Here is a 43,932-nt window from a genome sequence, read left to right as displayed (position 1 = left end):
CTTCCCCATGTGAGAGTAGGTCATCGTCAAGCACCTACACAGAAACCCCGACCAGCCACGCTGGTCGGGGTTTCGTCTTTGTGGTGTTCGGAAAGTACGTTGGTAGTTTCGATGCAGAGCATCGCGGCGTTTGGCTCGCCATGACTCGAGTCGGTTTAGCTGCAGGTGCGCTGCTGGGCGCAGACTGGAGGTGGTGCAGTCGGCTAGAATCGCGCCTTTATCCAGCACGCGAAGATTCCCCATGTTCTCGGCCCGCCGTTTCGCCCTGCTCAGTCTGTTGCCCTGCCTGTCCGGCAGCCCGGCAGGGTTGGCTGCCGATTTGTTTCTGGCCAGCGAGGAACTGCCCGAGGTACTTACCGCCACGCGACTCAAGCAGTCGTCTGCGGCAGTACCGGGTAGCGTTACCGTGCTTGACCGTGCGCTGATCCAGGCCACCGGGGCGCGCGACATTCCCGAGCTGATGCGTCTGGTTCCGGGGATGATGGTCGGCTACAGCGGCTATGCAAAGGGCAACCTGGCCACGGTCAACTATCACGGCAGCCGTGCCACCGAGGCACGTCGCCTGCAGGTACTGGTCGATGGTCGCTCGGTGTACAGGCCGGGTTTGGCCACGGTGGACTGGGGTGATATCCCTTTGGCCATCGAGGACATCGAGCGTATCGAGGTGTTCCGCGGGCCGAACACGGTCAGTTACGGCGCCAACGCCCTGATGGGTGTGATCAGCATTACCACGCGTAACCCGGCCGACAGTCAGGGCTCTCGGCTGAAATACACCCGTGGTGAGCGTGGTGTAGACGACTGGTATGCCAGTCAGGGTTTTCGCGCCGGCAGCGGCGACTTCCGTCTGTCGCTCTCGGGGCAGGAAGACAACGGTTTCCATCACACCGACTGGGGAGAGAAGTACCGCGACAGCCGGCGCAGTACCCGCATGCAACTGAGTGCCAGCCATGCCGTGGGCGATAACCAGACACTGGACTGGCAACTGGCGGCCAAGGAGGGTAGCAACCAGCGTAACTATGATTTCGAGGATGAGCCGCTGGTGGAGAGCATCGTGGCGCCTGGAGATACTGACCGAGACGTCAGCGCTCGAGATTATGCCGGCTCGCTGCGCTGGAACGTCGACCTCGACCCCCGGCACAATGTGCAATTGCAGGCATATGCGCAGCGCTGGGAGCGCCGTCAAGCCTGGCGTAGTTGCGATCTGGGGCTGGCCTTCGATCCGGATGTGGCGGCCCTGTTTGCCCTCTCCCCGGACTATCTCCACCAGATATCCGGGGTCATCAGGGCTGGCGAGATTCTCGGTACCCGTTTCACCGTTTCTCCGCCCGGCACTCCGGAAGAGATGGCGCTGGGTCTCGCCATCATGAACAAGTTCTACGACGATCCGACGGCGCGCAGCGCGGTCTGCGGCGATACCGATCAGGACATCGACGAGACCCGGTATGACCTGGAGCTGCAGGATACGCTGGGTCTGACCGACAATCTGCGCCTGCTCAGCGGCATAGGTTACCGACATGACCGCAGCGAATCACGGACCTACTTCAATGGCAACCTGAGCAACGATATCTGGCGACTGTTCGGTCATCTGGAGTGGTACCTGACCGAGCACCTGGTGTTGCAGGGCGGCGCGATGTACGAGCGCGACCGGCTCAGCGGCGACTCGCTGACGCCAAGGATCGCCCTCAATTATTTGATCACTCCTCGCCATGGCCTGCGTTTCGTCTACTCGGAGGCGATTCGCTCGCCGGACATGCAGGAGAACAACGTCGACTGGCGCTATCGTCTCGACAATCTCAGCGGGTTGCCGGGGCGCGACTCGGCCTATGGATTCGCCCACGCAGTGGGGCCGGGAAATCTCGATCAGGAGATCATGCGTTCGCGCGAGATCGGCTACAACGGCCACTTCGATTTCGGCCTGAGCATCGATATCAAGGTGTTCAACGACGAGATCCACCGCATGATCAGCGAGCCGCTGGACGTCAAGGAGTTCGAGCCCAGCAATCGCCACTGGATGTGGTTCCGTGGTGCCGAAACCGAGATCGACTGGCAGGCCGGCCGGCAGGATCGCCTGCGTCTGACCTACGCCTATGTCGACTTTGCTGCCTCGCACAAGAGCGACCGCCGGCTGACCGCCCGCTACAGTGGTTCGGCAGGCTGGATGCGCGACTGGGGTTGGGGCTGGTCGAGCGGTCTGTTCTATTACGGCGCTGACCTGCTCAATGAACGCCGATTCGAGCGGCTCGACCTGCGCCTGGCCAAGCGCCTCTACCTCGGTGGCACCGAGCTGGAGCTGGCGGGTGTGTTGCAGCAGCGTCTGGACGACGAGCCGCTGACCTGGCGGGAAAACCTTTACGATGACCGTCGCCAGCTTTACTTCAGTGCCCAGGTCGAGTTCTAGCGTTCAGTTCGGCGGTGCCTGATCGACCACCATCTGCCCAGCGACCAGAAGGCGGGCATGGGCGCTGGTGGAGAGTTCCAGCAGGCACTGGAGTTCCTTCTGGAATTCCTCGACCTGATCGAGCCAGGCTCCGAACGGCTCGGCGCCGATCCGGCGCACGGTATCCACGAGTTCGCTCTTGCTCTTGGTGAGCGCCAACAGGGTTATGCGGCGACCTATGCCGATGCTGTCGCTGTTCTCGGCCGATCTGGCCTCTTCGACGGTGAACAGTGGCTCGAAGTCGATGTCGGTCAGTTGTGGAGCGTCCATGCGCATTGTCTCTCCGTCGATATGCCTGCGGCTGCCGTTGGCCAGCATGAAGGCCCGCTCTGCGTCAGCATATTTGCACGATTTCAGAACTATAGCAGTGGCCATATGACCGGCGATGGCCGGTAGCTGGGCCTGCGGCTCAATCGGATGAACGGTCGCGCTGCTAACGGAGGCGGGGCGAAGCCTGGCTCGACTGCCTCAAGTTGCGCGAATGCCGAGCATCGACAGCAGGTTGCGGATGTCGATCGGCTTGACCAGCAGGTCGTTGAAGCCGGCAGCCATGATCTCGCGGGTTTCTGCCGGCAGGGCGTGGGCGGTGTAGGCGATGATGCGCAGGTCGGCGTTGGCCGGGTCGGCGCGCAGGCGCTGGCAGACCTCGATGCCGGACATGCCGGGCATCATGACATCGAGCAGCACGCAGTCGAAGTCTCCGCTGGCGGCTGCCTGCAGGGCCTCGGGGCCGCTGGCGCACTCTACCACCTGGCAGCCGTGGCGCTCGAGCAGTACCCGTGGCAGGGTGCGGTTGAAATCGGTGTCGTCGACCAGCAGGACTTTCATGGCCTCTCCATCGTGCGCAGCGGCAGACGCAGGGTGAAGGTGCTGCCCTTGCCGGGTGCTGAGGTCAGGGTGATCTCGCCGCCCATCATGGCGGCCAGCTCGCGGGACAGCGCCAGCCCCAGGCCGGTGCCGGCATGCTGGCGGGTGACGAAGGTATCGATCTGGCGGAAGCGCTCGAAGATCGCTTCCTGCTGTTCGGCAGGGATGCCCGGGCCGCTATCCGCGACGGCAAAGCACAGGGTGTCGCCGTCGCGGCGCAGACTCAGGCGCACATACCCCTCGGTGGTGAACTTCAGTGCGTTGTGCAGCAGGTTGCTGAGGATCTGCAGCACACGCTTGCGGTCGTTGCACAGGCTGGCCGGCAGGCCCGCCGCCACTTGTTCCTCGAGGGCCAGGCCCTTGCCCTCGGCCACGCCCCGATGCATGTCGAGGGCGTCCTTGACCAGGTCGTCGAGGCGGAACTCGCTGACCTGCAGCTGCAGGCGGCCGGCCTCGATGCTGGCCTGGTCGAGGATGTCGTTGACCAGGCTGAGAAGGTGGCGACTGCTCTTGTTGATGATGCCGGCGAATTCCCGGCTGGTGGCGTCAGCCCCCATGTTCTCGAGGTATTCGGCATAGCCGATGATGCCGTTGAGCGGGGTGCGCAGCTCGTGGGACATGGAGGCAAGGAATTCGGACTTCAGGCGGTTGGCCGATTCCGCCCTGGCCTGGTTGACGCGCAGGTGGGCGGAGACGGCGCGCTGGCGTTGCAGCAGGCGGGCGCTGAGCAGGCCGAAGGCCAGGATGACCAGCGACATCAGGCCGGCGAACAGGAGGTATTCGTTGCGCCGCTGCAGGTAGTCGGCCATGGCCTCTTCGCGACCGACGCCGACCACCACGGCGAGCGGCAGGCCTTCGATCTTGCGGAAACTGAAGATTCGCTCCACGCCGTCGATCTGGCTGGCCGAGATGTAGTGGCCCTGGGTCTGCTCCTTGAGCAGCGTGAACAGCGGCGATGCGGAGATGTCGCGGCCCACGCTGGCGCTGAGATCGTCCTCGCTGCTCGAGCGGCGTGCACGCACGACGCCGTCGAAGCCGACCACGGTGATGATGCCGTCGTGCCCGAGTGCCACGTCGTTGTACAGGCTGGTGAAGTAGAAGGGGTCGATGGAGACCACGGCGACGCCGCCGAAGCTGCCGTCGGGCTTGCCGATACGCCGGGTCATCTGGATCGACCACTTGCCGCTGGCGCGACCGAGTACCGGTTTGCTGACCCACAGCTCGTCGCTGGGGTGCTCGCGGTGCACGCGGAAATGCTCGCGGTCGGACAGGTCGATCGGTGCATGGTTGGGCAGATTGGACAGGATGTAGGTGCCGCGCTCGTCGATGATGCCCAGTTGGTTGAACAGGTTGCCGATGATCAGGCCGTCGCGCACGAAGGCGGCGATGTCGATCTGCCGGCCGTTGCGCTCGTACTGGTGCTGCAGGAAGCGCAGCGACTGGTCGGCGCCGCTGATGGTGCGTGCCGCGTGTGCCTCGAAGGCGCGTGCGAGATTGAGGGTGTCGCGCTTGAGGCTCTGCACGGTCTGACTGCGCTCGGCGTCGATCTTGAAGGCCACGCCGGCCCACAGCACGGCGATCAGGGCCAGGGTCAGGCCGAGGATCAGCGCATAGGCGCGCCGGCTGTCGCTGGTACCAACCCGCGAGCCGCTGCGAGGCGGCGCCAAGGCGGCTGGCGATGGGCTGGCGATGGACTGGGTCATGTTCAGGTACCGATGTCGTCGAGAATGGCCGGCTCCGGCTGGTCGGCATAGCGTGCGGCGATTTCCCGGAAGCTCGCCTGCGCGGCGAAGAAGGCGTCGGTCACGTCCGGATCGAAATGGCTGGCCTTGCCCGCGGCGATGATCTTCACCGCTTCCTCGTGGGACATCGGCGCCTTGTACACGCGGCTGCTGATCAGGGCGTCGTAGACATCGGCGATGGCCATCAGGCGGGCGGCGACGGGGATGGCGTCACCGGCCAGGCCGCGGGGGTAGCCGCTGCCGTCCCACTTCTCGTGGTGGCTGTAGGCGATGTCCTTGGCGATGCTGAGGAAGGGGATGGGGCGGCCGGCCAGCCGCTCGGCGCGGGCGATGGCCTCGCCGCCGAGACTGGCGTGGGTCTTCATCACGTCGAACTCGCGCTGATCGAGGCGGCCGGGCTTGAGCAGGATGCTGTCGGGAATGCCGATCTTGCCGATGTCGTGCAGGGGGGCGGACTTGAACAGCAGGTCGATGTTGGCGGCGGTGAGGAAGTCGGCGAAGCGCGGGTGTTCGCGCAGGTGCAAGGCCAGGGTGCGCACGTAGTGCTGGGTGCGGCGGATGTGGTTGCCGGTCTCGTTGTCGCGGGTTTCGGCCAGCGACGCCATCATCTCGATGGTCACGTCCTGCACGGCCAGCACCTCGTGCATGCGGCGGCGCACCTCCTGCTCGAGAAACGCGCTCTTGTTGCGCAGGAAATCCGCCGACGCCTTCAGCTTGAGGTGGGTGCGCAGCCGGGCGAGCATCACCGGCGGGCTGATCGGCTTGGTGATGTAGTCCACCGCGCCCAGTTCCAGGCCGCGCTCCTCGTCGTCGATGGCGGTCCGGGCGGTGAGGAAGATCACCGGGATGTCGCGCAGACGTGGTTCGGCCTTGAGCTTGCGGCACACCTCGTAGCCGTCCATCTCCGGCATCATGATGTCGAGCAGGACGAGGTCGGGTTGCTCGACGGCCCCGGCGATGCGCAGCGCGGCCTCGCCGTTGTTGGCCACCTTGACCCGGTATTCCTGTTTCAGCAGGTTGCTGATCAGCACGAGGTTGTTGGGGTTGTCGTCTACCACCAGGATGGTCGGTTTCTTCTGGGCATCCATCGTCATGCGCTGTTCGGTTCGTGGGTGGTGGATGGCTGGAGCGGGTGCCGCGGCTGCAGGATCGCCAGGGCGGTGGCGAATTCGAAGCGGCGGATGGCGTGCTCGAGACGCGGGTAGTCGTCGGCGAGGGCGGCGCGCAGGGCGGCGGCGTGTTCGTTGAAGCAGGTCACCGCCTCGGCATCGTCTTCGTGCAGCAGAGTCTCCAGTCTCGCACGGATCGTCTCCAGTTGCTCGGGGGCGAGAGCCGGTGCTATGGCTGCAGGGGCGGCCTCGAGCGCGACTTCGAGTGCGCCGAGCAATGGCTCCAGGTGCTGTGCCAGACGCTCCAGAGCCGGGTTGACGACGCTGGCCGGAGCGTTTTCGCGCAGCAGTGCCTCCAGGGTGGCGGCGTGCTGCGCGACGACGGCGGCACCGACTGTGGCGGCTTGTCCCTTGAGGGTGTGGGCAAGGCGCTCGGCGCTTTCACGGTCGCCCTGCTCCAGCGCCACGCCGATCGCGTGCGGCGTGGCGCGTTCGCGGTTGAGCAGGCTGCGCAGCAGTTCCACATAGAGGCAGCGGTCACCCAGCACCCGCTGCAGGCCCGCGAGGGTATCGAGTCCGGCGATTTCGGGAAGCTCCGGGCTGCCGGCTGGCGGGGGAGGGGAAGCGGCAGGCGGGGGCGCCGGCTGCCGTCGATACCACTGGCCCAAGGTGGCATAGAGCTCGTCGACCGTGATCGGCTTGGCCAGGAAGCCGTTCATGCCCACCTTGAAGCAGTGCCGGCGATCCTCCGGCATGGCGCTGGCGCTGATGGCGATGATCGGCAACTGGCCGCGCGCACCGAGCTGGCGGATCGCCAGCGTGGCGCTGCCGCCATCGAGCACCGGCATCTGCATGTCCATCAGCACCAGGTCGTAGTCGTGCTCGCGTACCCGCTCCACGGCTTCCTGGCCGTTCTCGACCACTTCGACCTGCACGCCGGCATGCTCCAGCAGCTTGCGCAGCAGGCGCTGGTTGACCTCGTGGTCTTCGGCCAGCAGCACCCTGCAGCCATGCAGGTCGGGGCGTGGCTGGGGCTTCGGCTGGCGCGTGGCGATGCCGAGCGGAACGCTGAGCCAGAAGGTGCTGCCCTGGCCGTGCCGGCTTTCCACGCCGATGCTGCCGCCCATGAGCCCGGCCAGTCTGGAGGATAGGGCCAGGCCCAGGCCGGTACCGTTGTATTGCCGGGTGCTGGAGCTGTCGGCCTGATAGAAGGCGCCGAACAGCGCGGCCTGCTGCTCCTCGGTCATGCCGATGCCGGTGTCGTGGACGAAGACGTTGAGCTCGAACTGGCTGGCAGACAGCCGATGGCCGCCGAGGATCACCTCGACTTCGCCAGCGGCGGTGAACTTGATGGCGTTGTCGACGAACTGGGCGAGGATCTGGGCGATGCGCTGGGCATCGCCCTCCAGGCTGGCCGGCAGGCCGGCCGCTGCGCTGCAGGCGAAGTGCAGGCCCTTGGCGCCCGCCCGCTCGGCGAAACGCTGGGTGATCTCGTCGAGCAGCCCCTGCACGGCGAAGGCGGAATTCTGCAGCTCCAGTTCGCCGTCCTCGATCCGCGAGAAGTCGAGGATGTCGTCGACCACGGCGCGCAACTGCTCGCCGGCCTGCTGGATCTGCCGCAGGTAGTCGCCCTGCGGGCCGCTCAGTATGGTTTTTCCGCACAGGTGAGCCATGCCGATGATGGTGTTCAGCGGCGTACGCACCTCGTGGCTCATGTTGGCGAGGAAATCGGATTTCGCCCGGGCGGCCTGCTCGGCCAGCTCCCGGGCGCGCTGCATCTCGCCCTCGGCTCGCTGGCGCTCGCTGATGTCGCGCAGCACGGCGCACAGGCTTGTGCCCTGCCCGTCACGCGCCGGCAGCAGGGCCAGGGTGGCCTCGAGGGGAAACTGCGCTCCGTCGCGCCGCTGGCCGGGCAGCAGCAGGGCCGGCAGGGGCGTCTCGGCGTGCCCGCGCAGCTCGGCCAGAGCTTCCTGCAGGCCCGGGATCAGGCTGTCCAGCGGCAGGCCGAGCAGTTCTCCATGGCCGTATCCGAGCAGGCTTTCCAGCTTGAGGTTGGCCACGCGGACGATGCCCCGGTCGTCGGCCACCACGACGGCGTCGGGGGCGGACTCGATGATGCCGCGATACCAGGCCTCGGTCTGGTGCAGGCGCTCCCGGCTGGCGGCCAGTTCGCGGGACTGCGCTTCCAGCTGGGCTGCCTGGGTCCGGATGGCCAGCCCGGCCTGGCGGGACTCCTCCAGGGCCTGCGCCAGATCGGCGATCTCCGAGCCCGGCGCACCCTCGTCGAAACGCACGCCGTTGCCATCGGTGGCCAGCAGACGATGGAGCTTGGCGGTCATCGAGGTGATGGGGTCGATCAGCCGGCGCCGGTAGAACACCAGCAGGGCGCCGAGCACTGCCAGGACATTGCTGCCGAGCAGGCCCAGGGCCAGCACGTCGGCCATTCGCGCCCGGGCCGAAAGACTCTCGACGCGGCTGCGCAGGCGCGCGTCGAGCTGCTCGCGGGCCTGGTCTAGTGCGGCGCGGATGGCGGCCTTGGCCTGGCTGTATTCGCTGCCGTAGACCAGTGCGAGGGCCTCGGCGCGATTGCCCTGGGCCATGTCGGCGAAGGATTGCCGCTCGGTTTCCAGCAGGGCGTCGGAGTGGCGTTTGGCCTGGTCGATCAGGGCCAGCTCGTCGGCGGTCGCCCCCAGGCCGAGCAGCCGCTCGCGGGCCTGTTCGCGGGTGCGGAAAGTGTCGAGTTCGCGCAGGAACGCACGTCGATAGGTTTCGTCGCCGGTCACGGCATAGGTGCGTACCGCATCGGTCAACTGGTCGCTGCCGGCGGCGAAGAGATCGGTGGCGGCATGGGCTTCGAAGAGCAACCGCTGGCTGTGGTTCCGCTCCTGCACCAGGTGGGAGTGCAGCAGGGTGGTACCCAGGCTGGCAAGCGACAGGGCGGCGATCAGTGCGGTGATCAGCTTGCTGCAGGTGGCGATGCGCATGGCGGAACTCCGCGGCGGTTTCTCGGGGCATCGCGGCGGCATGCCCGCGTCGACCTGGGTGGTGTGCCGTGAACGCCGTACGAGGCGTGCAGCGGACTGTGGCGTCAGATTTAAGTTGATTCTATGTGATCTGATTCACATGGCTCAATGTTGGCTAGGCTCTGGTTATATGGATAAACCCAGCCTGGCAACGCTCACCGGGGCATTGCTATCCTGCAACGCATCTCCGGCGAATGCCTGTCGATCTGCCGGATTTACGTTGTCTTCGGAGACGGTTTTCCGACGCCGGGTGCGACCAAGGTGTCGCGTCACTGTCCTTTGGGCGAGGCATTTGCTAAGGTCCGCGCTGAATTTCTGGCCCTGTGATAAGCCGATCTGGTGCTATCGAGGTATTGCGTGATCAACGTGCTCGTTGTGGATGACCATGATCTGGTGCGCACCGGCATTCGCCGTATGCTCGCCGACGTGACCGGGATAACCGTGGTCGGCGAAGCCGACTGCGGCGAGGAGGCCCTGCTGCGCGTGCGCGAGTTGCGCCCCGATGTGGTACTGATGGATGTGAAGATGCCCGGTATCGGCGGCATGGAGGCGACGCGCAAGATCATTCGCAGCCATCCGTCGGTCAAGGTGATCGCCGTCACCGCCTGTGACGAGGAACCGTTTCCCTCGCGCCTGCTGCAGGCCGGTGTGGCCGGCTACCTGACCAAGGGGGCAGCCCTGGAGGAGATGATCAAGGCGATCCGCCAGGTATTCGCCGGGCATCGCTACATCAGTGCCGACATCGCCCAGCAGCTGGCGCTCAAGCCCTTCCAGGCCCAGCGAGAGATTTCGCCGTTCGAGATGCTGTCCGAGCGCGAGATGCAGATCGCGCTGATGATCGCCGAGTGCCAGAAGGTACAGACCATCTCCGACAAGCTGTGCCTGTCGCCGAAGACGGTGAACACCTACCGCTACCGCATCTTCGAGAAGCTCGAGATCACCAGCGACGTCGAACTGGCCATCCTGGCGGTACGCCACGGCATGGTCGACGTCACCACCTGAAATGGCCGAGGTCTTCGACAGCGCTGGCTTCCTCGCTGCCTGCAGCAGCCATCCCGGCGTGTACCGCATGTACGACGCCGAAGGCCGCCTGCTCTATGTCGGCAAGGCCAACAACCTCAGGAAGCGTCTGTCCAGCTACTTCCGCAAGAGTGGCCTGGCGCCGAAGACCGCCGCGCTGGTGGCGCGCATCGCGCAGATCGACACCACCATCACCGCCAACGAGACCGAAGCGCTGCTCCTCGAGCAGACGCTGATCAAGGAGTGGCGGCCGCCCTACAACATCCTGCTGCGTGACGACAAGTCCTATCCCTACGTGTTCCTCTCCAGCGAGGACGAGTATCCGCGCCTGGGCATCCATCGCGGCGCGAGGAAGCACAAGGGGCGCTACTTCGGCCCCTATCCCAGCTCCCTGGCGATCCGCGAGAGTCTCAACCTGCTGCAGAAGACCTTCCTGGTGCGCCAGTGCGAGGACAGCTACTTCAGGAACCGCACCCGGCCCTGCCTGCAGTACCAGATCAAGCGCTGCAAGGGCCCCTGCGTCGGTCTGGTCAGCCCCGAGGAATATGCCGAGGACGTGCGCCATTCGGCGATGTTCCTCGAGGGGCGCAGCAACCAGCTCGCCGACGAGCTGAGCGCGGCGATGGAGAAGGCCGCCGGCGAGCTGGACTTCGAGCGCGCCGCCGAGCTGCGCGACCAGATCGCCCTGCTGCGCCGGGTGCAGGACCAGCAGAGCATGGAGGGCGGCAGCGGCGACGTCGACGTGGTCGCCGCGGTGGTCAGCCCCGGCGGCGCCTGCGTCAACCTGATCAGCGTACGCGGCGGGCGGGTGCTGGGCAGCAAGAACTTCTTCCCGCAGGTGGCCATCGAGGAGGAAGCGGCCGGCGTCCTGGCGGCCTTCCTCGCCCAGTACTACCTGGGCGCCGCCGAGCGCGACCTGCCCGGCGAGCTGATCGTCAACTGCGTGCACGAGGACTTTCCGGCGCTGGCGGCGGCCATCGCCGCGGTGCGTGGCCGTGCGCCGGCCATCAGCCACCGGGTGCGCGGCACCCGCGCGCGCTGGCAGCAGCTGGCGCTGACCAACGCCGAGCAGGCGCTGGCCGCGCGCCTGGCCAACCGCCAGCACGTCGCCGCGCGGCTGGAGGCCCTCGGCGAGGCGCTGGGCCTGGACGAGCCGCCGCAGCGCCTGGAGTGCTTCGACATCAGCCACTCCAGCGGCGAGGCGACCGTGGCCTCCTGCGTGGTGTTCGGCCCCGAGGGGCCGCTGAAGTCCGACTACCGGCGCTTCAACATCGAGGGCGTGACCGCCGGCGACGACTACGCCGCCATGCACCAAGCGCTGACCCGGCGCTTCCGCCGTCTGAAGGACGGCGAGGGCAAGATCCCCGACATCCTGCTGGTCGACGGCGGCAAGGGCCAGCTCAACATGGCTCGCGAGGTGCTGCAGGAGCTGGCGGTGGTCGACCTCATCCTGCTCGGCGTGGCCAAGGGCGAAACCCGCAAGCCGGGGCTGGAAACCCTCTACCTCAACGATGCCGAGCACGAATTCACCTTGCCGGGCAACTCGCCGGCGCTGCATCTGATCCAGCAGATCCGTGACGAGGCGCACCGCTTCGCCATCACCGGCCACCGCGCCCGGCGTGGCAAGGCGCGACGCACCTCGAGCCTCGAGGAGGTGCCAGGCGTCGGTCCCAAGCGCCGCCGCGATCTGCTCAAGCATTTCGGCGGCCTGCAGGAGCTGTCGCGGGCCAGCGCCGAGGAAATCGCCAAGGCCCCGGGGATCAGCAAAAAGCTCGCCGAGTTGATTTATGCGGCCCTGCACAGCGAGTAGAATGCTGCAACCCCTTGAATGTTAAGCGTGCCGATGAATATCCCGAATATCTTGACCATCCTGCGCGTACTGCTCATCCCGGTATTCATCGCGCTGTTCTACATGCCCTTCAGCTGGAGCTACTGGGCGGCCAGCGGCGTGTTCGCCCTGGCCAGCCTGACCGACTGGCTGGATGGCTATCTGGCGCGCCGCCTGGGGCAGAGCACGCCGTTCGGAGCCTTCCTCGATCCGGTGGCGGACAAGCTGATGGTGGCGGTCGCGCTGGTGCTGCTGGTGGAGGAGCACGCCAACCTGTGGCTGACCCTGCCGGCGGCGGTCATCATCGGCCGCGAGATCGTGGTTTCCGCCCTGCGCGAATGGATGGCCGAGCTGGGAGCGCGTGCCCGGGTGGCCGTTTCCAATCTCGGCAAGTGGAAGACTGCCGCGCAGATGGCCTCGCTGATCATCCTGCTCGGCAACCCGCCGCGCCTGGATTTCTGGGTCGGCCTGGGTTATGCCCTGCTGATGATCGCTGGAGTGCTGACCCTGTGGTCCATGGTGCACTATCTGCGCGCCGCCTGGCCGCATCTCAGCAATGGTGCAAATGGAAAATAACTTTTTTGAATCAAAGGGTTGACAGTGGTTCGGGTTCGTATAGAATGGCGCCCGTCACCACGACGCAGGAACAAATCGACCGGTAGAACGTGACCTTGAAAGAGGTCGGATCGAGGGTTCGATAAGAGTTTCCAGCTCGAAGTTTTACTGATGGGTATCAAGTTCGATGTCCATTTGAGGCCGGGTGGCAGAGTGGTCATGCAGCGGATTGCAAATCCGTGTACGCCGGTTCGATTCCGACCTCGGCCTCCACTATAAGAAGCCCCGTAGATCAAGCATCTACGGGGCTTTTTACTTTGCGCCCGAAACGCCAAAACAGCCAAAGTTTTGGGACGCGTTCCAGAACTTTCGCTATTTCGACGGCTTGGCGATGGCGCCGACGCGGCGATAGACCCGCTCGGTAATGCCCTCGGTCGAGTGCCCGAGCAGCACGCTCGCATCCGACAGATCGCGAATTTCACTGGCCGCCTTCGGCCGGATGTCCCTGAACTGGAACTGCCTGATCCGCACTGCCAGCTTCTAGGGCATCGCCCAGGAGCTGGGCAAGATCGCCAGCGAGGCCGCCCGCCTCGACGAGGCCGATGCCCAGGCCAAGGCGGACGCCATCAAGGCGAAGATCGAGGGGCTGTTGCAGTACGCCGACGCACTCAAGCGGATCGATGTTGGATTCGAGGCGAATGCGGAGTCGGAGGCCCAGCTCAAGCAGCGCGTGCTGCAGTTGGCCCTGGACCTGTCGAAGTACATGGTGATCCGCCCGACCATCGCATCGCCGGAGGCCGACAAGAACCTCAAGGCCGCGGACGACCTGCTCAGTACCGCGAGCACCCCCGGTTTCGCCTCCGGCGGCTACACCGGCCCCGGGGGCAAGTGGCAGCCGGCCGGCGTCGTCCATGCCGGCGAGCACGTCCAGCCGCAGGAAGTGGTGCGCGAGCCAGGCGCCCTGGCGTTCCTCGAGCGCATCCGCCGCAACGGCTACCAGGCCACCATGCAGCAGCTGTCGCGCACCCTGCGCGGCTACGCCAGCGGCGGCCCGGTGGTCCCGGTTTCCCGAGCGCTGCCGAGCATCCCGAGCCCTAGTCCGGAGCTGGCGGCCGCGGCAGCCGGCCCGAGCTTCCCGGATCTCGGGCGGGTCGAGTTCGTGAGCGGCGGCGACAGCGTCACTCTGTACGGCGATCAGCAGGCTGCTCTCGACCTGCGCCGCCTGGCGATGAAGTTTGCGCGGACAAAGCGCTGATCCAGCCCGCTCAGGCGGGCTTCTTCTTTCTGCGTGGCGGTCCTGCGTGCACTTTTCAGCAAAGGGCGAGCCGGCTTGAGCTGAACATGGGGGATGCCACTGGGATAAGGGGCCTCATCCCCGCAGTGTCCGGTATCCCGCCGAGCCTTTGAACAGGCTTTTAGCTGAAACTAGTCGTTACTTCGCCCGGCTGTCGCAGGATTTTTTCTGGCTCTTCTATATTTCCGTGTTCGCGTGTGCCTGTTCCAGGAGTTGGTTAATTTTGCGCCGCAATTCTCTCCGAAAAGTTCACCTTGGCGGCTCTGTAGCAGGCTTGTTACGATAATGGCGCAATTCAATTAGAGGGCTCTTGAAGGCTCCTGGCTTGCGTGTTGGTCGGCGTAGTCTTTGTCGTGCGTGTATCATGAAAATCCCATTCCAGAGGGTTTCTGGTGTTTTCTCATGCCTCCTCGAAATTGCTGTCGACGGCCATTGCGCGTCATTTAATTAAATTAATCGGGGGATTTTCTGGTATGGAATGGTTCGGTCGACAAAAAACCGGCATAAAACTTATTTGCGGATTTTTGATGGTTTCTTTGTTCGGTGCACTAATAGGTTTGCAGGGGATACTGAAAGCGGCGCAGATGAGCGATCTGGCCACGACCATGTATCGACAAGAAACCGTCGGCATTCGCCATGCCGCGGTGACCCAGATCCAGTTCCTGGCGGCAACCCGGGCGCTGCGCAACGCCATGCTGGCGTCCTCACCGGTGGAGCACGAACTGGCGAAGGTCGATCTGCGCGAGCGTCTCCAACTGGCGTATGCCGAACTGGCCGAGGCGAAGAAGGCGTTCGTGACCCCGCAAGGTCAGCTCGATGCGGATGAGGCCCGCAAGGCCCTGGTGGAATACGAGCAGGTCGCTGCCGAAGTCGTTCGTCGCCTGGAGACAGACGATCCGGACAGCAAGCGCAACGCCATCGACTACGCCTTCAGCGAGGGTCGACCGGCGGTCGCGCATGCCGACGAGCTGTTGGGGCGTCTGATCGAGAGGAAGATGGCGAACGCAGCTCGCATCGCCAAGGAAACCGAGGAGATCTATGCCAGCAACCGTCTGCTGCTGGTCATCCTCACCATCTTGGGAATGCTAGGCAGCATCCTGATCGGCGTATTCCTGACCCGCAGCCTGACTCGCCAGCTCGGCGGCGAGCCGAGCGAGGTCGCCGCGATGGCGACCCGTATTGCCGCTGGTGACCTGAGCGTCCGCATCGATACCTCGAAGGCGGCCTCTGGCAGCGTGGTGCAGGCCATGGGGCGGATGCAGGAATCGCTGACCCGTGTGGTCGGTGCCGTGCGTGCGAGCAGCGACAGTATCGCTACCGGTTCGGCGCAGATCGCCAGCGGTAACATCGACCTGTCGTCGCGGACCGAGCAGCAGGCAGCCTCCCTGGAGGAGACCGCGGCGAGCATGGAGGAGCTGACCTCTACGGTGAGGCAGAACGCCGATAATGCCCGTCAGGCCAGCACCTTGGCCTGCGATGCGTCGAGCACTGCCGATCTGGGGCGCGCTGTCGTGCTCCAGGTGGTCGACACCATGCAGGGCATCAACGAGAGTTCGCAGCGCATTTCCAGCATCATCAACGTGATCGACTCGATTGCCTTCCAGACCAACATCCTGGCGCTGAACGCTTCCGTGGAAGCGGCGCGTGCCGGCGAGCAGGGCCGCGGTTTCGCAGTGGTGGCCAGCGAGGTGCGCAGTCTTGCCAGTCGCAGTGCCGATGCGGCGCACGAGATCAGGGGGCTGATCGGCGAGTCTACCCGCCGCGTGGAGGATGGGGCGCTGCTGGTCGAGCGAGCGGGCAAGACCATGGCCGACGTGGTCGCCGCCGCACGGCGAGTCACCGACATCATCGACGAGATATCCGCTGCTTCTCAGGAGCAGAGCGATGGGATCGCCCAGGTCAACTCGGCGGTAGCGCAGATGGACCAGGTGACCCAGCAGAACGCGGCTTTGGTGCAGGAAGCCTCTGCTGCTTCGGCGTCGCTGGCCGAGCAGGCGCAGAAGCTGCAGGAAGCGGTCGCCGTGTTTCGCCTGGGTGAGGCTGCCACTGCCTTCGTTCCGTTCCAGCGCGCAGCCGTTGTGCCGGTAGCCAACTCGCAATTTGAGCGGGAGAAACAGCCGGCGGCCGGGGGCGACTGGGAAGCCTTCTGAGCCGGCAGGCAGCGGCTACTGTTCGTGGCGCCGCCAAAAGGCCCGTTCAATACACCTTCAAGCTCATATCTAAGCGCTGTTTGGGTGATGCCCATCAGGCGGCCGCTCCAATTGAGCCGGCGCAGCGCGAGCAATACCAGATCAGGGCCGCCTGTGATCTGGCTCGCCGAGCAGCCGGGGGTATCGGCAATGAAGGCTGCGACTGCGCGGATCATCTCGTCCGCCAGTTGATTTCCCCTAGGAACCTCCTTGGTTCGCTGCGTGGTGTAGGAGCCGAGCAGCGTATCGGGGAGGGCCTGCCTTTCGGAGCACCCCATGACCCGCCCTCGAATCACCCTCGGCGGCGTGCCGATCGTGCTGCATGCCGGCGCGCCGACCGAGAGCCTCGAGCCCATCGGCGGCGCGACCGTCCTGCGCATGAGCGACGGCGCCGCGCTCGCCTGGTGGGGCCTCGCCCCGCGCATCGATCTCCAGTCCGATCGCGCCGATCGGGCGGAGCAGATGGCCACCGATCGCCAGCAGTTGATCGACCTGCAGGCCGGCGTGCTCGCCGAGCAGCAGCGGCAGATCGGCGCCGTCACCGACCTCGAGCAGCAGCTGCGGCAGCTCGGGCTGACCGTCATCCGTAACGCACAGGCGCAGAGCCGCGCCATCGAGGAGCTGAAACGCCATGACCGGGAAACTGCCGACTACCTGCGTGCTGCTGTGCCTGCTGCTCTCGGCCGCCTGTACCAGCGCCCCGAAACCACCGACCCCGCCGCCTACCGTGGCCCCGATCCGCTGCCCGCTGACCCCGTGCCGCCTGCCGGCGCGGTCGCCGCTGGTGGCCAATGACGACTGGAGGAGGGCGGTCGACGAGATCGAGGGCGAGCTGATCGGCTGTGCCGGGCAGGTGCTGGACTGTATCGAGCGGCAGGCCGTTGCGCGCGAGTAGTGCGGGAGCCGGTCGTTCGATCATTCTTTTTGAGGCGTGACCTTGCACACGCTTTGCGGTGTGACGCTGCAGTAGTTTCAGCGGCCGGGTGCACGAAGGCACCCGCCAGGACTCTGCCGATAGCAGCCAGCAAAGGGACGTGCTCATGAATGATCGTATCTATATAGAACATACTTTCACCGGCGAAGCCATTGCCGAACTCAGACCACAAGAGCTGGTTCTGCGCGCCGAAATTTCCAGGGCCGCGGGGCTGACCGCCGGACTGGAATACGAGTTTGACTACAACAACGCGGCTCGTGTCGTGGTGTCCGTGGTGCTTGGGGAGATCCCCTATGCCGGCCAACTGCTGAGCGCCCTGGTAGACATCTTCTGGCCCGATGAGAAGCAGGATGTGTGGGGCGAAATTGCCGACCGCGTGGAAGCCCTGATCGACAAGAAGATCTTCGCCGAGGTCATGCAGGATGTGCGAGACGCCCTCACCGGACTGCACAACGTCTCGGACGACTACGCCTATGCGGCCAAGAACTTCCCGAAGGACAAGGCCTACGTCTCCGAGAAGTTCAACGTCGCCAACGGACACTTCCTGCATGACCTGCCGCGCTTCCAGTCGAGTGGCTACGAGGTGCTGTTGCTGCCCCTGTTCGCCCAGTTCGCGAACCTCCACCTCGCCCTGCTGCGCGACGGCGCCGCATTCGGCCGTGACTGGGGTTGGAGCGACGAGCTCGTCGCCGATACCCGCAAGAAGCTCACCGAAAGCATCGACAGCTACAGCGACTATGTCACCAAGACATTCGAAGCCGGTTATGAAAGCGTGAAGAAGACGGCGCCGGAAGATAAGCGCCGCATGGAGCCGTTCAACACGGTGAATCGCTACCTGCGTGAAATGACCATCACGGTCAAGGACTTCCAGGCGCAGTGGAAATACTTCGACATCTCTCGTTATCCGGAGCCGGTCAAGGTCTATCTGGATCGCGAGGTGTACTCCGATGCCGTGGGCACTTGCTACGACTCCCCGTTCTATATCCCGAGCCGCCCGACAGGCCGGATCAGGAATGTAACGGTATGGGGTTGGGACCGAATCGATGCCGTCAAGGTCGATTATCCGGAAGGCGGTGGCCCGGATGGAGTGACCAGCACCGGGCGCATGGGCAACGCCGGAGGCGGAAGCGACCAACGCCCGCATGGTGGCAGCTTCGACCTCAGCAGCAATCCAATCGTCGGCGTCCAGGTGATGAGTGGGGATATCGTCAATGCCATGTCGTTCCAGTTCGCAGATGGCGCGGACACGGGCATGATGGGGGGCAACTACCGGGGCGGGCAGAAGTCCACCTTCAGCTACGCCGCACAGATCCTGTCCAGCATCAGGGTCATGGGCGTCAGCCGGTTCTACGGCAGCGCCGACTGCGCCGTTTTCGGGTTCAAGTTCGACGAGCGCGCTACCAAGTCCCAGGATCTCTACGCTCGCCTGTATAGAACCAGCCCCCGCGACATCACGCCGGAAGAGCTGATCGAACAGTTCAACGTCGAACCCGAGCATGCACAGACCATTCGCGAGGCTGCCGAGCGAGAGCAGTGGGGCGAGCAGCGTGCACGCTACTGGGCGCGGAAGAAGGAACGGCTGAACAGAGCCGACTGACTGTCCCCGTGTGAGCGAAAGCGCCTCTGCCATCACGGCAGAGGCGCTTTTTTGTGCGCGCCGTCATGGCGGCTCGCGCTTCAGCTGTGGGGCCTGATCAACTCGGCCCCCTCGCTCTTCACGTTCCCCACCTCACGCCCCACCGCATACCACTCGAACGCCTCCACCGGCAGCCCGAGATGCAGGATCTCCTCCGCCTCTTGCGGCGACACCGCCGGATCGAGCCACGCCCGGGCCTCGTCCGGCCCCAGCACCAGCGGCCGCCGGTCATGGATCTCGGCCATCCCGCCGTAGCTCGGCATGGTGATCGTCGCGAAGCCGTCGCCCTCCTGAAGCTCCCGGCCATGCCGGGGCAGGTGGCCGACGGCCGGGAAGAACAGCGGCGCGCCGCTGCGCTGGCGGAAGTAGAACGGCTGCTTGTGCTTCGGATCGGCCGGGTCCGACTGCCACTCGTACCAGCCATCCGCCGGCACAATCGCGCGTCCCGCCTTCCACGCCTCCCGCCAGAAAGCCCCCGTCGCCACCTTCTCCACCCGCGCGTTGAACGCCGGCGGGCGAGGGCCCTTCGCCCAGGGCGGCGCGTAGCCCCACGGCACCGGCTCCAGCCGCAGCCCTTCCTCCTCCTGATGCATCAGCAGCACCCGCGTGCGCGGCGCCACGTTGAAGCGGCCGACCGGCTCCGGGTCGAAGCCGCCTACCACCGGCAGCTCGATCTGCAGCGCCTCCAGATACTCGACTGCAGTCAGGGACTGCACGAATCGTCCGCACATGGCCACCTCCATCCGCTCGCCTGCACCCAGCCTAGACCCGCAGAAAGACCAACGATCTACCGTTGGGCAGCGCCCTTGGCTGACAGCCTGGCGATCCGCACGGCAGATGGATCGGGACGTGCGGTGCTTGCTGGATATACGGCAGCGCCGTATCCTTGTGCCATGCACACTGTCATCGAAACCGAAATCTTCAAGCGATACGCCGAGTCGATCTGGGAAGACGGTGAGCGGGAAGCCTTCATCGTCTGGCTGGCGGCCAACCCGCTGGCCGGTGATGTGATCCCCGGTAGCGGAGGGCTGCGCAAAGTGCGCTGGTCCCGCTCCGGCATGGGCAAGCGCGGTGGCACCCGTGTCATCTACTACAACACCCTTCCGGAAGGGCACATCTGGTTGCTGATCGCCTACACCAAGGCCAAGTTCGACAACCTGCCCACTGCCTTCCTGAAGCAACTGAAAGAGGCCATCAGCGATGGATAAAGAACTCGAGCAATTCCAGGCGGACCTGCTCAAATCCGTTCGCCAAATGAAGGCCGGCCAGGCCGCGCGCACCACCGAGGTCAAACTCACCCCGGCTGCCGAAGCGCGCGCCAAAGTCGGCCTGTCGCAGAACGCCTTCGCCGATCTGCTCGGCGTAAGCCTGCGCACGGTGCAGGACTGGGAGCAGGGCCGTCGGCAACCCACCGGCGCTGCGCAAACCCTCCTGCGCGTAGCCGCCCAGCACCCCGAGGCGCTGCGCGACCTCCACGCCTGACCCCAAACGCAAGCGCCCCCGCCACACCGGCCGGGGCGCTTTTTTCATGCCCGCACCTCAGCGCTGGGCCGGCTTCTTCGCCCCGGCGAACCGCTCGATGCGGCGGTGGTCGTGTTCGAAGTTGTCCATCGCCTGCCGCATGTGGCCGGCCATGAAGCGCATCGTCATGTCCAGTCGCTTGGCCAGCGAGCGCAGGGAGCGCAGCTCGTACAGCGGGCCGTCCACTTGGTAGCCGGCCTCGGTGAGCTGCCCCAGCAGCGTCTCGGTGGGCGAGTACTCGCACATCAGCACGTCGCCCGTGGTCACCGTCAGCTCGGCGCTGTTCGGGTTGTCGTGGCGGAACTGGTGCGGGTTGCGCGCCTTCCAGTCCTCGATCGGGAAGTCGATCGCCAGCCGGCCGACCACCTTCGGTGCCTCCGGCTCCAGCAGCTCGCCCTCCAGCACGATGCGCGCCACCAGGCTCACCGCCTCGGTGAACTGCTCCGGGGCGATCTCCTTGTAGCTGCAACCGAACTTCGACTTGAGCGCCGACCAGCACGCCGTCGCCGCCTTGCCGCGGCCGGCCTCGGGCAGCTCCTCGATGCGTGCCGCCACCAGCGCCTTGAGCGCGCCCTGCTGCTCGCCGGACAGCCCGCCCAGCAGCGCCGGTGCCGGGCGGGCGACGGGGCCGAACTGCTCCAGCGCCGCCTCCAGCCACAGACGCAGCGGCTCGGTGCGCTCCGGCCGGCCGTGCAGCAGCGCCAGATCCAGCCCGCGCCGGTCGATCACGTTCAGCACCTGCCGGCCGACCATGCGGGTCGCCTTGTGCTCCGGCCGCAGGTGGCGGGTGATGCGGTACGCGTCGCGCAGGCCCAGCGCGTGGGCCACGTCGGCCGCCACGAACCACAGCTCATCGCCCTCGGGCACGATGCGGAAGGGGCGGTCGTTGTAGGTCAGGCGGATCGGCACCACCGGCTCGGCCGCGGCATCGCCCAGCGCCGCGCGCGGATTCACCGCCTCACCCTGCCGCCAGTAGGCCGCCAGCGCGGCGAAGCATTCGCGCTGGTACTGCACCAGCCGCTCGCGGATCTCCGGGCGCACGCGGGAGGCATCCACGCCGAACAGCCAGCCGTTGAGGTAGTCGAGGGGGAGGCAGGTGGTTTCCTGATCGCCGCCGGCGGAAGGGGTGTCCATGATGGACATACCTTGCGAGAGGACGGGGTGGCGCTTGATGCGCTTGAGCTGAGCTTCCCACTGCAGGCCGATGGCTTCGCAGATGGGCTTCATGGCAACGAGGTGCTCGCCTTCTGGGCCGGTGATGACGGTGAGGGCGCGTCCGTGAAAATCGACTGTTCCGAGCTGGAGGCTGGTCTTCGACATGGTGAATCTCCCGTTTTTGCGTGCTTACCGCCCCCCAAACGCCAATTTGGGAGAGCGGAACCGTGCGGGTTGGCGTACCGGAAACGGGACCGGCGGGCCGTGAGGCCCCCACGCACGGCCCGCCCATAACGGGTGTAGCCATGCTGCGGACACAAAAAAACCGCTGTTCAGCGGTGTCGTGACCGCCCGTTTGTTCCGGGACGCCAATCCCAGGTCGCTGGATTGACAGCGACGGGAGAACCTTAGCGGGGTGAGCGTGGGGAGTCAATCGGTGGCTATGCGATAAGCTGATTGGCGACTTGCCAAGGGCTGATGGTCATGGTGTATAACGTCGCAAAGCCGGTCATGATGATCGCGTGATCCGCGGCATAGACAGGGAGAGTCGAAGTGGCAAGGAATGTTATCCACCAACCCGTCCGGGGTTTTATAAGCCACCTGGTTTCTGTTTATAGGTGGCACTCATAATGCATCATATGATCGGACGCCGCATGAGGAACTCATCGCTTGTGTGGGTTGTGTGTGTGATTGTTTCACTGTTGGTGATCTATAAGCTGATTGGTTATCTATATTTTCTGATGCTCTCCTCGCATTACAAGTCCTATATTCCAGAGTCTTTAGAGGTGGTTGATACGGTTTTTGCTGGCGATCAGGTTGGCGGATATCTAGAAGGATGCGGGATTGGCATATTTAGGCTGTCAGAGGAAGCGGCAGTCAAGGTTTCGAGAGATGGCGTTGCTTTTCTAAATAAGAGCGCAATTAAGCATGGTGGTCGCTCGCGTCGAGAGTATTCAAGTTGGCAAGAAACGCCCTTTGTTTTTAAGGGGGGAGAGCATTTTATATTTAGGCGTTTGTCCAGTGAGGATGCAGGGGGGAATATCTGTGCCAATGTTCCAGAGGGGGTAAAGGAGGAAATATTGATGGCTGCGAAGCAGTCTAAATCTTTCTATTCTCGAATCAGCATACATGATGAGCTAATGGTAATGCCAGCTCTTAGGTTGGTGGTTTTTTCCCATGACAGATAAAGACTGCTGAAAAGCGAGAAAGGTGGATAATGGCACAGCCTTTCCACGTTACTGCAACACAGCGCCTGTCACCCTCAAGGACGATCCATTGACCACATCCCCCTCCAAACTCCTCTTCCTCCCCGGCGCCTTCGGCAACACCGAGTTCTGGCGCCCGGCTGCCGAGCGCATTGCCCACTCGGCGCAGCAGGTCCATATCGGCTGGCCCGGCTTCGGCAGCACGCCGCCCGACCCGAGCGTGACCGGCATGGCCGATCTGGTGGCCCGTGTGTTGCCGACGATAGACTAGGCCACCGCACGAGCGGCCCCGCCCCTCAAGCGTCATGTATCTATGGAGAGACTCATGCCTTTTTCACCGGAAGAACGTAAGGCACTGCTGGGCGTGAAGGGCGTCGGCCCCACGGTCGTGGCCCGCCTTGAACAGATGGGATTCGCGTCCCTTGCTCAGTTGAGCGAGGCGAATGCGCTGGACATCGTTTCCCAGGCCTCGGCTATCGTCGGTTCCACCTGCTGGAAGAACAGCCCGCAAGCGCGTGCGGCCATCCAGGCAGCAATTGCATTGGCAAAGTCGCGCCATGACTGACCGCGTCCTCAAATCAGGCCACCTCATGAAGCGCGTACTCATACTGCTGGAGCTCGTATGCCTGTTCGGCCCTGCTACTGCTATCCTGAGCGTGGGGGCTATTTTTCTGCCTCCAATGCTGTTGGCCACTAGCAGCGCCTCCAGAGACGATTGGCTTCTGGGCACGGCTCTCGTTGTATGTGGCTGTTGGGGCATTGTCTCGGCGGCAAACCTTGCTTTCCATCTGGTCGCGGATCGGCACTGGCCGGGAAAGCCGGTTCAACTGTTCGGGCTTGGGTTGGGGGTGGCTGCCTGCAGCATCAGTTTGTTCCTCGTCGGGGCCAGCTTTGCAGGGGCTGTTTTTGCTGCCCCGATCGTGGCGACCATCCATTTTGTTGTTCTGGCAAAGCGCCGCAGCGCGTAGGGTAGACTGCGGTGCAGCCTTGTCTTCCTTGCTTTAAGCAGTCCATTTCGCCACCGATCAAGGATGATCAATGACCACATCCCCCTCCAAACTCCTCTTCCTCCCCGGCGCCTCCGGCAACACCGAGTTCTGGCGCCCGGCCGCCGAGCGCCTCGCCCACCCGGCGCAGCAGGTCCATATCGGCTGGCCCGGCTTCGGCAGCACGCCACCCGACCCGAGCGTGACCGGCATGGCCGATCTGGTGGCCCGCGTGCTGCCGGAGATCGACCAGCCCACCGCGCTGGTGGCGCAGTCCATGGGCGGCATCGTCGCCGTGTGCACGGCGCTGGAGCGGCCCGAGCAGGTCACCCACTTGGTGCTGACCGTCACCTCGGGCGGGGTGGACATGTTCGCCCTGGGCGCGCAGGACTGGCGCCCGGACTTCGCCGCCGCCAACCCGAACCTGCCGCGCTGGTTCCTCGACGACCGCACCGACCTCACCGCCCGGCTGGCCGAGCTGCACATGCCCGTGCTGCTGCTCTGGGGCGACGCCGACCCGATCAGCCCCGTCCGCGTCGGCCAGCGCCTCGCCGAGCTTCTACCTTGCGCCGAGCTGCACGTCATCCCCGGTGGTGGACACGACCTGGGCTCCACCCATGCGGCCGAGGTGGCGAGGCTGATCGACAGGCATCTTGCGTCCCCCCTTCAAACGCAGTCATCAGGCGTCTCACTGCGAGTAGCGAACCATGGGCATCTCGATGGGGGGCAGGGCTGATGGCGGCATGGAGCTTCAAGCGAGCGCTCAAAGCTGCAGCGATTGCTGTGCTTGCAGTGGTTTTTTCCTTGGTAGTGCTGCTCGGGCTGCTTGTCTGGTGGGGCTCGGCTGGAGTTTTCAGCTCCGAGGATTTCGATCCGGAAAAGTGGCGCGCTCCTACAACGGATGCCATGGACGGAACCTGCTATCGCGGCGGTATGGCCGAGGATGTACGAGGCCGCCTGTTGGTCCCCGGAACTTCCAGGGAGGAAGTCGAGAGGGTGCTGGGCAGGCCTGACTTCAAAGGACCGAGTGAGTACCGCTATGTGCTCGGCATGTGCAGTGGCCTGGGCATTGACTACGACGATCTTCATGTTTTCTTTGACGATGCAGGTGGAGTCACGCATTCATCGATCATCCAGCACTGATTTCGGCGGGCGGTAGGGGGGAACGCTTTGATTGTCCACCTCGCTGTCCCGTCCGCGTCGGCCAGCCCCGTGCCGAGCTGCATTTCTTCACCGGCGGCGGTCACGACCTGGGCTTCACCCATGCTTACGAGGTGGCTGGATTGATCGACCGGCATCTGGTGGCGGAGTAGGGCGCAGGGCCGCCTCAGCTGGATGTGCGAGCAGGGTGCGTGAGGCTACTGGAGCCGGCTCGCTGGTCATGGGGTTGCGGGGTGGCGAGCCCCCAGGAGGAGGGCAAAATGAGTGCTAGAACTCGAAATCCGACCGCTCTAGCATGCGGCTTTCAGGGGTTTCGGCTTCGCTTGGTTCTGGCACGGAAATCGGCTAGAATGCGCGCCGTTCAAGGGTTTTTGGAGCGGATTGCAAATCCGTGTACGCCGGTTCGATTCCGACCTCGGCCTCCACTACAAGAAAAGCCCTGTAGATCATTGATCTACAGGGCTTTTTATTTGCCGGCAAGTTCAGCCGAACTTGCAGCGTAGGCGGGCGACTGTATATAGTCCGCCCCGTGCCGCTGGCGGCACATCGACGCGCTACCGCCCGAATGGCGAAATCGGTAGACGCAGGGGACTTAAAATCCCTCGGCCGCAAGGTCATGCCGGTTCGAGTCCGGCTTCGGGCACCATACAAGTCGTTCTGTCTCTGCAAGGCAGTGCGACAAACCGAGGAACCGGCCCTTGCGGCCGGTTTTTTGTTGTCCGGGCTCGCTGGCTTGAGCCTGGATATCCAGCGGCGATGCCGTCAATGGTCGTCTTTGGTTTTCGCAGTCAGGGGCACGCCCATGAGCAATGGACAACAACCGCGCTGGACCTCGAGTCGGATCAGGGATGGCATCGAGGAAATCCACATCCGCAAGTGGAACTTCTTCATCGACTACATCCAGGAAGCCTTCTCGCCGGGTTGCGGCTGGGTCCATCGTGGGCATCGCAAGGACTACTACAAGCTCGAGTCGACCATCGATCGCAAGATCGCCGACAAGTCCAAGACCGAAGAGCTGCGCCGCCAGCAGCTGGAGCGCTTCAAGATGGCGATCCGTGGCAAGCGTGGCGCCAACCCGCCGCAGTACGAGGAGCCCCTGGAGTGGTGGGCGCTCGGCCAGCACTTCGAGCTGCTGACGCCGTTGCTGGACTGGACGCACTCGCCCTATACCGCGGCTTTCTTCGCCTTCGCCAATACCGGCAAGGACGACACCCGCAAGCGCATCATCGTGTCGCTGAACAAGAACGAGGTCGAGCGCTGTCCGAACCTGGCGAAGACGGTGCGCTTCTATACGCCCAACTCCGACGAGAACGCACGGGTGATCGGCCAGAACGGCCTGTTCTCCTACTCGGAGTCCGGCGAGGAGCTGGAGTCGCTGATCGCCGAGGCGTTCGCCGGCTCGAAGAAGGCGGTACTGAAGAAGGTCTACCTGCCCAACGCCGAGCGGATCAGCGTGCTGCGCGGCCTCGAGCAGATGAACATCAACCATCTGACCCTGTTCCCCGACCTCAGCGGCGCCAGCAACTACGCCAACATGCAGTTCGAGCTCTACTCGCGGGCCGGCGAGGTCGAGGCCGCCGAGCGCCAGGCTGGCTGAACTCCTTCAGCGCCGGTGTACCGACTGTCCCGCGGCGAAGGTCTCGCGCACCGTGCGGTCGTCGCCGAGGATGGTCAGGGCGAACAGGGTTTCCGCGAGGCTGCGCGACTGCGCCAGGCGGTGCTCGAGCAGCGGGGTGGCCTTGAGATCGAGGACCACGAAGTCGGCATCCTTGCCCGGCAGTAGGTTGCCGATGTGCTGATCCAGATAGAGCGCGCGGGCGCCGCCGAGGGTGGCGAGATACAGGGCGCGGAACGGATCGAGCGACTGCCCCTGCAGCTGCAGCACCTTGTAGGCTTCGTCGAGGGTGGCCAGCGCCGAGAAGCTGGTGCCGGCGCCGATGTCCGTGCCCAGGCCGACGCGCACGCCGTGGGCGTCCATCCGCGCCAGGTCGAACAGCCCGCTGCCGAGGAACAGGTTGGAGGTCGGGCAGAAGGCCACCGCCGAGCCGCTTTCGCCCAGGCGCCGGCATTCGGCGTCGCACAGATGGATGGCGTGGGCGAACACCGAGCGCGCGCCGAGCAGGCCGTGGTGGTCGTAGACGTCCAGGTAGCCGCTGCGCTCGGGGAACAGCTCCTTCACCCACGCGATCTCCGCCTGGTTCTCGGCCAGGTGGGTGTGCAGGTAGAGCCCCGGGTACTCGCGTAGCAGGCGGGCGGCCAGATCGAGCTGCTCGGGCGTGCTGGTGGCGGCGAAGCGAGGCGTCACTGCGTAGTGCAGGCGGCCGCGGCCGTGCCAGCGCTCGATCAGCGTCTTGCTCTCGTCGTAGCCGGAGGCGGCGCTGTCGCTCAGCTCCTCAGGGGCGTTGCGGTCCATCAGCACCTTGCCGGCGATCATGCGCAGGCCGAGCCGCTCGGCCTCTGCGAAGAAGGCGTCCACCGACTGCGGGTGCACGGTGCAGAACACCAGCGCGGTGGTGGTGCCGTTGCGCAGCAGCTCCCGGAGAAAGAACGCCGCCTGCTCGCGGGCGTGCGCCGGGTCGGCGAAGCGCGCCTCGGCGGGGAAGGTGTAGGTCTGCAGCCAGTCGAGCAGCTGGGCGCCGTAGGAGCCGATCACCCCGACCTGCGGGAAGTGGATGTGGGTGTCGACGAAGCCGGGGACGATCAGCGCGTCGCGGTATTCGCTGACCGGCACGCCGGCCGGGAGCTGCGGAAGCAGTTCGGCCGCATCGCCGATCTGCGCCACCTTGCCGGCCGCGACGACCAGCAGGCCGTCGGCGAAGTACTGGCAGGCGGCGTCGCCGACCTCGCACGGGTCGGCCAGGCAGTGCAGCAGGGCGGCGCGGTAGGCGTGCATGGTGTGGTCCTTCAGCGGTGGCACTACGCTCATGATGGTGGCCGGGGCGTCGCATGGGAACCCCGTTGCCCGGATTGACGTCAGCGGGGCTGCTGCGTATACAGGCCGCCCCTCAATATCGGGATGCACAGGAGCGATCATGCAGGACGATTTCGACGTGGACGGCTACGAGCCGGAGCACGACCAGTACCTCGACAACGACGAGGAGCCCTCGCCGCTGTTCGCCGACGAAGGCGATTTCGACGATGAGGATGCGGCTGGCGACCGCGACGAGCTGGATCCCGACGACGAGGAAGTGTCGGACGAGGACTACGACAGTCCGCACTGGGACGACCTGTAGGGCGCTCCCGCGCTACACGGGATGCTCCTCGGCCCGCGTCGTCGCCCTGAGTTCACTGCGCGGATCGCCGTTGTAGCTGGCGATGATCTCGCCGGCCACGGCGATGGCGATCTCCATCGGCAGCTTGCCCTGCACCTGGGGCAGGCCGATCGGGCAGCGCAGCCGCGCGAGCGGCCCGGCGGCGATGCCGCGCTCGCGCAGGCGGTGTTCGAAGCGGGCGCGCTTGGTCTGCGAGCCGATCAGGCCGCACCAGGCGAAGTCGCCGCGGCGCAGGATGGCTTCGGTCAGCTGCAGGTCGAGGGCGTGGTCGTGGGTCATGACGATGAAGTGGCTGCCGGGCGGCATGCGCTCGACCTCCTCGAGCGGTTCGTCGTTGACCACCCGTTCGACCCCGGGCGGGATTTCGGCGGGGAACTCGCCCTCGCGCGCGTCGATCCAGCGCAGCTGACAGGGCAGGGCGGCGAGCAGCGGGGCGAGGGCGCGGCCGACGTGGCCGGCGCCGAACAGGGCGATGCGTGCCCGCGGCTGGCCGAGTGGCTCGAACAGCAGCAGGGTGGCGCCGCCGCAGCACTGGCCGAGGCTGGCGCCGAGGCTGAAGCGTTCCAGCTGAGGCGCCTGCGCGCTGCGCTCCAGCATGTCGCGGGCGATCTGCATGGCGCGGTATTCCAGGTGCCCGCCGCCGATGCTGTCCCAGGCGCGCTCGCCGGATACCAGCATCTTCGCTCCGGCGCTGCGCGGGGTGGAGCCGCGCTCCTCGACCACGGTCACCAGCACGCACGGCTCGCCGCGCCGGTGCAGTTCGGCGAGGGCGTCGATCCAGCCGTTCATGGGCGCGCCTCCCTGATTTTCTCGATGGCCCACAGCACCCGCTCCGGCGTGGCCGGGGCGTCCAGCTCGGCGTGCAGACAGTAGTCGGCGAGGCTGGCGATGGCGTCCTTGATCGCGCACCACACCGAGATGCCGAGCATGAACGGCGGCTCGCCGACCGCCTTGGAGTGGAACACGGTGTCCTCGGGGTTGCGGCGGTTCTCCACCAGCTTCACCCGCAGGTCGGCCGGCACGTCGCCGGCGGTGGGGATCTTGTAGGTGGATGGGCCGGCGGTGAGCAGGCGGCCGCGCTCGTCCCACACCAGTTCCTCGCAGGTCAGCCAGCCCATGCTCTGGACGAAGCCGCCTTCCACCTGGCCGATGTCGATGGCCGGGTTCAGCGAGGCGCCGACGTCGTGGAGGATGTCGGCGCGCAGCAGGCGGTGCTCGCCGGTCAGGGTGTCGATGACCACCTCGGCGCAGGCCACGCCGAAGGCGAAGTAGTAGAAGGGGCGGCCGCGCGCCTGCTCGCGGTCGTAGTGGATCTTCGGCGTGCGGTAGAAGCCGGTCGCCGACAGCGACACCTGGCCCATGTGCGCCGCCTTGGCCAGTTCGGCGAAGTCGAGCCACTGCGCGCCGACGCGCACCCGCCCGCCCGCGAACTCGATGGCCTCCTCGGGCTCCTGCCAGTGCCTGGCGGCGAATTCCACCAGGCGCTGGCGGATGGTCAGCGCCGCGGCCTGGGCGGCCTTGCCGTTGAGGTCGGCGCCGCTGGAGGCGGCGGTGGCCGAGGTGTTGGGCACCTTGGCGGTGCTGGTGGCGCTGATCTGGATGCGCCCGATCTCGACCTGGAACACCTCGGCGACCACCTGGGCGACCTTGGTGTTGAGGCCCTGGCCCATCTCGGTGCCGCCGTGGTTGAGGTGGATGCTGCCATCGGTGTAGATGTGGACCAGCGCGCCGGCCTGGTTGAGGAAGCTGTTGGTGAAGCTGATGCCGAACTTCACCGGGGTCAGCGCCAGGCCCTTCTTCAGCACCGGACTCTGCGCGTTGAAGGCGCGGATTTCGGCGCGGCGGCGGGCGTACTCGCAGCTCGCCTCCAGCTCCGCGGTCATTTCATGGAGCACGTTGTGCTCGACGGTCTGGTGGTAGTGGGTGACGTTGCGCGTATCCGTACCATAGTAGTTGCGCTTGCGCACCTCCAGCGGATCGAGGCCGAGCTGGCGGGCGATGCGCTCGATGACCTCCTCGATGACCAGCATGCCCTGCGGGCCGCCGAAGCCGCGGAAGGCGGTGTTGGAGGCATGGTTGCTGCGGCAGCGATGGCCGGTCACCCGGGCGTCGCCCAGGTAGTAGGCGTTGTCGGCGTGGAACATGGCGCGGTCGACGATGGCGCTGGACAGGTCCGGCGAGTAGCCGCAGTCGGCGGCCAGCTCGATGCGCACGCCGTGCAGGCGGCCATCGGCGTCGAAGCCGACCTCGTAGTCGCTGAGGAAGGGGTGGCGCTTGCCGGTCATCAGCATGTCCTCGCGGCGCGGCAGGCGCATCTTGGTCGGCCGCCCGGTGAGGCGGGCGATCACCGCGCACAGGCAGGCCGGGCCGGCGGCCTGGGTCTCCTTGCCGCCGAAGCCGCCGCCCATGCGCCGGGTGTCCACTTCGACCTTGTGCAGCGCCACGCCGAGCACCCGGGCGACCAGTTTCTGGATCTCGCTGGGATTCTGCGTCGAGCTGTGGACCAGCATGCCGCCATCCTCGGTCGGCAGCACGGCGCAGGCCTGGGTTTCCAGGTAGAAGTGCTCCTGGCCGCCGCTGCGCAGGCGCCCCGCGAGGCGATGGTGCGCATTGGCCAGCGCCGCCTCCACGTCGCCGCGCTGCTGGACGTGGCTGGGCGCGACGAACTGCTGACGGCGCAGGGCCTCCTCGATATCCAGCAGCGGCTCCAGATCCTCGTAGTCGATCAGCGCCAGGGCGGCGGCCGCGCGCGCCGCGTCCAGGCTGTCGGCGGCCACCGCCAGCACCGGCTGGCCGACGTACTGGACCACGCCGTCGGCCAGCAGCGGATCGCCCGGCAGCACCGGGCCGATGTCCAGCGCGCCCGGCACGTCGGCGCTGGTGATGACGCAGGCCACGCCGGGGATGCCGTAGCAGGGGGCGGTGTCGATGCCGAGGATGCGCGCGTGCGGCCGGTCGGAGAGGAGCGCGTAGACGTGCAGCTGGTTGGGGAACTCCAGGCGGTCGTCGACGTACTGCGCCGCGCCGCTGACGTGGCGGGCGGCGCTCTCGTGGGGCACCGGCTGGCCGACGCCGCTGTGCAGGGCGGAGCGGAACTCGGCTTGCGGGTCGAAGGTGCGAGGGTCAGACATGGTCGGTCACCCGGGTCGGCAGGTCGGGCTGGCTGGTCTCGATCCAGGCCTTGCGCAGCAGGTTCTGCGCCACGCGCAGGCGGTAGGCGCGGCTGGCACGCAGGTCGTCGAGCGGATCGAAGTCCTGCTCCAGCGCGCTGGCGGCGCGCTTCACGGCCGTCTCGCTCCACGGATGGCCGAGCAGCGCCTGCTCGCATTGGCTCGCCCGCTTGGGGATCGCCGCCATACCGCCGCAGGCGATGCGCGCCTCGCGCACCAGGCCGTCGTCGATCTGCAGGTGGACGGCGGCGCACACCGCGGAGATGTCGTCGTCGTGACGCTTGGAAACCTTGAATGCGCGGAACAGCTGGCCCGGCTGCGGGCGCGGCACCAGGATGCGCTCGATGAACTCGCCGGGCTGCAGCGCGGTGACCCGGTAGTCGAGGAAGAAGTCCTCCAGGGGGAGCATCCGCCGCCGCTGGCCCTGGCGCAGCAGCAGGCTGGCGCCGAGGGCGATCAGCAGCGGCGCGCCATCGCCGATCGGCGAGGCGTTGCCGAGATTGCCGCCGAGGGTGGCCTGGTTGCGGATCTGCGTCGAGGCGAAGCGGCCGAGCAGGGCGCCGAAGTCCGGATAGTCGGCGGCCAGCAGCGGCGCGCAGTCGGTAAGCGGCACTGTTGCGCCGATATCGAGGGCGGCCTCGTCGACGACGATGGTCTTCAGCTCCTCGACCTGGCCGAGGTGGATGGTGAGCGGCAAGCGGCGGTGCTGCTGGGTGATCTCCAGCACCAGGTCGGTGCCGCCGGCCAGCAGGCGCGCCTCGGGGTTGGCCGCATACAGCGCGGCCAGTTCGTCGAGATCGCGCGGCAGCCGGCAGCGCGCGCCGTCGCCCTCCAGTTCGGGCGTATCCTGCGCGCCGATGGCCGCCAGTTGGGCGAGGATGTCCGCCTCGTGGGCGCTGAACTGGTCCGCGCCGCCCTGGCCCAAGGCCTGCTCGGCGGCGGCCAGGATCGGCCGGTAGCCGGTGCAGCGGCACAGGTTGCCGGCCAGCGCCGCGCAGGCCGCTTCGCGCTCGAAGCCGGCGGCGTTCTTGTACTGGGCGAACAGCGACATGACGATGCCGGGGGTGCAGAAACCGCACTGCGAGGCGTGGCAGTCGACCATCGCCCGCTGCACCGGGTGCAGGTGCTCGCCCTGCTGCAGGTCCTCGACGGTCAGCAGCTGCCTGCCGTGCAGGCTGGAAAGCAGGGTGATGCAGGCGTTGATCGCCCGGTAGCGCAGGCGTTCGAAGCCGGTGTCGTCCACCACCCGCTCGCCGATCACCACGCTGCAGGCGCCGCAGTCGCCCGAGGCGCAGCCTTCCTTGCTGCCGGTGCGCCGGCGCTGTTCGCGCAGCCAGCGCAGCACGGTGAGATTCGGGTCGAGCCGCTCGATGCGGCACGGCTCGCGGTTGAGCAGGAACTGAATCAAGAACGCCTCCCCAGGCTCTTGTCGTGTCCGGACGGGAGCGTCCCGACGGGAATAGGCCTTTTCCCTACTTTCGCTCGAATAACGCCGCCTGTCAGGTATCTGCTGCAGCGAGATGCTGGCCGGGGCGATGGGCGTGAGCGTGACGGGGCGAGTCGCCTGTAACAGATTCGTTACGCGGCGAGCTGTGGGAGGCTGATTCGGCGCAGCTTCCCGGATCTGTAAGGAAAAGCTGCCACTTTGCCCGGCTGGCGCCGCCTCCGTGGCCGCAGACGGCTCTTGTCCGCGCCGCGCACACAGGGTGATATGCGCCCATCGCCGCGTGCGGCAGAACAACAACAAGTGGAGGCGCCATGAACGCTCTCACCCCGATCCGGCATTCCCCCCGCGTCGCGAATGTGACCCCAGCGGCCAGTCGCGCATCCCCTATGGCGCCGAGCGTGCCTCGCCCTCCACGGCCTTGTGCCTGAGCGGAGGTGCAGTCCGATCCATCCCGATCCTCGATACCTAAGGTGTATCCGCCTTGCCAATGCCGCCACACCACAAGCGTGGCGGGTGATTTCTCGTCACGATAAAAACAAGCAGGTGACGCATGTCCCGTGAAAAACCGAAGAACCTCTGGCAATCCCGCTGGGGCTTCATCCTCGCTGCAACCGGCTCGGCCGTAGGCCTGGGCAACATCTGGAAATTCCCCTACATCACCGGCGAATACGGCGGTGGCGCCTTCGTGCTGATGTACCTGGCGTGCATCCTCGCCATCGGCATCCCGGTGATGATGACCGAGATCGCCCTCGGCCGCCGTGGTCGCGGCAGTCCCATCGACGCCATCGCCCGCGTGGCCCGCGAGAACGGCAGCCATCCGCTGTGGAAGGCGGTCGGCGGCATGGCCATGCTCTGCGGCTTCATGATCCTCTGCTTCTACGTGGTGGTGGCCGGCTGGGCCTTCGCCTACACGTGGAAGATGGTCGACGGCTCCCTGGCCGCCACCAGCGTCGATGCGCTGGCCGGCGTGTTCGAGGCGCACAACGCCAATCCCTGGCAGCTGGGCGGCTGGAGCATCGTGGTGTCCCTGCTGACCATCTGGATCGTCGGCAAGGGCGTGCAGGCCGGCGTCGAGAAGGCCTTCCGCTGGATGATGCCGGGCCTGGCGGTGATGCTGCTGGTGCTGGTCGGCTACTCCTGGACCAGCGGCAGCTTCAGCCAGGGCTTCGACTTCCTGTTCACCTTCGACGCCTCGAAGATCACCGGCGAAGCACTGCTGGCCGCCCTCGGCCACGCCTTCTTCACCCTCAGCCTGGCTTCCGGCGCGATCCTGACCTACGGCTCCTACCTGCCGGACGGCCAGTCCATCACCCGCACCTCCATCGTCGTCGCCATCGCCGACACCTGCGTGGCGCTGCTCGCCGGCCTGGCGATCTTCCCGGTGATCTTCGCCAACGGCATGAGCCCGAGCGCCGGTCCCGGCCTGATCTTCATGAGCCTGCCGCTGGCCTTCCAGCAGATGCCGCTGGGCACCGTGTTCGGCGTGCTGTTCTTCGCCATGGTCTCGGTCGCCGCGCTGACCTCGGCCATCTCGATGATCGAGGCGGTGGTCGCCTACCTCAACGAGAAGCACGGCATCAGCCGCGGTCGCGCCGCCATCGGCTCGGGCGTGGTGCTGCTGGTGATCAGCCTGCTGGCCATGCTGTCGTTCAACGTCGGCGCCGAGTGGAAGCTGTTCGGCACCACCCTGTTCGACGGTCTGGACTACGTGACCTCGCGCTGGATGATGCCCCTGGGCGGCATCCTGATGGTGATCCTCGCCGGCTACTGCCTGCGCAGCGACATCATGCGCGACGAGCTGCAGCTGCCCAATGCCGGCTACGCCCTGTGGCTGTTCATGGTGCGCTACGTCAGCCCGGTGATGATCGTCATGGTGTTCCTGCACGCCCTCGGCTGGCTGGGCTTCGACCCGCTGGAGCGCTGGTACTGGATCGCCGGCGCCATCGGTGCCCTGGCCGTGCTCGGCGAGGCGTTCGTGCCGCGCGTGCGCCTGGAGCTCGCCGCGCGCTGAGCCTGCGCCCCTTCGTGGTAACCCCGGAACCCGGCCTCGTGCCGGGTTCTGTCATTTCCGGGGCGCCGCTATACTGCGCGCCCCTTGCGCCGGTCGTGGCAAAACGACCGCGCTCGACCATGCTTGTAGCCGGCAGGCGCAGGCAACCCGTTCACCCGACGTGAATCACTCCGGCGCGTCGGCCCACGAGGCCGTTGCGGCGCCGATCTCCATCCTGAGGGACGCCAGACCATGGACACCCACCCGCATTCGGGCGAGCTGCAGCGCAGCCTGAAAAACCGCCACATCCAGCTGATCGCCCTGGGCGGCGCCATCGGCACCGGCCTGTTCCTCGGCTCGGCCGGGGTCCTGCAGACCGCCGGGCCGTCGATGATCCTCGGCTACGCCATCGCCGGCTTCATCGCCTTCCTGATCATGCGCCAGCTCGGCGAGATGATCGTCGAGGAGCCGGTGGCCGGCTCGTTCAGTCACTTCGCCCACAAGTACTGGGGCGGCTACGCCGGCTTCCTCTCCGGCTGGAACTACTGGGTGCTGTACATCCTGGTGGGCATGGCCGAACTGACCGCGGTGGGCAAGTACATCCAGTTCTGGTGGCCGGAGGTGCCGACCTGGGCCACGGCGGCGGCGTTCTTCGTGCTGATCAACGCGATCAACCTGACCAACGTGAAGATGTTCGGCGAGGCCGAGTTCTGGTTCGCCATCATCAAGGTGGTGGCGATCATCGGCATGATCGTCCTCGGCCTGTACCTGCTGCTGAGCGGTGCCGGCGGCGAGCAGGCCGCGGTCAGCAACCTGTGGGCGCACGGCGGCTTCTTCCCCAACGGCGTCGGCGGCCTGGTGATGGCGCTGGCCTTCATCATGTTCTCCTTCGGCGGCCTGGAGCTGGTCGGCATCACCGCCGCCGAGGCGGCCGAGCCGCGCAAGGTGATCCCCAAGGCGATCAACCAGGTGGTCTACCGCATCCTGATCTTCTACGTCGGCGCGCTGACCGTGCTGCTCTGCCTGTATCCCTGGGATGCGCTGCTGCAGACCCTCAGCGCCGCCGGCGATCCCTACAGCAGCAGTCCGTTCGTGAAGATCTTCGCGCTGATCGGCAGCGATGCGGCGGCGAACATCCTCAACTTCGTGGTGCTGACCGCGGCGCTGTCGGTGTACAACAGCGGCGTCTACTGCAACAGCCGGATGCTCTACGGCCTGGCCGAGCAGGGCGATGCCCCGCGGGTGTTCATGAGCCTGAACAGGCGCGGCGTGCCGGTGCTGGCCATCGCCGTGTCGGCGCTGATCACCCTGCTGTGCGTGCTGGTCAACTACCTGCTGCCCAAGGGCGCGCTGGAGATCCTGATGTCGCTGGTGGTGGCGGCGCTGGTGATCAACTGGGCGATGATCAGCTTCTCGCACCTCAAGTTCCGTGCCAGCAAGGTGCGCGAAGGCGTGCAGCCGGGCTTCCCGGCGTTCTGGTATCCGTTCGCCAACTACCTGTGCCTGGCCTTCGTGCTGCTGATCCTGGGGGTGATGCTGCAGATCCCGGGGATCAACCTGTCGGTCTACGCCATCCCGGTGTGGCTGCTGCTGATCTGGGGCGGCTATCGCCTGAAGCTGGCGCTGGCGCGCCGCTGAGGGGGAGGGTAAACAGAAACGGGGCGCCTGTGGGCGCCCCGTTTCGTTACGAGAGGCAGAACCTGTTCACGATCTCGCGAGCTAGAGCCAGGCAAGGCCTAGGCGGCCCCGCGAAATCGGTTGAGGAAGCGGAGTTTGCTGGGTGCAAATGAGCATTCCGAGACCGAGTTCAATGCAGCATGGCCGACGCGCAGCAGATCGTGGGCAGGTTCTCAGCAGACGCGGGCGATGGCCGCGGCCAGCTCGCCCAGGCGCTGCTCGTCGAGGCCGGCGACGTTGGCGCGGCCGCTGCCGACCATGTACACGCTGGACTCCTCGCGCAGGCGGCGCACCTGCTCGGGGCTGAGGCCGGTGTAGGAGAACATGCCGCGCTGCACGGCGATGTGGGCGAAGCGCTCGGCCAGGCCGAACGGCTGCAGGGCCTCGACCAGGCCGTGGCGCAGGCGCAGCACGCGCTCGCGCATGGCGTCCAGCTCGGTCTGCCACTGCAGCGACAGCACCGGGTCGCCGAGGATCGCGGCGACCACCGCGGCGCCGTGGGCCGGCGGGGTCGACCACAGGTTGCGGGCCAGCGAGGCCAGCTGGCTGCGCACGTCGAGCAGCTTGTCGTGACCGGCGGCGCAGACGATCAGCGCGCCGGTGCGCTCGCGGTACAGGCCGAAGTTCTTCGAGCAGGAGCTGGTGATCAAGAGTTCCGGCAACTCGGCGGCGAACAGGCGCACCGCCCAGGCGTCCTCCTCCAGGCCGTCGCCGAAGCCCTGGTAGGCGAAGTCGATCAGCGGCAGCAGCTCGCGGCGGCGCACCACGTCGAGCACCCGGTACCAGTCGTCGCGCGACAGGTCGAAGCCGGTGGGGTTGTGGCAGCAGGCGTGCAGCAGCACCACGTCGCCGCTCGGCACCTGCTCCAGGGCCGCCAGCATCCCTTCGACGTCGAGGCGGTTGTCGGCGCCGACGTAGGGATAGTGGTGCACCGCCAGGCCGGCCTCGGCGAAGATGGTTTCGTGGATCGGCCAGGTCGGGTCGCTCAGCCAGATCCCGCGCCCCGGCAGGCAGTGGAAGAGGAAGTCCGCGGTCAGGCGCAGGGCGCCGGTGCCGCCCGGGGTCTGGGTGGTGCCGGCGCGTTGACCACCGCGTTGACCGGCCAGCAGCGGAGAGTCCTGGCCGAGCACCAGGCGCAGCAGCAGCTCGCCGAACTCGGCGTCGCCGTGGCCGCTGGTGTAGCCCTTGGTGGTCTCGCTGGACAGCAGGCGCTGCTCGGCCAGCTTGACCGCCGCCATGATCGGCGTGCGGCCCTGGGCGTCCTTGTACACGCCGACGCCGAGGTCGAGCTTGGCCGGGCTGGGATCGGCGCGGAAGGCCTCCATCAGGCCGAGGATCGGATCACCGGGCACGCGGGCGACGGACTGGAAGTGACTCATGGATGTTCCTCTGCAGTGGGCCGGCGGTGCGGCCTCTTCTTGGCGTTGTCGGCGCCATGGATACCGCAAGGAGCGGGCATGCGCAGCCGGGGCCGGGGCAGGCGCCGGGCGTGACAGTGGTGTATCTGTAATTTCGTCGTTACGAATCGCCGCCGATGTCCCGCCGGCAGCGGCCTGCGGGGGCTTTCATCCGTCCGGATTGTCACATATTCTTGACGCAAGAATGCGCCGCCAGGCGCTCCCCGTCCCGACAACAAGCACAACCCGGGCTTTCCCATGCGTCTCAAGGTTCACTGCCAGAACCGCGTAGGCATCCTGCGCGACATCCTCGACCTGCTGGTCGACTACGGCGTCAACGTCGCCCGCGGCGAGGTGGGCGGCGAGCAGGGCAACGCCATCTACCTGCTCTGTCCCAACCTGATCAACCTGCAGTTCCAGTCCCTGCGCCCCAAGCTCGAGGCCATTCCCGGGGTGTTCGGCATCCAGCGGGTCGGCCTGATGCCCAGCGAGCGGCGCAACCTGGAACTCAATGCGCTGCTCGGCGCCCTCGAGTTCCCGGTGCTGTCGGTGGACATGGCCGGGCAGATCGTCGCCGCCAACCGCGCCGCCGCCCAGTTGCTCGGCGTGCGCGTCGACGAGGTGCCGGGCATCGCCCTGGCGCGCTACGCCGAGGACTTCGACCTGCCGGCGCTGGTGCGCGCCAACAAGGCGCGGATCAACGGCCTGCGGGTCAAGGTCAGGGGCGACGTGTTCCTCGCCGACATCGCCCCGCTGCAGGCCGAGGGCGAGGACAGCGAGGCGCTGGCCGGTGCGGTGCTGACCCTGCAGCGCGCCGACCGCATCGGCGAGCACATCTACAACGTGCGCCGCCAGGAGCTGCGCGGCTTCGACAGCATCTTCCAGAGTTCCAGGGTGCTCGCCGCGGTGGTGCGCGAGGCGCGGCGCATGGCGCCGCTGGACGCGCCGCTGTTGATCGAGGGCGAGACCGGCACCGGCAAGGAGCTGCTGGCGCGCGCCTGCCACCTGGCCAGCCCGCGCGGCAAGGCGCCGTTCATGGCGCTCAACTGCGCCGGCCTGCCCGAGTCGATGGCCGAGACCGAGCTGTTCGGCTACGGCCCGGGCGCCTTCGAGGGCGCCCGCCCCGAGGGCAAGCTGGGCCTGCTGGAGCTGACCGCCGGCGGCACCCTGTTCCTCGACGGCGTCGGCGAGATGAGCCCGCGCCTGCAGGGCAAGCTGCTGCGCTTCCTGCAGGACGGCGGCTTCCGCCGGGTCGGCAGCGACGAGGAGGTCTACCTGGACGTGCGGGTGATCTGCTCGACCCAGCAGGATCTCTCGGCGCTGTGCGCGCGCGGCGAGTTCCGCAGCGACCTCTACCACCGCCTCAACGTGCTGTCGCTGCTCATCCCGCCGCTGCGCGAGTGCCTGGACGGCCTCGATGCGCTGGCCGCGCACTTCATCGACCAGGCCAGCCGGCAGATCGGCTGCCCGCTGCCGCAGCTCGCCCCGCGCGCGCTGGAGCGCCTGCGCCACTACCACTGGCCGGGCAACGTGCGCCAGCTGGAGAACGTGCTGTTCCAGGCGGTGTCGCTGTCCGACGGCAAGCTGATCAAGCCCGAGCACATCCGCCTGCCCGACTACGACGCGCCGCAGCCGCTGGGCGCCTTCAGCCTGGACGGCGGCCTCGACGACATCGTCGGGCGCTTCGAGAAGGCCGTGCTGGAAAGCCTGTACCGCGACCATCCGAGCAGCCGCCAGCTCGGCAAGCGCCTCGGCGTGTCGCACACCACCATCGCCAACAAGCTGCGCCAGTACGGCATAGGTGCGGATAAGAGCTGAGCCTGGCCCTTGCAGGTCGCCGGCGCTGGGCTAGCTTGAGTCGAGGCCGGTCGAGTTGGGGGAAAGCCATGAAGACGCTGTTCCTGGTGCGTCACGCCAAGTCGAGCTGGGACGACCCCAGCCTGGCGGGCCACGAACGTCCGCTGGCCGAGCGCGGCTGGCGCGACCTGGCGAAGATGGCCCGGCGCCTGGCCAGGCACGAGGTGCTGCCCGACCTGATCCTTTCCAGCCCCGCGCTGCGCGCGCGGACCACGGCCGAGGCCATGGCCAGGGCGCTCGGCTATCGGCGCGGCGACATCCGCCTGGAGGAGCAGCTGTATGCCTGCCCGGCCGACGATCTGCTCGCCGTGATCCACGGACTCGACGACGGCTGCAAGCGGGTGATGCTGGTCGGCCATAACCCCGAGCTGGCCGAACTGGCCCGGCGCCTGGCCGAAGAGATCGCCCGGCTGCCGACCTGTGCCGTCGCCGAACTGCGCTTCGATACCGATACATGGCTGGACGTCGGCCACTGGAAGCTGGCGAAGGTGCGGCTCGACTACCCGAAGAAGGGCAGGGAATAGGGGCTCAGGGCTTGCCGGCCGGTGCCGGCGATGGCGCTGCCGGCCTGGCGGGAGCCGTGCTGGCGCGCAGCGCCTGCGCCACCTTGCGCTGCATCTCGTAGCCCGGCGCCTCGACGGCGTCGTAGTCGCGGGTATAGCGCCGGGCGAACTCGGCCACGCCCCATTGCAGGTACTGCTCGACGTGCTTGAGCTCGTGCGCCCAGAGCGCGACGTTGTCCTGGGCGTCCTTCGCGCTGCGGAACACGATGATGTCGATCAGGGTCACCGCTTCCACGTCGGGGTTCTGCAGCATGGTGTTGGCCGCGTTGAACTCGGTGTCGTCGCCGACCTTGTAGCGGGCGATCTCCAGCACCTGCATGTCGAAGTAGGGTTCCAGCTGGGCGCGGATGTGCAGCGGGATCGGCTGCACGTTGCCGGCGGCCGCGGTGTTGCGCGACTCCACCAGCCAGGTTTCCAGCCCCGCGGCGGCCATCTGGCCGACGCCGTCGTAGAGCTCGCCCATGTCCTCCTTGCTGCCGGGAGCGCAGAAGCAGGTCAGCACGCAGAGCTCGTGTTGCCCGGCCGGGCATGCCAGCCCGGCAGAGGCGCTGCCGGCTGTCAGGAGCAGGGTGGGGATGAGCAGGTGGCGCAGGAGGACGGCAGGCAAGGGACACTCTCGAGGATGGTCGCGGTCGGCGGCGTGGCTTTGGCCAGCGCTGCGCCCATTGTGCTACGAGCGGTTTGACCGTGGCGACGCAGGTTGGTTGCGGCCGCATGTCCGCAGGACAGGTGCTGGCGGCTACGGACGTGTCACCGTCAGCGTGAACCAGACGTCCTGCACGGTCTTCTCCTCGGTGATCAGGCTGATGCAGTAGTCGCCGGGCTCGACGGGCAGGGACCACTGCGTGCCGAAGCCCAGCCGCACGAAGCGCTTGCCGGTGCTGTCGCCCGCGCAGCTGACATCGATGCTCACCGCGGCGAAGCGCACGGGCGGCCGGATCTCGGACAGGGCGATGTCGAGCATGCCGGCACGCTGAACGGGAATGTTGATGTTGTAGCCGATCACCCCGAAGCCGCGTGTGCCGGGAAAGCACCAGGGGATCGAGCGTGCGCGCGGTGCATCGGCGGCAAACAGCACCAGCCCGTGTGCGCTTGGATAGGAGGTTCTCAGCCGCTCGCACGCCGAGGACGGGTCGATGACCTGCACGGGCTGCTGGACGCTGCACGAGGCTGCGCCAAGCAGCAGGGCGAGCAACGTCAGGCGGGGGAGCGTGGTCAGCGGTGTCATCGGCGTGCCTCATGTCCGTTGGCGCCAGGCCAAGTATGGCCAGACAGCGGGAAGCTTTCCCGGGAAGCAAAAAAAACCGCCCGTACCTTGCGGTACGGGCGGCAAACCGGGCACCGCCGACAAAGAATGTGCCCGGACCACTTTGCCTCAAGCGGGATTCTGTTCGGCCCTCGCCGGCTGGATGTGCACCACCTGCACCGGCATCGCCTCGACCGCCGTCGCTTTGGGAGCCTGCGGCTTGGCGTAGCGCTGCGGGGCGAAGGCGTGCAGCAGCTGCGCCTCGCGAGCCCTGACGCGCTCGACGCTGGCCAGCTTGACGTGGCCGTAGCCGCGGATCTCCTCGGCCAGCGCGGCGATGCGCACGGCGGCGTCGAGGTTGTCCTGGCTCAGCTGCGGCAGCAGCTCGCGGATGCGCGCGGCGTACTCCTCGATCAGCCGGCGCTCCATGCGCCGCTCCTCGGTCTTGCCGAACAGGTCCAGCGCGCTGCCGCGCAGGCCCTTGGCCTTGGCCAGCAGCGGGAAGACCTTGGCAAGCCACGGACCGATAGTGATCTTGCGGGCGCGGCCGTCCGCGCCCGGGCGCGACAGCAGCGGCGGGGCCATGTGGAACTCCAGGCGGAAGTCGCCCTCGAACTGCGCTTCCAGCTGCTGGCGAAACGCCGGGTCGCTGTACAGGCGGGCCACCTCGTACTCGTCCTTGTAGGCCATCAGCTTGGCGTAGCCGCGCGCCACCGCCGGGCTCAGGCGCAGCTTGGCGTCCTTGCCGAGCAGGGCGCGTTCGGCGCTCGCCACTTCGTCGACCAGCGCGCGGAAGCGGCGGGCGTAGGCGGCGTTCTGGTAGTCGGTGAGCAGCAGCACGCGGTGGGCGACCAGCTCGTCGAAGTCCTCGATCAGGCGGAACTCCTCCACCTCGGCGCTGCGGCTGAGCAGCTGGCGCAGGCCCTGCGGGTTGGCGCGGGCGAGACGGCCGAGGCCGAAGGCGGCCAGGTTCATCGGCACGGCGACGCCGTTCAGCTCGATGGCGCGCTGCAGCGACTCCAGGCTCAGCGGGATCAGCCCGGCCTGCCAGGCGTAGCCCATCAGCAGGATGTTGGCGCCGATGCTGTCGCCCAGGGCGCGCTGGGCCAGGCTCTGTGCGTCGCACAGCTCCAGGCCGGCTGCGCCGACGGCGTGGCGGATCTTCTCCAGTAGCCCTTCGGTCTGCAGGTTGGCGTCCGGGTTCTGCACGAACTCGGCGGTGGGCAGCACGTGGCGGTTGGCGATCACCTTGGTGCGGCCGTGCTTGACGCTCTGCAGGGCATCGCTGGAGGCGGCCACCACCAGGTCGCAGGCGAGCAGGGCGTCGGCCTGCTGGGTGTCGATGCGCACCTGGTTGAGGCGCTCCGGCACGTCGGCCAGGCGCACGAAGGACAGCACGGCGCCGCCCTTCTGGGCGAAGCCCATGAAGTCGAGCACGCTGGCCGACTTGAATTCGAGGTGGGCGGCCATGCTGATCAGCGCGCCGACGGTGACCACGCCGGTGCCGCCGACGCCGGTGACCAAGAGGTCGTAGGGCGCGTTCCAGACGTGGGCCGCCGGGCGCGGCAGGTTGTTCAGCAGTTCGGCCAGGGCGCGCTGGCCGGCCTCGCCCTGCAGGGCGCCGACGCCCTTGCGCACGCGGCCGCCCTTGACCGAGACGAAGCTCGGGCAGAAGCCGTTGACGCAGGAGTAGTCCTTGTTGCACGACGACTGGTCGAGCTGGCGCTTGCGGCCCAGCTCGGTTTCCAGCGGCACCAGCGACAGGCAGTTGGAGGCCACGCCGCAGTCGCCGCAGCCTTCGCAGACCGCCTGGTTGATGAACAGGCGGCGGTCCGGGTCGGGGAATTCGCCCTTCTTGCGGCGGCGGCGCTTCTCGGCGGCGCAGGTCTGCTCGTAGATCAGCACGGTGACGCCGGAGGTCTCGCGCAGCTCGCGCTGCACCTTGTCGAGATCCTCGCGCGGGTGGAAGGCCGTGCTGGCCGGGAAACGGTCGCGCTGGCTGTCGTACTTGGCGATGTCGTCGCTGAGCACCACCACCTTGCGCGCACCCTCGGCAGTGACCTGCTGGGCGATGGCGTCGACGGTGATGGTGCCGTCCACCGGCTGGCCGCCGGTCATGGCCACCGCGTCGTTGAACAGGATCTTGTAGGTGATGTTGGCCTTGGCGGCGATCGACTGGCGGATCGCCAGGTAGCCGGAGTGGTAGTAGGTGCCGTCGCCGAGGTTCTGGAACACGTGCGGCACCTGGGTGAAGCGCGAGTGCGCGGCCCAGTCGACACCTTCGCCGCCCATCTGGATCAGGCCGCTGGTTTCGCGGTCCATCCAGTTGGCCATGAAGTGGCAGCCGATGCCGGCCAGCGCGCGCGAGCCTTCCGGCACCTTGGTCGAGCTGTTGTGCGGGCAGCCGGAGCAGAAGTACGGCGAGCGGCGCACGGCGTCGGCCAGGTTGCTCAGCTGCGACGGCGCGGTGAAGTCGCGAACCAGGTGGCGGCGGTCGAGGCCGGTGGTCTGCCGCGCCAGCCAGTCGGCCAGCACCGGCATGATGCGCGACGGGCGCAGTTCGCCGAGCGCGGAGAGCAGCGGCTTGCCGGCGGCATCCTGCTTGCCGAGCAGGCGCGGGCGCAGCTCGCTCGGCTGGTTGTAGAGCAGCT

36 protein-coding genes, 2 tRNA genes and 4 pseudogenes (1 of these 42 cut by a window edge) are annotated in these 43,932 nt (G+C 66.7%); 26 read left to right on the top strand and 16 right to left on the bottom strand.

Going from position 1 to position 43,932, the window contains the following annotated elements; translation table 11 throughout:
• Window positions 1-241: 241 nt before the first annotated feature.
• The gene (locus tag E5198_RS02105) at window positions 242-2,398 is read left to right on the top strand and encodes a TonB-dependent siderophore receptor (protein ID WP_136488355.1); all 2,157 of its coding nucleotides are present in this window, start codon (window positions 242-244) and stop codon (window positions 2,396-2,398) included.
• A gap of 3 nt (window positions 2,399-2,401) precedes the next feature.
• Here E5198_RS02105 and E5198_RS02100 read toward each other — a convergent pair whose 3' ends face one another.
• The 5 genes from E5198_RS02100 to E5198_RS02080 all read right to left on the bottom strand — a co-directional run bounded on the left by E5198_RS02100 (window position 2,402) and on the right by E5198_RS02080 (window position 9,139).
• Entirely contained in the window at window positions 2,402-2,755 is a 354-nt protein-coding gene (locus tag E5198_RS02100) for a hypothetical protein (RefSeq protein ID WP_136488354.1), read from the bottom strand.
• Window positions 2,756-2,905: 150 nt separating this feature from the next.
• The gene (locus tag E5198_RS02095) at window positions 2,906-3,265 is read right to left on the bottom strand and encodes a response regulator (protein ID WP_136488353.1); all 360 of its coding nucleotides are present in this window, start codon (window positions 3,263-3,265) and stop codon (window positions 2,906-2,908) included.
• A complete protein-coding gene (locus tag E5198_RS02090; RefSeq protein ID WP_136488352.1) occupies window positions 3,262-5,007 on the bottom strand; it encodes a hybrid sensor histidine kinase/response regulator in 1,746 nt (581 codons plus the stop codon). The genes E5198_RS02095 and E5198_RS02090 overlap by 4 nt, the downstream gene beginning before the upstream one ends.
• A gap of 2 nt (window positions 5,008-5,009) precedes the next feature.
• Window positions 5,010-6,140, bottom strand: a complete 1,131-nt coding sequence (locus tag E5198_RS02085; RefSeq protein ID WP_372239857.1) for a two-component system response regulator — start codon at window positions 6,138-6,140, stop codon at window positions 5,010-5,012.
• Window positions 6,137-9,139: a response regulator gene (locus E5198_RS02080; RefSeq protein WP_168772457.1), complete on the bottom strand. Its 3,003-nt coding sequence runs from the start codon at window positions 9,137-9,139 to the stop codon at window positions 6,137-6,139. Before E5198_RS02080 ends, E5198_RS02085 begins: the two co-directional genes overlap by 4 nt.
• A gap of 396 nt (window positions 9,140-9,535) precedes the next feature.
• On the opposite strand from E5198_RS02080, the gene uvrY reads away from it, so the two are divergent.
• The 4 genes from uvrY to E5198_RS02060 all read left to right on the top strand — a co-directional run bounded on the left by uvrY (window position 9,536) and on the right by E5198_RS02060 (window position 12,854).
• Window positions 9,536-10,180, top strand: coding sequence for a UvrY/SirA/GacA family response regulator transcription factor (gene uvrY / locus E5198_RS02075; RefSeq protein ID WP_136488350.1), 645 nt, complete (start codon window positions 9,536-9,538; stop codon window positions 10,178-10,180).
• A gap of 1 nt (window position 10,181) precedes the next feature.
• Window positions 10,182-12,008, top strand: a complete 1,827-nt coding sequence (uvrC, locus tag E5198_RS02070) for an excinuclease ABC subunit UvrC (protein WP_136488349.1) — start codon at window positions 10,182-10,184, stop codon at window positions 12,006-12,008.
• A 33-nt stretch (window positions 12,009-12,041) separates the two neighbouring features.
• On the top strand, window positions 12,042-12,602 hold the full coding sequence (pgsA, locus tag E5198_RS02065; RefSeq protein WP_136488348.1) for a CDP-diacylglycerol--glycerol-3-phosphate 3-phosphatidyltransferase: 561 nt from the start codon (window positions 12,042-12,044) through the stop codon (window positions 12,600-12,602).
• 178 nt (window positions 12,603-12,780) lie between these two features.
• Window positions 12,781-12,854: transfer RNA gene (locus E5198_RS02060), tRNA-Cys, on the top strand.
• 99 nt (window positions 12,855-12,953) lie between these two features.
• On the opposite strand, the pseudogene E5198_RS02055 reads toward E5198_RS02060, so the two are convergent.
• A pseudogene (locus E5198_RS02055) lies at window positions 12,954-13,118 on the bottom strand (integrase); the annotation flags it as partial.
• Between the two features lie 112 nt (window positions 13,119-13,230).
• Here E5198_RS02055 and E5198_RS02050 point away from each other — a divergent pair.
• The 6 genes and pseudogenes from E5198_RS02050 (at window position 13,231) to E5198_RS02035 (ending at window position 18,595) form a co-directional block, all read left to right on the top strand.
• Window positions 13,231-13,836, top strand: a complete 606-nt coding sequence (locus tag E5198_RS02050; RefSeq protein ID WP_136488347.1) for a hypothetical protein — start codon at window positions 13,231-13,233, stop codon at window positions 13,834-13,836.
• A 512-nt stretch (window positions 13,837-14,348) separates the two neighbouring features.
• Window positions 14,349-14,903: pseudogene (locus E5198_RS22300) on the top strand (MCP four helix bundle domain-containing protein); the annotation flags it as partial.
• A 372-nt stretch (window positions 14,904-15,275) separates the two neighbouring features.
• A pseudogene (locus tag E5198_RS22295) lies at window positions 15,276-16,025 on the top strand (methyl-accepting chemotaxis protein); the annotation flags it as partial.
• A gap of 315 nt (window positions 16,026-16,340) precedes the next feature.
• Window positions 16,341-16,859 (top strand): hypothetical protein, encoded by a 519-nt coding sequence (locus E5198_RS21885; protein WP_136488345.1) that lies wholly within the window; start codon window positions 16,341-16,343, stop codon window positions 16,857-16,859.
• Window positions 16,780-16,959 (top strand): annotated as a pseudogene (locus E5198_RS21800) (hypothetical protein); the annotation flags it as partial. The gene E5198_RS21885 and the pseudogene E5198_RS21800, both read left to right, overlap by 80 nt.
• Before the next feature lie 145 nt (window positions 16,960-17,104).
• Window positions 17,105-18,595, top strand: a complete 1,491-nt coding sequence (locus E5198_RS02035; RefSeq protein ID WP_136488344.1) for an insecticidal delta-endotoxin Cry8Ea1 family protein — start codon at window positions 17,105-17,107, stop codon at window positions 18,593-18,595.
• A gap of 80 nt (window positions 18,596-18,675) precedes the next feature.
• Here the strand turns inward: E5198_RS02035 and E5198_RS02030 are convergent, their stop codons facing one another.
• Window positions 18,676-19,365: an SOS response-associated peptidase family protein gene (locus E5198_RS02030; protein ID WP_136488343.1), complete on the bottom strand. Its 690-nt coding sequence runs from the start codon at window positions 19,363-19,365 to the stop codon at window positions 18,676-18,678.
• Between the two features lie 162 nt (window positions 19,366-19,527).
• Here E5198_RS02030 and E5198_RS02025 point away from each other — a divergent pair, with 162 nt between their 5' ends.
• Both E5198_RS02025 and E5198_RS02020 read left to right on the top strand, forming a co-directional pair.
• Window positions 19,528-19,842 carry a transcriptional regulator gene (locus tag E5198_RS02025; RefSeq protein WP_136488361.1) on the top strand — a complete coding sequence of 105 codons (315 nt, stop codon included), beginning with the start codon at window positions 19,528-19,530 and terminating at the stop codon, window positions 19,840-19,842.
• On the top strand, window positions 19,835-20,116 hold the full coding sequence (locus E5198_RS02020; protein WP_136488342.1) for a DNA-binding transcriptional regulator: 282 nt from the start codon (window positions 19,835-19,837) through the stop codon (window positions 20,114-20,116). Before E5198_RS02025 ends, E5198_RS02020 begins: the two co-directional genes overlap by 8 nt.
• A 57-nt stretch (window positions 20,117-20,173) precedes the next feature.
• Here the strand turns inward: E5198_RS02020 and E5198_RS21425 are convergent, their stop codons facing one another.
• Window positions 20,174-21,475, bottom strand: a complete 1,302-nt coding sequence (locus E5198_RS21425) for a phage antirepressor N-terminal domain-containing protein (RefSeq protein ID WP_168772456.1) — start codon at window positions 21,473-21,475, stop codon at window positions 20,174-20,176.
• A gap of 464 nt (window positions 21,476-21,939) precedes the next feature.
• Between E5198_RS21425 and E5198_RS02010 the strand changes: the two genes are divergently transcribed.
• The 8 genes from E5198_RS02010 to E5198_RS01970 all read left to right on the top strand — a co-directional run bounded on the left by E5198_RS02010 (window position 21,940) and on the right by E5198_RS01970 (window position 26,259).
• The gene (locus E5198_RS02010; protein WP_136488341.1) at window positions 21,940-22,497 is read left to right on the top strand and encodes a hypothetical protein; all 558 of its coding nucleotides are present in this window, start codon (window positions 21,940-21,942) and stop codon (window positions 22,495-22,497) included.
• Window positions 22,498-22,585: 88 nt separating this feature from the next.
• Window positions 22,586-22,786: an alpha/beta fold hydrolase gene (locus E5198_RS02005; protein ID WP_256658932.1), complete on the top strand. Its 201-nt coding sequence runs from the start codon at window positions 22,586-22,588 to the stop codon at window positions 22,784-22,786.
• A gap of 54 nt (window positions 22,787-22,840) precedes the next feature.
• Window positions 22,841-23,080, top strand: a complete 240-nt coding sequence (locus tag E5198_RS02000) for a helix-hairpin-helix domain-containing protein (RefSeq protein ID WP_136488340.1) — start codon at window positions 22,841-22,843, stop codon at window positions 23,078-23,080.
• The gene (locus E5198_RS01995; RefSeq protein WP_136488339.1) at window positions 23,073-23,483 is read left to right on the top strand and encodes a hypothetical protein; all 411 of its coding nucleotides are present in this window, start codon (window positions 23,073-23,075) and stop codon (window positions 23,481-23,483) included. Before E5198_RS02000 ends, E5198_RS01995 begins: the two co-directional genes overlap by 8 nt.
• 70 nt (window positions 23,484-23,553) lie before the next feature.
• Window positions 23,554-24,237 (top strand): alpha/beta fold hydrolase, encoded by a 684-nt coding sequence (locus E5198_RS01990; RefSeq protein ID WP_136488338.1) that lies wholly within the window; start codon window positions 23,554-23,556, stop codon window positions 24,235-24,237.
• Window positions 24,237-24,644 carry an outer membrane protein assembly factor BamE gene (locus E5198_RS01985; protein ID WP_136488337.1) on the top strand — a complete coding sequence of 136 codons (408 nt, stop codon included), beginning with the start codon at window positions 24,237-24,239 and terminating at the stop codon, window positions 24,642-24,644. The genes E5198_RS01990 and E5198_RS01985 overlap by 1 nt, the downstream gene beginning before the upstream one ends.
• 577 nt (window positions 24,645-25,221) lie before the next feature.
• Window positions 25,222-25,308 (top strand) — tRNA-Leu (locus E5198_RS01975).
• 156 nt (window positions 25,309-25,464) lie between these two features.
• Window positions 25,465-26,259 carry an FRG domain-containing protein gene (locus tag E5198_RS01970; protein WP_168772455.1) on the top strand — a complete coding sequence of 265 codons (795 nt, stop codon included), beginning with the start codon at window positions 25,465-25,467 and terminating at the stop codon, window positions 26,257-26,259.
• 6 nt (window positions 26,260-26,265) lie between these two features.
• On the opposite strand, the gene guaD is transcribed toward E5198_RS01970, so the two are convergent.
• The gene (gene guaD, locus E5198_RS01965) at window positions 26,266-27,555 is read right to left on the bottom strand and encodes a guanine deaminase (RefSeq protein ID WP_136488360.1); all 1,290 of its coding nucleotides are present in this window, start codon (window positions 27,553-27,555) and stop codon (window positions 26,266-26,268) included.
• A 139-nt stretch (window positions 27,556-27,694) separates the two neighbouring features.
• Between guaD and E5198_RS01960 the strand changes: the two genes are divergently transcribed.
• Window positions 27,695-27,895: a hypothetical protein gene (locus E5198_RS01960; protein WP_136488335.1), complete on the top strand. Its 201-nt coding sequence runs from the start codon at window positions 27,695-27,697 to the stop codon at window positions 27,893-27,895.
• A 12-nt stretch (window positions 27,896-27,907) separates the two neighbouring features.
• Here the strand turns inward: E5198_RS01960 and xdhC are convergent, their stop codons facing one another.
• The 3 genes from xdhC to xdhA are packed head-to-tail and all read right to left on the bottom strand — an operon-like array spanning window position 27,908 to window position 32,512.
• Window positions 27,908-28,723 (bottom strand): xanthine dehydrogenase accessory protein XdhC, encoded by an 816-nt coding sequence (gene xdhC / locus E5198_RS01955; protein WP_136488334.1) that lies wholly within the window; start codon window positions 28,721-28,723, stop codon window positions 27,908-27,910.
• Window positions 28,720-31,065, bottom strand: a complete 2,346-nt coding sequence (gene xdhB, locus E5198_RS01950) for a xanthine dehydrogenase molybdopterin binding subunit (RefSeq protein WP_136488333.1) — start codon at window positions 31,063-31,065, stop codon at window positions 28,720-28,722. The genes xdhC and xdhB overlap by 4 nt, the downstream gene beginning before the upstream one ends.
• Window positions 31,058-32,512 carry a xanthine dehydrogenase small subunit gene (gene xdhA / locus E5198_RS01945; RefSeq protein WP_136488332.1) on the bottom strand — a complete coding sequence of 485 codons (1,455 nt, stop codon included), beginning with the start codon at window positions 32,510-32,512 and terminating at the stop codon, window positions 31,058-31,060. The genes xdhB and xdhA overlap by 8 nt, the downstream gene beginning before the upstream one ends.
• 589 nt (window positions 32,513-33,101) lie before the next feature.
• Between xdhA and E5198_RS01940 the strand changes: the two genes are divergently transcribed.
• Window positions 33,102-34,562, top strand: coding sequence for a sodium-dependent transporter (locus E5198_RS01940; RefSeq protein WP_136488331.1), 1,461 nt, complete (start codon window positions 33,102-33,104; stop codon window positions 34,560-34,562).
• A gap of 231 nt (window positions 34,563-34,793) precedes the next feature.
• Entirely contained in the window at window positions 34,794-36,179 is a 1,386-nt protein-coding gene (locus E5198_RS01935) for an amino acid permease (protein ID WP_136488330.1), read from the top strand.
• Window positions 36,180-36,391: 212 nt separating this feature from the next.
• Here E5198_RS01935 and E5198_RS01930 read toward each other — a convergent pair whose 3' ends face one another.
• Window positions 36,392-37,597, bottom strand: coding sequence for an amino acid aminotransferase (locus tag E5198_RS01930; protein WP_136488329.1), 1,206 nt, complete (start codon window positions 37,595-37,597; stop codon window positions 36,392-36,394).
• Between the two features lie 276 nt (window positions 37,598-37,873).
• Between E5198_RS01930 and E5198_RS01925 the strand changes: the two genes are divergently transcribed.
• Together E5198_RS01925 and E5198_RS01920 are read left to right on the top strand one after the other, a co-directional pair.
• The gene (locus E5198_RS01925; protein WP_136488328.1) at window positions 37,874-39,433 is read left to right on the top strand and encodes a sigma-54-dependent transcriptional regulator; all 1,560 of its coding nucleotides are present in this window, start codon (window positions 37,874-37,876) and stop codon (window positions 39,431-39,433) included.
• 68 nt (window positions 39,434-39,501) lie between these two features.
• Window positions 39,502-39,996, top strand: coding sequence for a histidine phosphatase family protein (locus tag E5198_RS01920; protein ID WP_136488327.1), 495 nt, complete (start codon window positions 39,502-39,504; stop codon window positions 39,994-39,996).
• A 4-nt stretch (window positions 39,997-40,000) separates the two neighbouring features.
• On the opposite strand, the gene E5198_RS01915 is transcribed toward E5198_RS01920, so the two are convergent.
• From E5198_RS01915 to E5198_RS01905, 3 genes are all read right to left on the bottom strand, one after another.
• Window positions 40,001-40,642, bottom strand: coding sequence for a DUF4157 domain-containing protein (locus E5198_RS01915; RefSeq protein WP_372239856.1), 642 nt, complete (start codon window positions 40,640-40,642; stop codon window positions 40,001-40,003).
• Between the two features lie 132 nt (window positions 40,643-40,774).
• Window positions 40,775-41,263, bottom strand: a complete 489-nt coding sequence (locus tag E5198_RS01910) for a hypothetical protein (protein WP_136488326.1) — start codon at window positions 41,261-41,263, stop codon at window positions 40,775-40,777.
• Window positions 41,264-41,410: 147 nt separating this feature from the next.
• A protein-coding gene (locus E5198_RS01905) for an indolepyruvate ferredoxin oxidoreductase family protein (protein ID WP_136488325.1) crosses the window boundary here: on the bottom strand, window positions 41,411-43,932 show its 3' portion. 1,084 nt of this gene lie beyond the right edge of the window; only the last 2,522 of its 3,606 coding nucleotides appear in the window; its start codon lies beyond the right edge, outside the window — the gene reads right to left on this strand; the stop codon is at window positions 41,411-41,413.

This window comes from Pseudomonas sp. A-1 (assembly GCF_004801855.1).
Lineage (GTDB): Bacteria > Pseudomonadota > Gammaproteobacteria > Pseudomonadales > Pseudomonadaceae > Geopseudomonas.
This window is presented reverse-complemented; position numbering and strand designations above follow the sequence as displayed.

Coding starts and splice junctions, on each gene's coding strand:
- E5198_RS02105 (WP_136488355.1), top strand. CDS start 242: ATGTTCTCGGCCCGCCGTTTCGCCCTGCTCAGTCTGTTGCCCTGCCTG.
- E5198_RS02100 (WP_136488354.1), bottom strand. CDS start 2,755: ATGCTGGCCAACGGCAGCCGCAGGCATATCGACGGAGAGACAATGCGC.
- E5198_RS02095 (WP_136488353.1), bottom strand. CDS start 3,265: ATGAAAGTCCTGCTGGTCGACGACACCGATTTCAACCGCACCCTGCCA.
- E5198_RS02090 (WP_136488352.1), bottom strand. CDS start 5,007: ATGACCCAGTCCATCGCCAGCCCATCGCCAGCCGCCTTGGCGCCGCCT.
- E5198_RS02085 (WP_372239857.1), bottom strand. CDS start 6,140: ATGACGATGGATGCCCAGAAGAAACCGACCATCCTGGTGGTAGACGAC.
- E5198_RS02080 (WP_168772457.1), bottom strand. CDS start 9,139: ATGCGCATCGCCACCTGCAGCAAGCTGATCACCGCACTGATCGCCGCC.
- uvrC (WP_136488349.1), top strand. CDS start 10,182: ATGGCCGAGGTCTTCGACAGCGCTGGCTTCCTCGCTGCCTGCAGCAGC.
- pgsA (WP_136488348.1), top strand. CDS start 12,042: ATGAATATCCCGAATATCTTGACCATCCTGCGCGTACTGCTCATCCCG.
- E5198_RS21885 (WP_136488345.1), top strand. CDS start 16,341: ATGACCCGCCCTCGAATCACCCTCGGCGGCGTGCCGATCGTGCTGCAT.
- E5198_RS02035 (WP_136488344.1), top strand. CDS start 17,105: ATGAATGATCGTATCTATATAGAACATACTTTCACCGGCGAAGCCATT.
- E5198_RS02030 (WP_136488343.1), bottom strand. CDS start 19,365: ATGTGCGGACGATTCGTGCAGTCCCTGACTGCAGTCGAGTATCTGGAG.
- E5198_RS02025 (WP_136488361.1), top strand. CDS start 19,528: ATGCACACTGTCATCGAAACCGAAATCTTCAAGCGATACGCCGAGTCG.
- E5198_RS02020 (WP_136488342.1), top strand. CDS start 19,835: ATGGATAAAGAACTCGAGCAATTCCAGGCGGACCTGCTCAAATCCGTT.
- E5198_RS21425 (WP_168772456.1), bottom strand. CDS start 21,475: ATGTCGAAGACCAGCCTCCAGCTCGGAACAGTCGATTTTCACGGACGC.
- E5198_RS02010 (WP_136488341.1), top strand. CDS start 21,940: ATGCATCATATGATCGGACGCCGCATGAGGAACTCATCGCTTGTGTGG.
- E5198_RS02000 (WP_136488340.1), top strand. CDS start 22,841: ATGCCTTTTTCACCGGAAGAACGTAAGGCACTGCTGGGCGTGAAGGGC.
- E5198_RS01995 (WP_136488339.1), top strand. CDS start 23,073: ATGACTGACCGCGTCCTCAAATCAGGCCACCTCATGAAGCGCGTACTC.
- E5198_RS01990 (WP_136488338.1), top strand. CDS start 23,554: ATGACCACATCCCCCTCCAAACTCCTCTTCCTCCCCGGCGCCTCCGGC.
- E5198_RS01985 (WP_136488337.1), top strand. CDS start 24,237: ATGGCGGCATGGAGCTTCAAGCGAGCGCTCAAAGCTGCAGCGATTGCT.
- E5198_RS01970 (WP_168772455.1), top strand. CDS start 25,465: ATGAGCAATGGACAACAACCGCGCTGGACCTCGAGTCGGATCAGGGAT.
- guaD (WP_136488360.1), bottom strand. CDS start 27,555: ATGCACGCCTACCGCGCCGCCCTGCTGCACTGCCTGGCCGACCCGTGC.
- E5198_RS01960 (WP_136488335.1), top strand. CDS start 27,695: ATGCAGGACGATTTCGACGTGGACGGCTACGAGCCGGAGCACGACCAG.
- xdhC (WP_136488334.1), bottom strand. CDS start 28,723: ATGAACGGCTGGATCGACGCCCTCGCCGAACTGCACCGGCGCGGCGAG.
- xdhB (WP_136488333.1), bottom strand. CDS start 31,065: ATGTCTGACCCTCGCACCTTCGACCCGCAAGCCGAGTTCCGCTCCGCC.
- E5198_RS01940 (WP_136488331.1), top strand. CDS start 33,102: ATGTCCCGTGAAAAACCGAAGAACCTCTGGCAATCCCGCTGGGGCTTC.
- E5198_RS01935 (WP_136488330.1), top strand. CDS start 34,794: ATGGACACCCACCCGCATTCGGGCGAGCTGCAGCGCAGCCTGAAAAAC.
- E5198_RS01930 (WP_136488329.1), bottom strand. CDS start 37,597: ATGAGTCACTTCCAGTCCGTCGCCCGCGTGCCCGGTGATCCGATCCTC.
- E5198_RS01925 (WP_136488328.1), top strand. CDS start 37,874: ATGCGTCTCAAGGTTCACTGCCAGAACCGCGTAGGCATCCTGCGCGAC.
- E5198_RS01920 (WP_136488327.1), top strand. CDS start 39,502: ATGAAGACGCTGTTCCTGGTGCGTCACGCCAAGTCGAGCTGGGACGAC.
- E5198_RS01910 (WP_136488326.1), bottom strand. CDS start 41,263: ATGACACCGCTGACCACGCTCCCCCGCCTGACGTTGCTCGCCCTGCTG.